Raw genomic sequence first — 56,962 nt, 5'->3', positions numbered from 1 at the left:
CATTTCGCCGCACTTGTCCAGGTGATGCAGATAGGCGCGCGAGAAGTTGGTGCAGGTGTAGCAGTCACAGGTCGGATCCAGCGGCGATTCATCGTGGCGATGGAACGCGTTGCGGATCTTGATCACCCCTGTATCGACGAACAGATGACCGTTGCGCGCGTTACGCGTCGGCATCACGCAGTCGAACATGTCGACGCCGCGGCGCACACCCTCAACGAGATCTTCCGGTTTGCCTACCCCCATAAGGTAACGAGGTTTGTCAGCAGGCATCTGGCCCGGCAGGTAATCCAGCACCTTGATCATTTCGTGCTTGGGCTCGCCCACCGACAGGCCACCGATGGCCAGGCCGTCGAAGCCGATGTTTTCCAGGCCTTCCAGCGAGCGCATGCGCAAGTCCTGGTACATGCCACCCTGGACGATACCGAACAGCGCCGCAGTATTGTCGGCGTGGGCGTTCTTCGAGCGCTGGGCCCAACGCAGCGACAGCTCCATGGAGGCGCGCGCCACATCGTGCTCGGCCGGGTACGGGGTGCACTCGTCGAAGATCATCACCACGTCCGAGCCCAGGTCACGCTGCACCTGCATCGACTCTTCCGGGCCCATGAACACCTTGGCGCCATCGACCGGCGAGGCGAAGGTCACGCCCTCCTCCTTGATCTTGCGCATGGCGCCCAGGCTGAACACCTGGAAGCCACCGGAGTCGGTGAGGATCGGGCCTTTCCACTGCATGAAGTCGTGCAGGCCGTTGTGCTTCTTGATCACCTCGGTACCCGGGCGCAGCCACAGGTGGAAGGTGTTGCCGAGGATCATCTCGGCACCGATGGCCTCGATGTCGCGTGGCAGCATGCCCTTGACCGTGCCATAGGTGCCCACCGGCATGAACGCCGGGGTTTCCACGGTGCCCCGTGGGAAGGTGATGCGGCCACGACGGGCCTTGCCGTCGGTGGCCAGCAGTTCGAAGGACATTCGACAGGTGCGACTCATGCTTGATCCTCGGGCCCGCGTGGCGCCGGATTGCGGGTGATGAACATGGCATCACCGTAACTGAAGAAGCGGTACCCCTGCTCGACCGCCGCCGCGTAGGCGGCCATGGTCTCGGGGTAGCCGGCGAAGGCCGAGACCAGCATCAGCAGCGTGGACTCCGGCAGGTGGAAATTGGTGACCAGCGCGTCGACCACATGGAACGGCCGGCCCGGGTAGATGAAGATGTCGGTGTCGCCGCTGAAGGCCTTGAGCACGCCACCGCGCGCCGCGCTCTCCAGCGAACGCACGCTGGTGGTGCCGACCGCGATCACCCGGCCGCCACGGGCACGGCAGGCCTCGATGGCATCGACCACATCCTGGCCCACTTCGAGCCACTCTTTATGCATGTGGTGGTCTTCGATCCTGTCGACCCGCACCGGCTGGAAGGTGCCCGCGCCCACGTGCAAGGTGACGAACGCCCGCTCGACGCCCTTGGCGGCGATCTTTTCCAGCAGCGCCTCGTCGAAGTGCAGGCCTGCAGTGGGCGCGGCGACCGCACCGGCACGTTCGGCGTACACGGTCTGGTAGCGCTCACGGTCGGCGCCTTCGTCCGGGCGGTCGATGTAGGGCGGCAGCGGCATATGGCCGACGCGGTCGAGCAATGGCAGCACCTCTTCGGTGAAGCGCAGCTCGAACAGCGTGTCATGGCGCGCGACCATTTCGGCCTCGCCGCCGCCATCGATGAGGATCACCGCGCCTTCCTTCGGCGCCTTGCTGGCACGGACATGCGCCAGCACCCGGTGGCTGTCGAGCACGCGCTCGACCAGCACTTCCAGCTTGCCGCCGGAAGCTTTCTGGCCGAACAGGCGCGCCGGGATCACCCGGGTGTTGTTGAACACCATCAGGTCGCCCGGGCGCAGGTACTCGAGCAGGTCGGGGAATTGCCGGTGCGCCAGCGCGCCGGTTGGCCCATCGAGCACCAGCAGACGGCTGCCATGGCGCTCGGCCAACGGGTGGCGGGCGATCAGGGAATCAGGGAGTTCGAAGGAAAAATCGGCGACGCGCATGATAATGTTCGGTTCGGCAGGGCCGGGAAGTTTAGCCCAATGTGTGAAAATTGACCATGAAAGCCGATTGACCGACCAGCGGCGGCTCTCTATACTGCGCGCCACATGCCCTGATGGCGGAATTGGTAGACGCGGCGGATTCAAAATCCGTTTTCGAAAGGAGTGGGAGTTCGAGTCTCCCTCGGGGCACCAAGATCCGGAAAAACCGACCTTATGGTCGGTTTTTTTTTGCCTGCGATTTAGGCGCGCCGACGCGATCTCTGTGGGAAATCGCCCAGCCCTTTGAGCTGCGCTGTCGTACAGGGAACAATGTTCGAGAGCGTGTCACCTTCCCTTGTGGGAGCGGGCGTGTCGAGGCGCCGCGCTGCAGCTCAGCGCTCAGGCGTTCTTCATGCCGAGATCTTCAGCAAACCGAAGCAGGTACCCGTCCGGGTCCTGCACCAGGAAATTGCGCTGCCCCACCAGCATGCCCCCTTTGCGGTACCAGCGCTCTTCAATCGGTTTTCTGAGGGCATGGCCCGCATCCTCCAGCGCCGCCACCATTGCGCTTGCATCAGCGCATTCGATCGACAGGTTGATCCCCCGACCATAGGGCGCCTCCAACGGGCCAACCCGCCAGGGTGACTCACTCTGCCAGTCCTGCTCCAGCATCAGCTGGCTGCCACCGAAGGACAGAAAGGCGAAATGCTCTTCTGGCCGCTCGTACTCAATCCTGAAGCCAAGTACGCCGCAGTAAAATGCCAGGCTGCGCGACAGATCCGAAACGATCAGCTCGGGCACCAATGGGTTCAGCTTCAACAAGGCTCTGATTCCTTTCAACTCGAACACTGATGGGCTTTCTGGATACAGCTGATCGTGCCCATCCGCTACCTGGCAAGGACTCGAACACATCATCTGGTCGGCAACTTTTCAGGTTGATGCGGTCACCCATGTTCCGCTGCCAACATTGACCTGAACTGAGAAACGATCTCTGCAGGTAACCCGGCACCTTCGAACACTGCACAAGTGAAGCTAACGGGCGCAGGGCCTGGAGCAGTAATGATACGTTCGGCAACCACAGCTACCGGACTGCTTCGATAAAGCAAGCTCCCTGCATAACCTGCGGCATTCCGTTGCAGGAAATCCGCGCTATTCGAAGTATGAGGAACCGTGTCGAGGAGCCCGGCCCTGGCAAGTGCCAGCGTTCCCCCACAGATACCGGCAATTGTCGCCCCACGTGAACGACTGGCATGAAGAAAGTCCCGGATGTCCGGGGCCTCTGCACGCTCCCAGACCATCCCTCCAATGATGACGACAACGTCCGGTTGCCAGTCCAGACATTGCTGCAAATCGCTATCGACAGTTACAGCCAATCCGCCCTGCGAGCAGAACTGCCCCGTAGCAGAAGCGAAAAACCTGACATCGATCCCGTAAAACGGGGATGCAGTTCCAGCAATGAAAGCATATTCCCAGTCCGCAAAACCTGGGGTCAGTATCAAACCCACACGTGCCATCAAAATCCTCCATGAATGCCAATAACGTTTCCGGGCTTGGTTGCAATCAGCGCCAACGATCCAGTTGCCCCTGCGCACGGCTGCTGAAAATCGTCAGCAGCTCGCTCAGTGTATGCGCTGACGGTTCGGCCGTGCGGGTCACCGCATACAAGGTGATCGGCAATGCCGGGGCCAGCGGACGAACCGCGGTCGCCCCAGGCGCCGCGCCAAGGGCGGTGAAGGGGTCGATGACCGCCAGCCCAGCACCGGATTCGACCATCGCCCTGGCCAGTGAATAGGTCTGCACCGCAATGCTCACCCGAGGCGGCGGCTCCACCGCCTTGAGGTAGCTGTCGAGGCGCACCGACAGCGGGTCGGCGCTGGACAGCCCGATCAAGGGCGCGCCGGCCAGTGCCGCCAACGGCAGCGGCTTGCCTTCATCCTCCAGCGGCCAATAACCGGCCGGTGCCAATGCCACCAGAACCCCGCTGGCCAGCGCCTGAGCCTTGAGCGCAGGGTGATCTGGCTGCTGCAGGGTCAGGGCGACATCGATCTCCCGCATCAACAGGTTCTGCACCAGTTCGCGACTGTGGGCGCTGGACAGCTCGCAAGCGATGTCCGGATAACGCTGGGTCCACTCATGAATGGCCGGCGGCAGCAGCGACAGGGCCAGTGCCGGGGTCGCACCGATCCGCAGGCTGTGGCCCGGCGCGCGACGCAGGCTTTGCGCCAGGCGTCGCACGCCTTGCAGGCTCTCCGTGACTTTGTCGACCTCACGCTCCAGCTCCAGCGCTTCGGGCGTGGGCTGCAGTTTGCCACGCACCCGCAGGAACAACGGAAAGCCCAGTTGCTGTTCGGCGTGCTGCAGAACCTTGGTCACGGCAGGTTGGGAAACGTGCAGCAACTGTGCGGCACCACTGACCGAACCGGTCTGGCGGATAGCCTGGAAAATCTCGATATGGCGAAGGCGCATGGCAAGTCCATAACCTTTGTTTATGGCTCAGCGATCTTTATTCATTTTTCGCCAGCTGTCACCTGGCCCTAACCTCAAGCTCGTTTTCAACAACGACCAAGGACTGACATGGCTCAGCATGTATGCATCATCGGCGGTGGCGTCATTGGCCTGTCAACCGCTTACGCACTGGTACGCGACGGCTTTGACGTGACGCTGATCGAGGCGCGCGATTCGCTGGGCAGTGAAACCAGCTTCGCCAACGGCGGCCAGCTGTCCTATCGCTACGTGGCGCCGCTGGCCGACGCCGGGGTGCCCTTGCAGGCCATTGGCTGGATGCTGCGTGGCGACTCGCCGCTCAGATTGCGCCCGCGCTTCGATCCTGCACAGTGGCGTTGGATGGCCTCATTCCTCGGGGCTTGCCGCTCCTCGGTCAACCGCGCCAACGCAGGCCACCTGTTGCGCCTCGCGCTGTTGAGCCAGTCGACCTTGCAAGCCTGGCGTGAAGAAGATGGCCTGAGCGGTTTCCATTGGCGGCGCAACGGCAAGCTGGTCACCTTTCGCCAGGCCGGCAGCTTCGAACATGCGCGCAAGAACCTTGCCGCGCCCCAGCAACAACAGGTGCTGTCGCACGCCGACTGCACCCGCCTGGACCCGGCACTGGCGGATGCGCCCTTTGTCGGCGCCATCTATACCCCGGATGAAGAAGTCGGCGATTGCCACGGCTTTTGCCAGCAACTGGCGGCGCGCTTGAAGGCGTCGGGACGCTGCAAATTCCGCCTGGGCCAGGCGGTGTCCGGAATTCGCCATGCACATGGCGTGGTGAGTGCGATCGAACTGGGCGACGAGGTGCTGCCAGTGGAGCATCTGGTCGTCGCGGCCGGCCATCGCAGTGCCTTGCTGGCACTGCCGGGTGTCGACCTGCCGCTGTACCCGCTCAAGGGTTATAGCCTGACAGTTCCGATCGGTGCCCAGCACCGGGCGCCGGACCTGAGCATCACCGACTACGACCGCAAGATCGTCTACGCCCGGATCGGCGAACAGTTGCGGGTGGCGGCGATGGTCGACATTGTCGGTTTCGACCCGTCGCTGGACCCCAAGCGCCTGGCCTTGCTCAAGCGCCAGGCCCGCGAGACCTTCGCCAATGCCGGTAATTATGACTACGCCATCGAATGGGCCGGCATGCGTCCGGCCACCCCTAGCGGCGTGCCGCTGCTGGGCGCAACGGCGTATCGCAACCTGTGGCTGAACCTTGGCCATGGTGCGCTGGGCTTTACCCTGGCCTGCGCCAGTGCACGATTACTCAGTGAACTGATCGGCCAGCGCCGCCCCTCCATCGACCTGCACGGTTTTACGCCCCGTGCGGCCTGAACGCTCACTCCTTGAAAGGACCACCCGATGACCATCCACCGTATCCAGCCCAATCCACGCTTGTCCGGCGCCGTGACCTTTGGCGACCTGGTGTTTCTCTCCGGCCAGGTGCCGAACGACGCCACCGAAGTCGGCGGCCAGACTCGCCAAGTACTGGAAAAGATCGACGCATTGTTGGCCGAGGCGGGCAGCGACAAGGATCATCTGCTCAGCGCGACCATTTACCTGAAGGACATCGGCAAAGATTTCGCGGCGATGAATGACGTCTGGTCTGCCTGGCTGTCGCCCGGCCAGGCACCCAGTCGCACCACCTTGCAGGCCGAACTCGCGCGCCCGCAAGTGCTGGTGGAAATAACCGTCATCGCGGCACGTCGCTAACCCCCTCACCTGCAACGGAGAACAACAATGCAAAAAATCACGTTGATCGGCTGCACCCTCGCCCTGTTGCTGGGCACTCAGGCCCATGCTGACGAAGCAGCGCTGGGGCCTACCTTGAGCAAGATTGCCAAGGCCAACAGCATCACCCTGGGCTATCGCGATGCTTCAGTGCCGTTCTCCTACGTGGGCGATCACTCGGGCCAACCCATGGGCTACTCGGTAGATCTGGCGAACAAGATCGTCGAGCGGGTGCAGCAGAAGCTGGCCTTGCCCCAGCTCAAGGTGAAGTACAACCTGGTGACATCGCAAACCCGCATTCCGCTGGTACAGAACGGTACCGTCGACCTGGAGTGCGGCTCGACCGGCGTCACCGCAGAGCGACAGAAGCAGGTGGCGTTTTCCTATGGGTTCATCTATGTCAAAGGCCAGTTGCTGACGGCCAAGGACAGCGGGATCAAGCACTTCGCCGACCTGCGCGGCAAGAATGTGGTGACCACCGCCGGCACCACCAACGAACGCTTCCTGAAGAGCTACAACGTCGATAACAAGATGGACATGTCCGTGATCAGCGCCAAGGACCATGGCGAAGCTTTCCAGATGTTGCAGTCCGGCCGGGCGGCGGCGTTCTACATGGATGATGCACTGCTCTACGGCGAACGCGCCAAGGCCCGCGACCCGCACAACTGGGTGGTGGTCGGGGAAGAGCAGTCGCGGGAAATCTACAGCTGCATGGTGCGCAAGGATGACCCGCAGTTCCTCGCGCTGGTGAACGCGTCGCTGGGCGAACTTTACAGTTCAGGGGAAATCAACGGGATCTACCAACGCTGGTTCCAACAGCCGATTCCGCCTAAAGGCTTGAACCTGGAGTTCCCGATGACCAGCGAACTCAAGGCCATCTTTGCCAAGCCGGTGAGTGATCCGGTGCAGTAGCTTGGGCCCGGTGTCCATACCCGCAGGGATCAAGGAGCGGCAGTGACCCGCAAGCATCACTGCCAAACGTCGCTACTGTGGAGCGTTATTACCGCAGTAGCGACTCGCCCTCTTACGGGTTAATCAGAGGTTTTATCCGTCACCAGGGTTTGAGGATTGCTCCTCCCCCAAACAGTAGCAAGGTCAACCAGCAAGGTTCCGCTGAGCGCTTCAATTTCACCCTGGGTGATCTTGCTCTCCCCTTGTTTACCCAAGAGCACAACCTGATCGCCAGCCCGCACAGCCGGGATATCTGTCACGTCCACCATGACGGTATTCATGGCAACTTTCCCTACCACTGGCGCACGCTGCCCATTAACCAGGACAACGCCCTTATTGGTAAACGCGCGACGGTAGCCAACCGAGAACCTCACTGGAATATTCGCAAGTTTTGAATCACGACTCAGTGTCACTGTCCGGTCATACCCCACGGTATTGCCTTCAGGGTATTGGTTAACAGACGCCACGTATGACTTGGCCTGCATGACAGGTTTGTTCATGCAACCGCTTTGTCTGCCAGTTCCCAGCCCTCAGGCCGTAGCGTGTGCCAGTCGCTGACCTGTTGATAGGCATGGCCGATGCGCAGGATCAGTGGCTCGGCGAAGGCTCGCCCGACAACCTGCATCGAGACAGGCATACCCTTTTCATCGAACCCGATGGGCAGCGCCACCGAACACAGGTTCATCAAGTTGGCGAACCGCCCCAGCAAGGCCAGTGGCGTGCCATATTCGTCGACCTCCTCCAACGGCACACTGCCAATAGCGTTGGTCGGGAAAACACAGGCGTCTATGTTGGTCATGGCCTCGTGCATGGCTTGCCGAGCGGCACGGCGCTGATTGTGCAACTGGATATACGACGCCGCGTCGATGGCGCGACCACCAAGTATGCGCCGTTGGACATGGGGGTCGAAACGCAGGTCGTCACGCTCGAACAAGCGACCCAGGCTGGCATAACCCTCAGCGCTCATCAGGCCACCAGCGATGCGCATGCATTGCTCCAACGACGTGGGTAGCGGCTGTTCGATCAATTGCATACCCAACGCGGCCAACTGCTTGAGCCCCAGGTCGTAAGCCTTCAGTACTCCGGGCGCGACATGCGCTCGCTCGGCCTCCGGCAACACCCAGATGCGCAAACCGGCTACTGGCCGATCGAGACCGGCAGCGGCGCTGAATACCGGTGCCTGGGCCGAAACCGGATCCAGCGGGTCTGGGCCCAGCAGGGCATCCAGCATCCACGCTGCATCTTCAACCGTGTGCGTGATAGGCCCTACCGAATCCAGCGAAGGGCACAGCTCGATCAAGCCATGGCGGCTGACGAGCCCACGCGTGGTTTTCAACCCGACCAAGCCGCACATACCCGCCGGAATCCGCACCGAACCGCCGGTATCGGTCCCCAACGCAGCGCTCGCCAACCCGCTGGCCACGGCCACTGCCGAACCGCTGCTTGAACCACCCGGAGCGCGATGGACATCACGGTCCCACGGGTTCCACGGCGTGCCCATCACCGCGTTGGTGCCCCAGCCACCGAAAGCGAATTCGACCGTTTGGGCCTTGCCAAGAATGATCGCGCCGGCACGCTCCAGGCGTTGCACTGCAGTGGCGGTCAGCCTCGAAACACGCGGTTCCTGCGCCAACGAACCACCCGTGATGGCCTGCCCTTCGATCTCGAACAAGTCCTTGATCGCCAGAGGAATGCCATGCAGCGGCCCCAGGTGTATGCCGGCCGCACGTTGGCGATCCGCAGCAATGGCTGCACTCAAGGCTCGCGAGGGATAGGCCTCGACATAAGCATTCAGCTGCTCGTCAAAACGCTCGATGCGCGCCAGTTGCGCACGTACCAGCGCTTCGCTGGTCAGCGAGCCGGCCTGCAGCGCCTGTTGCAACTGGGCAATGCTGTGGGAAGCTACCTGATCCATGGTGTTCATATGTTCAACCTCGCACGGTTTTGCGTCCGCGTGAAACATGCTTTTCCAGCACACGCGACAGCATTGAAAGAGGGAAGGCGATAACGAAATAGAACAGCCCTACCAGCAGGAAGACATGCATTGGCAGGAAGGTTTCCGAAGCGATGGCCCGCGCTGCCAGCATCAACTCGTCGGTGGCGATCAGGGCACACAACGAGCTGTCCTTGAGGATCGACACGTAGGCGTTGAGCAGTGGCGGCAAAATGACGCGAAACACTTGCGGCAGGATGACGGTGGTAAACGCTTTGAACGGCGTCAATCCGATCGCGATTGCCGCTTCGCGCTGGCCGCGATGCAACGAATCCAGGCCGCCACGCAGAATTTCCGCAACGTACGCGGCCCCCTGCAAACCCAGGCCGATGGCCCCGGCCCAATAGCCGGACAAGGTCAACCCCAGGCTGGGCAGCGCGAAATACAGGGCCAGCAGCAACGCCAGAAGCGGTACTGCACGCATGCTCTGGATAAAGAACGCTGCCAACCGCCTCAGAATCGCGCTCGGGCTTCGCATCGCCCAGACCAGCAGCGCGCCCAGCACGACCGCCAGGGCGAACCCTAACAGGGACAATTCGGCGGTGACCCGGGCACCAAGCATCAGGCGGACGCTCCAGTCGCTCCAGTACTCCGGGTATTGCTGAAAGAAACTGATCATCGCGCACTCCCCAGATGACGTTCGAGCCTGATGAATCCCACACCGATCGGCAGAATCATCACGGCGTAGATGCACATCACTGCCAGGTAGATCAGCGACGTCTGGAAGGTGGACGTCACCAGATTGCGCGCCAGGAACATGATCTCCGGCACGGCAATGGCTGAGGCGATGGAGGTGTCCTTGATCAGTTGCGTGACGTAGTTGGCGAACGCTGGCAACGTCAGGCGCAGGGCCTGGGGCAAGAGAATGCAGCGCAGAATCTGCATCCGGCTCAGGCCGACAGCCAACCCGGCTTCATGCTGACCGACATGCAGCGACTGCAAGCCACTGCGGAAAATGTCGGCCAACACCGCACTGCCTACCAGACTCAAGCCAACGATGGCGGCCAGCCACGCGGGCAAGTTGATACCAAGGTAGGAGAGACCAAAATAGATCAGGAACAGATGCGCCAGCGCGGGAACATTGCGCATCCACTCAATGAAACAGCCGACCACGCCATGCAGCAGCCGTGAGCGGCTGAACGTCAGCAACACGGCCAGTACCACGCCACCGGCACTCGCCAGCAGCAAGGTACACAGCGCGATTTCCAGGGCGGTGAGCGCGCCTTTCAACAACAGGGGCAATAGCCCGAGAAAGACCTCGAAGTTCGCCATCAAGCGCCCTCCATGGCCATGCGCCCGAGAAAACTGCGGGTACGCTCATGACGTGGGCTGTCGATTACCTGCGCCGAAGGCCCTTGCTCGACAATGTGTCCGCCGTCCATGAAGATCACCCGATCCGCCACATCCCGAGCGAAGCGCACTTCATGGGTGACCATGATCATGGTGCGGCCCTCTTGCGCCAGCTCACGAATCACGGCCAGTACTTCCCCCACCAGTTCGGGGTCCAGTGCCGAGGTTGGCTCGTCGAACAGGATGACTTTTGGTTGCTGGGCCAACGCGCGGGCGATAGCCACCCGCTGTTGTTGTCCGCCGGACAACTGCTCGGGATAGACCTCGGCCTTGTGTCGCAGGTGGACCTTTTCCAGCATGGCATCAGCCAGCTCGTAGGCCTGCTTGCGCGGCATGCCTTGTGCCTTTATCGGCCCCAGCGCGACGTTGTCGCGCACATTCAGATGTGGCCAGAGGTAGAAAAGCTGGAACACCATGGCGATCTCGCGTCGCTGTGGGGCCATTTCCCGATCACTCATCAGGCGTATGCGTTTGCCATCCTTGACCTGCCCGATCAACTCGTCACCCAGCCAGATATCGCCTCGGGTGGGTTTTTCCAGGTAATTGATGCAACGCAGGCAAGTCGACTTTCCCGACCCGCTGGGGCCGATCAACGACAGGGTTTCGCCGGCTTTCAACTCCAGGTTGATGCCCTTGAGCACCTCCAGCTCACCATAGCTTTTATGCAGGTCATGCACGCGCAGCAGCGCAGGTTCGGACGGGGTCGACATCTTGGTTAACCTCTTTATTGTTATAGGTACGGCGATGGAACCGGCAAAGGCCGATTCATCCGCTCAAGCGCTTACTTGCAACCAGGCAGTTGCCAGTCCGCCGGGCGGTCGACACTCAGCCTCAGGTTCTTGCCTTCCGGCACATACCAGACATCCTGGGACAAGCCGTAGCGGGCACCGATCTTGCGCATTTCGCAGCTTTTCCAGAGGGTCTGGATCTGCTCGTTCACGGCAGCCACAAGCTGCGGGCTTGCCTCTTTATTGAAGCCGTACACCACCTGCCCCAGGCCCGTCAGCAGCGGAAAATCAGGGTCGTTGTCAGTGAAGGCGTTGAAACGCAGGTGCCATTGCTGATTGCGGAAAATGGCGTATTGCATGACCGGCGGATCGCCAATCACTGCATCGATACGCCCGGCGAGCAGATCGCGCACTGCGGCATCGGAGGTGTCGTACAGCGCGACTTGCAAGCCTTCGATCTTGCGCATCTCGGGAATGAACGAGAAACCCGTGATAGTGCCGACCTTCTTGCCCTGCAAATCCTTGAGGCTGCTCCAGTTGGTCTTGTCGGTCTGGGTGATGCCGTTCTTGAAATAGTGAATCGGGTCGCTCACGGTCATGATCTTCGCGCGCTGCTCGGTCCAGCCCATGGTGCCGGCCATGACATCCACGCGATTGGCTTGTACCGAGGCAATGGTGCTGGCCCAGTCCATCAAGGCCGGCTTGACCTTCAAACCCAGCTTCTCAGCGATTTGTTGAAGGATTTCACCATCGTAGCCGACCATCCGGCTGTCCTGATAACCGGTCCCCGGCATGTCCCCGGTGAACGCGACGGTCAGGCTTCCCGGCTCTACCGTTTCCAGTGCGAATGCCGGTAGCGAAGCCAGCATGGATACCAGCAAACCCGCATAGATACCGGCAAACCGTTGAACGTTGGGCTTCTTCATCACGTGCTCCCTGATTGTTTTTCTATGAACAGCATGGTGTTGGGCAGGCGCTCATCGTATGGTGATCAGCGGCATAACTTGTTGGATGGTTTGCAGGAATGATTGAATATTTGCGACATTTCGGAGATGCACTGCCCAACGCCTCCAGCGCAAGCCTCGTGGAAGCGCTTGACCAGGGTCAGGCACGACATCCGCCAAGCCGACGCGGCGCCACTGAGTTGTCCATAGGTATCGTGCTATGGCCGCGCTTCCCCTTGCTGTCACTCTCGGGGCTGACCGATGCGTTGCGACATGCTGCCGATACGGGCGATCAGAGCCGCCCGATACGATGCCAATGGAAAGTCCTCGGTACCCCCGGGCAAAGAGTCATTTCCAGTTGCGGGCTTGATGTACCCATCGACAGTGAACTCACCGACCCTCATCAATTTGATTACATCGTGGTGATTGGCGGGCTACTGGATTACCTGGAGGCAGCGCCGAAGACTTATCCGGCATTCCTGCATCAGGCAGCCGCCGCTGACGTTCCATTGATCGGCCTATGCACAGGCAGCTTCGTGCTCGCGCGACATGGCCTGATGGAGGGGCGTACTGCCTGCGTGCATGCCTACCATTGCGATGACTGGAAACGCCTGTTCCCGCGATTGCGCTTTGTCAGCAACAGTGACTTCCTGATCGACAAGGATCGGATCACCTGCGCAGGTGGCATCTCGGTGATTGAGTTGGCCATCCATCTTATCGGGATGCATTGCGGCCCGGATCGCGCCGGCAAGGTCGTGCACCAGATGACCGTCGCGAAAAGCAGCTCTGGCAGTTTCGTCGATCGGCGCAAGGCACTTGGCTACGCCAGCTCTTCGAACAGGCGCCTGCATGAAGCCGTGATGCTGATGGAAAAGCACATGACCGAGCCTTTGGATATCGATGCGATCGCGAACCTTGTCGGTACCAGTAAACGGCAACTGGAGCGGCTGTTTGTCGCCGAAACCAGTAGCACCCCGGCCCAGTTCTATCGCCAGGTTCGACTCAGGTTTGGCCGCTGGCTGCTCATCAGCTCGGATCGACATATCGGAGAAATCGCTTTCGAATGCGGTTTTGCCGATGCTCCCCATTTCATTCGGCATTTCCAGAACCTCTTCGGCATGTCCCCCGGTAAATTGCGCAAAGAGCTGATGCGAAACGCGACCCCGACCAAGGGGGAAGTGGTTTCATAAATAGTGAGCATTGACCCGTGGCGGGGCAGAATATGACTTCGCGGGCACGCCCGCCCACACCGATACTGCCCCGCCCCTTGTGGGGAGCGGGCTTGCCCGCGAAGTGGCCCGACCAGCAGCACACAAGGACTTGCCATGCACCTGACCCACCGCCCCGTACGGCCCGACGATATCCCTGGAATCTGCAGCTTCCCGCAAAGCCCGGCCGAACTGTTCTACATGTTCCCCAAAGCCAGCTACCCGCTCTCCCCCGCCCAGCTGAACGATGCCATCGCCCAGCGCAGCGGCTCCACGGTGGTGGAAGGCAACGGCACGGTGCTGGCATTCGCCAACTTCTACAAGGCCGAACACGGCGGCGTGTGCGCCCTGGGCAACGTGGTCGTGGCCCAGGCCGCACGCGGCCAGGGCGTAGCGCGCTACCTGGTCACTGCCATGATCGAACTGGCCCGCCAACAGTTCGCAGCGCGGGAGGTATGGGTGTCGTGCTTCAACCACAACACAGCGGGCCTGCTGCTTTATCCACAGCTGGGCTTCGTGCCGTTCGGCATCGAGGAACGGCAAGCGTGGGATGGCTCGCGGGTGGCATTGGTGCAGATGAAACAGGTGTTGATCCAACCCGGCTGAGTCAGCGAGGCACTGCATGGGGCTGGGCGAGAAGATCCAAAATCCCTTGCAACAATCACACACCGAACCTTCGCCCTGCCTCGACGTCGGATCCTGCATCTGCCAATTTTCGAGGTAGCCCGCGTGAAAGGCATCATTGTCCGCAAGTACCGCCTGGCCGTGAAAACCATCGGCTACATCGGCTGGTCGCTGTTCTGGCTGCTGATCTGGGATGTGCTGGTCACCATCGATTTCATGCTGTTCTTCAACAGCAAGTTCACCCTGCCGCTGATCCCGTTGACCTTGCTGGGCTCGGCGCTGGTGGTGCTGGTGAGCTTTCGCAACAGCAGCGCCTACAACCGCTGGTGGGAGGCGCGCACCTTGTGGGGGGCGCTGGTCAACAGTTCGCGCAGCTTCGCGCGGCAGGCACTGACCCTGATCGATAACCCGGATGATGGCCTCAACCCGGTCAAGGCTACCCTGTTGCGCCGGCATATCGCCTATGTGAACTGCCTGGCGGCGCACTTGAAGGGTGAGCGCTGCCCGGATGAACTGATGGCGTTCATTCCGCCGGCGGAATTCGAGCGGCGCAACCGCTCGAACAACTTCGCCAACGACATTCTGAGTGGTTCGGCGGCGTTGCTGGCGCGGGAGTACCAGGCCGGGCGGCTGGACAGCATTCGCCTGGCAAGGCTGGAATCGACGCTGGTAGACCTGTCCAATGCCCAGGGTGGCATGGAGCGGATCGCCAATACGCCGCTGCCCTACCCTTATGTGTACTTTCCGCGGCTGTTCATCACCCTGTTCTGCCTGATCGTGCCGGTGGGGCTGGTGGAGTCGCTGGGCTGGTTCACGCCGCTGGCTTCGACGGTGGTGGGCTTCATGCTGCTGGCCATCGAGCGGATCGGGACAGATTTGCAGAGCCCGTTCAGGTTCAGTGAGCACCAGATCCAGATGGACAGCATTTGCGAGACGATCGAGCGGAACCTGGAGTCGATGCAGCGGGAGGCGCAGTGTGCCGAAGTTGGTGGTGCCTGATCGATTTTGGGGCTGCGTTGCGGCCCCGGCTATCGATCAGGCCCGCACATAGCGCTGGCGCAACACATCACTCAATGCATCCACCAACAACACCAGCACCAGCATCCCCATGATCACCGTGCTGGCCTGGGCCTCCTGGAACAGGCTCAAGGTGGTGTACAGCATCTGCCCCAACCCGCCAGCCCCGACAAACCCCAGCACGCTGGCCATGCGGATGTTGTTCTCCCAGCGATACAGGCTGTAAGCCAACAGCTGCGGCCACAGATTGGGCAAGGTGCCAAAGAAGAATGCCGCTACCTGGCTGCCGCCCTGCAAGCGGATGGCCGCCGCCGGCTCCGGCGGTGCGTTCTCCAGCGCTTCGGCAAACAACCGCCCCAGCACGCCAGCGGTATGCAGCGCCAAGGCCAGGGTACCGGCATTCGGCCCAAGCCCGGCTGCCAGCACCGTCAGCGCGGCCCACACCAGTTCCGGGATGGCCCGCAGGGCATTCAGCAGCAGCCGCGCGCAGGCCTGCAACGGCCAACCGAACCGGCCAGCAGCCGGCAGCGCCAACAGCATGCCCAACACCATGGCCAACAGGGTGCCCAGGCCTGACATGGCCAAGGTTTCCAGCGCCCCGTGCGCAACCGCGCGCAGGTGCCCGGCAGACAGGTCCGGGTGCAGGAAACGCCCGGCATATTCCCCCATCTGCCCCGGCCCGCCGTTGCCGACCAGCGCCTGCAAGTCCAGCTCCAGGTAGGCGAACGAGGCCATCACAGCAGCAACGATGGCGCCTAGCACCAGCAAGTTGATCACCCGGTTCATGCCAGCCTCCAGCGCAGGAAGCGGCTGAGCAGGTCGGCCAGCATCACCAGGACCAGGAACGTCAGCAGCATGCTCGCCACTTCCGCACCCGCGAACATGCGCATCGACAGGTCGATCTGCTGCCCCAGCCCGCCAGCACCGACAAAGCCCATCACCACCGAGGCGCGTACTGCGCACTCCCAGCGGTACACGGTGTAGGACACCACCTCGGACACCGCACTGGGCAGGATGCCGTAGAGAAACGCAGCCAGGCGGCCACTACCCGCCTGCAGCAAGGCATGGGCCGGGCGCTGGTCGACCGACTCGAAGATCTCGGCATAGACCTTGCCGAGCATGCCGCTGTAGGTGATGGCGATGGCCAGCACGCCCGCCGTCGGCCCCAGCCCCACGGCCCGCACGAACAGCAACGCCCAGACGATTTCCGGCACACTGCGCAGGAAAATCAGCAACCAGCGCACCGGCAGGCGCAGCAGGCGCGACCACAACCCTGCGCGACCACCATGGGAGGCGGCGCGCAACGACAGGGCACGGCTGGCCAGCAGGCCGGCAGGAACCGCCAGCAGCAACGCCAACGCCATGCCGGCCGTGGCCACGGCCAGGGTCTGCAAGGTGGCGTCATACAGCAGCGAAAGGAAGTCGGCATCGTGTGCTGGCGGCCAGAAGGCACTGGTGAAACTGGCGATCTGCTGGCGGTTCTGCGCCTGCAGCAGTACCCCGGGGTTCAGTTCGCTCAACCGGACGCCAGGCCACAGCACTGCCACCGCCAGCAGGGTCAGCAGCAACCGCGGCAGCAGCGCCGGGTCGCGGGCATCAAGCTTCAGCATCGCGGAATCTGCACGGTCAGGGTCGGCCCCTGGCTTGGCGGTGAAGCCAGTTGTTCGTTGGCGTACAGCGCATCCAGCAACTGTTCGGTCACCGCTTGCGCCGGGCAGTCGAACACCACTTGCCCTTCGCGGATACCAATTACCCGCGGGAAGTGCGCAAGCGCCAGGTCCACGGCATGCAGGCTCGCCACCAGGGTCACGCCATTGGCCTGGGCGTGGCGGTTGAGCAAGGCCAGGCTATGGTCGGCCAGCACCGGGTCCATGGCCGACACCGGCTCGTCGGTCAACAGCACCTGCGGCCGCTGGTAGAGCGCCCGGGCAATTCCCACCCGCTGCAACTGGCCACCGGACAATTGCCCGCACTGCACGAACAGTTTGTCGGCCAGGCCCAGTTCGGCCAGTACCTGGCGCGCCCCCGGCACATCGCTGGGGTACAGCAGGTTGAGCAAGCCTCGCAGCATGCCCCACTGCCCAAGGCGGCCGGCCAGCACCGCCGTCACCACCCGCTGGCGCGGCGGCAAAGGCGGCGCCTGGTGCACCAGGCCGACCCGCGCACGCAGGCGCTGGCGGGCCCTGGCAGACAATGCCCAGGGCTGCTCGCCGAGCAGCTCCAGGCGCCCGCTGCTGGGTTGGATGGCGGTCGCCATCAGGTGCAGCAAGCTGGACTTGCCCGCCCCCGAAGGCCCGATGATGGCGACGCGCTCGCCTTCACCGATGCGCAGGCTCACTGCGTCAAGCGCACGCACCTGGCCATGGCGCAGCCCGGCCCCGTGCAGATGAATAGCCACGTTGGAAGCCACTGGAGATGTCACTTGAGCAGGCCGGCCTCGCGTGCAGCCTGCTCGGTGCCCACGTAGTTCTCAGGCTTGGTCTCGATGAAGCGGCTGGCGGCCTGCAGGTCGAGGATCGCCTTGTGCTCCGGGTTGGCCGGGTCGAGGTCGAGGAAGGCTTTCTTGATCTTCGCTTTCAGCGCCGGGTCCATGTTGCCGCGCACGGTCCAGTTGTAGTCGAAGTAGGTCGGGGTGGTAGCGAACACCTTCACCTTGGTGGTATCGACCTTGCCGGCATCCACCAGCTTCTGCCAGACGCTGGCGTTGAGCACGCCGCCATCGACCTTGCCGGCCTGCACCCAGGCCACGGTGGCGTCGTGGGCGCCGGAGTAGGCAACACGGCCGAAGTAGTCTTCAGGCTTGATGTTGTCCTGCTTGAGCATGAAGTAACGCGGCATCAGGCTGCCCGAGGTGGACGAGATGGAACCGAAGGCGAACGACTTGCCCTTGAGGTCGGCCAGGCTCTTCACATCGGGGTTGGCGGTGATGAACTTGGAGGTGAACTGCGCATCCTGCTCACGCTGCACCAGCGGCGTTGCGGTCGGGTCCTTCAGGTGCACCTGGACGAAGGTGAAGCCGCCCAGCCAGGCCAGGTCGAGGCGATCGGAGGCCAGCGACTCGACCACTGCCGGGTAGTCGGCAACCGGTACGAACTTCACCTCCATGCCCAACTGCTTGGCCAGGTACTCGCCCAGCGGCTTGAACTTGCGCTGCAGTTCGGTCGGTGCTTCGTCAGGGATGGCGCTGACCCGCAGGGTGTCAGCAGCCTGGGCGACAACGGCACAGCAGGACAGCACGAGGCCGGCGGCGAGCGCCAGAGGGCGTTTGAGCATGGGAGTTCTCCGGTTCAATAGCGGGGAAGGGCCGGCCTATGCGCCGACAACGGGAATTCAGGAATTATAAGAGGCGCTGGCTCAAAGGCCAGCTTTGCTACAATCGCGCAATAAATTGACCTGCCGAGGTACGCATGAGCGAGCCGATTCGCCTGACCCAGTACAGCCATGGTGCCGGCTGTGGCTGCAAGATCTCCCCCAAGGTGCTGGATGTGATCCTCGCCGAAAGTGGCGCCCAGGCCCTGGACCCGAAACTGTGGGTGGGCAATGCCTCGCGCGACGACGCTGCCGTGTACGCGCTGGACGACGAGCGCGGCGTGGTCTCGACCACCGACTTCTTCATGCCGATCGTCGATGACCCGTACGACTTCGGCCGCATCGCCGCCACCAACGCCATCAGCGACATCTACGCCATGGGCGGCGACCCGCTGATGGCTATTGCCATCCTCGGCTGGCCGGTCAACGTGCTGCCGCCGGAAGTGGCCCGCGAAGTGATCCGCGGTGGCCGTGCGGTGTGCGCCGAAGCCGGCATCCCGCTGGCCGGCGGCCACTCCATCGACGCCCCCGAGCCGATCTTCGGCCTGGCCGTCACCGGCGTGGTCAGCAAACGCCACCTCAAACGCAACGACACCGCCAGCGCAGGCTGCCGCCTGTACCTGACCAAGCCGCTGGGCATCGGCATCCTGACCACCGCCGAAAAAAAGGCCAAGCTGCGCGCGCAGGACCAGGGCCTGGCCCGCGACTGGATGTGCACCCTCAACACCCCCGGCAGCCGCTTCGGCAAGCTGGACGGGGTCAAGGCCATGACCGACGTCACCGGTTTCGGCCTGCTCGGCCACCTGGTGGAACTGGCCGAAGGCAGCGGCCTTACCGCGCACCTGGACTACGCCGCCGTACCGCGCCTGCCCAGCGTCGACCACTACCTGGCCGAAGGCTGCATCCCCGGCGGCACCCTGCGCAACTTCGACAGCTACGGGCACAAGATCGGTGCCCTGAGCGACGACCAGAAGCACCTGCTGTGCGACCCGCAGACCAGCGGCGGCCTGCTGGTGGCCGTTACCCCGGAAGGTGAAGCCGAGTTCCTGGCGGTGGCCGCCGAACTGGGCCTGCAACTGGCGCCGATCGGCAAGCTGGTCGAGCGACAGAGCCACGCGGTCGAGGTGATCTGATGCGCCCCGACTGCACCGATTTCCGCCAGCTGTTCCTCGACGACGTGCCGATGATGGACATGCGCGCGCCTGTCGAATTTGCCAAGGGCGCCTTTCCCGGTGCCGTCAACCTGCCGCTGATGAACGACCAGGAGCGGCAAAAGGTCGGCACCTGTTATAAGCAGAAAGGCCAGGCTGCAGCCATCACCTTGGGCCATCAGTTGGTCAGCGGTGCGACCAAGCAGGCTCGGCTGGAGGCTTGGGTCGCGTTCGCCAAGGCGCATCCTGAAGGCTACCTGTACTGCTTCCGTGGCGGTCTGCGCTCGCATCTTGTGCAGGCATTGCTGCGCGATGAGGCGGGCATTGACTACCCGCTCGTCGAAGGCGGCTACAAGGCCATGCGCCACTTTCTGCTGGAGACGACCCAACAGGCGGTCTCGCAATGTGATTTCGTGCTGGTGGGCGGCCTGACCGGCACCGGCAAGACCGATGTGCTGCACCAGCTGGACAATGAGCTGGACCTGGAGGGCTACGCCAACCATCGGGGTTCCAGCTTTGGCAAGCGCGCCACAGCGCAGCCGGCGCAGATCGACTTCGAGAACCGGCTGGCCATAGACGTATTGAAGAAACGCGCCCGGGGAATCGAGCGGTTCGTACTGGAAGACGAAGGCCGTATCGTGGGCAGCTGCACCGTACCGCTGGAGCTGTACCAAGGCATGCAGCAATACCCGCTGGTGTGGCTGGAAGACAGTTTGGCCAACCGCGTGGAGCGTATCCTGCGCGATTACGTGATCAACCTGAGCGCCGAGTTCGTCAGCCTGCATGGTGAAGAAGAGGGCCGCCGACTGTTTGCCGAGGGGCTGCTGCAGAGCATGGGCAGGATCCACAAGCGCCTCGGCGGCGAGCGCTATCAGCGGCTGTCGGAAATCTTGCGCCAGGCGCTGGAAGAACAGCAGCGCAGCGGTTCGGTGGAGTTGCACCGGGTCTTCATCGAAGGCTTGCTGAGCGAGTATTACGACCCGATGTATGCCTACCAGCGCGCGGCCAAGGCTGAACGTATCGAGTTTGCCGGGGATGCCGTGGAAGTGCGCGAGTACCTCAAGGCCCGGGCGCTACGCGAGCCGCGCAAGTAGAAACGTGCGGTGGATGGCACCGGCGTTGCCGGTGTTCGCGGGTAAACCCGCTCCCACAGGTACAGCGTGATCTCAAAGCTTGCGAAATACCTGTGGGAGCGGGTTTACCCGCGAAGAGGCCCGTATAGACAGCCCTACTGCCCCGGACTAAGCACCCGCTCCAGCTCCGCCGCCCGGTCGCGGGTCATGTCCATCACACAGGCCCCACCTTCCAGCTGCGCCATGGTCCCGCCACTGGCTTGTACATGGAACTGACAATTGCCATCGCGATAGGCAAGCCACTTGCGCTGCACATCCCGCAGGCTCTTCTGCTGCCCGGCATCCAGCTTGCCCATCAATTGCTTGTACACCCGGTTCAGGCGCTGGTCCTGCAACTGCGTCTCGGCCTGAATGCACTCGCTCATGGCCACGGTAGTGGATGCCTTGTCCATGCACTGCCCGTATCCCGGCGTGTAGTCCTCCGCCATGGCCAACGGCAGCACACAGGCCAATGCCAGGCCCGTCAGGTAATGCTTGCTCATGCAACCCCTCCTTGTGGATTTCAAAGCGTCTGCGGCTGTTCCGGCGGCATCAGCACCTTGCCCGGCTCGAAGCGCAGCGACGGCATCTGCGTCGCCGCATACAGCGCCACGCCAAGCGCCGCGATCAACAGCACATCCAGCCAGCTCCAGCCCGGCATGTCGTCGGCACTGCGTGCCCTCCAGCAATGCCAGGCATGCCCCACGCAAAACACCACCATCGCCGCCAGCCACAGGTAGAAACCGACACCAAAACCGGTCAGGTCATGAAACTCATAGCTCTGGTTGTCCGGCAAGCGGTCAATGCCGAAACTGCTGGCCGCCAGGTACGCAGCCACCAGCCCGAGCAGCAATGCCAGCCGGCGAAAGCGTCGATGGGCAAGGATCGCCAAGGCCAGTAGCGGGTTGGCAAACCATTGGTACAAGCCGAAGGGCACGCCCCAGGGACCGTACAACAGCATTTGCAGGGCCGGCATGTGGCGGTCGCCGCTCATCAGCGCGCCATCGAAGAACAATGCGAGCAGGTAAAGCAGCAGGCTGACGCTCAGGTAGAAAACTGGCAAAAGATTTATTTCCTAGGCAACCGGGGGCTCAAGCAGAAGGCCATAAATACCCGAATCGGACAACTCGCCGGCAACGCACCAACGCGCACGCAAGGTACCTTCCAGCACAAAACCCTGGCGCTCCAGGGTACGCGCCGACCCTTGGTTACGCGGGTCGATCTCGCCTTCCAGACGGCGCATGTGCAAGGTGTGGGCGAGGTAGTCGATGAAACAGGTCAGTGCTTCGTCCATGTAGCCCCTGCCCTGCACCGCGCTGGCCAGGCAGTAGCCGATTTCACCACGGCGGGATACATCGTCGATGTTGAACAACTGGACCATGCCGATCAGTTCGCCGTTGTCACGGCGATACATGCCAAGCTTGAGCTGGTCGCCATTGGCATAGGCTTCGCGGTCGGCGGCCAGGGCGCTTTCGGCTTCGGCCAGGTCTTGCCAGGGGGCATGATGCCAATAGCGCATGACCTCGGGGTCGGCCATGATCGCCAGCCATTGCGCGGCATCGGCATGGCGCATGGGGCGCAATTGCAGACGCGGGCTGTCGAGGCAGAGGTCACTGGGGAAACTGCGGGGTGGGGTCACGCCGGATCTCCTGTCCATTGCTGGGGAGATGACAGTTTAACTTCATGTGGGGTGGGTGGGGCAGGTCTTGGGTTTGGGGTTGTATTTGAGAGGTGCCTGCCTTGGGTTTGGTGGGGTGCGGAAATCGAGCGCCGCCCGCGCGGCGCTTCGCGGGACAAGCCCGCTCCCACATTTGTTGCAACGTGCCGAACCTGTCAGGCCATGGTTGCCAGCCATGGTGGGGCAACTGGATTTCTGGATTTGCATTGCTGCCGCCCCACCTGCCTCAAGTCCTGCACCAGGGCTGACAACGCCTCTCCCACAGGCATGGCCACGTTGCAACAAATGTGGGAGCGGGCTTGTCCCGCGAAGCGCCGCGCGGGCGGCGCTCGATCTCAAAACCACCACAAACCTTTCGGCATGCACCTGTCAGCCGCTACTGGCCAGCCCGACATACACATCCGGCCAACACTCAATCGCCCCGGTTCAACCCCACTTCCATGTCATTGATCAGCGCCTTGGCCATGGCACTGAGAATCCGCGCCGCGCTGCCGGCGATCTTGTCGCCCTCCATCTCGGCCTCTTCGTTCAGATGCTTGATGCAGCCGATCAGGACCGATAATTCATCGAATGCCAGATCGAGCGGGACGTCCGGTTCAACCCGGTACAGCTCGAGGAATTTCTCCACGCCTGCGGTGGTGCGGGATTTGAGGTAATTACTCATGATGAACTCCAAATGTGTGCTGGAGGCAACCACCTCGATCCTTCTCACAGATTTGGGCGGCAGCCGTACGCGAGGTGAGAAGCCCGTGTTGGAGTCACCACGGTCAGGCCGAAGCCTGCACGCGCACAGCTGCCATAAGCTGACAAGGGACTACCAACGACGAGTTCTCACACTCGCTCGCCTTCTGGGCGAACGGCGAAGTTAACGCTGTGGTATTTCCCTGCCTATCAGACGGCATCCGACTGAGCTCGTAGGATAATTCCCAATGCCCGGCCACCTGAAGCATTTGGTTTCAGGTTCAGATTCTTCTTACAGCTGATGGCCTCTTCGCGGGCACAGGCAACCTTGGAAGAATCAGGCCACCTCAGCCCCATCATCCGGCCAATGCGGCTCATTGGCCCCCGGCGGGGTCAGCGGTGGCAGCCCATAGGCCGCCCGTGCATCGTCGCAGCTGGGGTTATGCACCCCACCCACCCACGACGCCTCGAACTCGCGGCAGGGGCTGGAACGGTTGGCGTAGATGGTACACGCCACCTCCTGGCCGATCTCGCCCTGCAGGCTGATGCAACGGCAGGGTTTGGCATCGGTGCCGATCATGGCAACACGGGTGGGGTTGATCTGTACCACCAGGTCGTCCGGCACAAGGCCCCCGGCAGACTGGCATTCGCCCCAGAAAAAGGACACACGGAAGTACCCGCAGCAGGCGCCGCAGTCAAGGCAAGGGTTGTATTCGGACATGATGGCACGGAGGGAAGGTTGTTGTTATCGGGGCTGGCCCGCAGCGCCATTTTCAATCCAAGCCGGGGCGCCTGGATAGAGGGGGAATGCAAAAATATTTGCCGCTGATCCGGCAATTGAGCATGGACGACCAGCGCCTTCGCCGGCCGCCCGTTCAAGTTAGCGTAATGCCTTGTAGGAAGTGACATCCCAGCGCTGCAAACCAAGGCCTTCGGTCGGGTCATAGCCATCACCACACACCTTGCTGAAGTGTGTGCGAGCCTCGCCGCAATGCACCAGCCGGTCGTCCTTTTCGCCCTCGGTCAGTACGGTATACGACTCGCTGCGCATGGCCTTGTACTGCCCTTCGGCAGCAGCCATGACCCTGTGGTATTGCATCAACTGGTTGTCGCTCAGGCACAGGCGCTTGTCCAGCCCCACACCCCAGCGGGTCAGGCAGACCTCGGCAAAATGGCGAACGATCAACCCTGGCTCCACCAGTACCTCACCGCCACCCGCACCGTCGACCGAGGCATTGCCCACCAGGGTGGCATGGCGGCCTGGCATGGGGTAGATGCAGATCCGCGTATCCGGTTCGACCGAGGGGATCACACAGGCAAAGCCTTTCGATCGCTCGTCCCGCGAATAGAAACCCACGTACTCGCGGACATTGCCCGCCAGGGTTACCCGCCGGCTTTGCAGGTTGCCGATGCCCGGCACCGGGTCGATGGCGAAGATATTGACGGGTATGTCCCGCAATACAGGGTCCTGCGCCATGGCGTTAGCCAGCATGTGGCAGCTGATCCCGCCCCTGCTCCAGCCCACCAGGTTCACCTGGGTCGGCAAGCGCGGCGTGCGGAACATGCTGATGATGCGCTCCTGCAACTCCTGCGGTGTTGGATGGCGCTCACCATAGTCGTAGGTCCGCCAGAACCAGGAGGCAGTGGAAGACACATCCGGAATGGGTACGCCGGCGTCCTTCAGGCGCAGGTACTCCTCTTCGCTCAGCTTGGTGCGCTGCCAGCTGCTTTCACCCTTGATCACCTGCAGCACATGGTTGACGTTCTCTTCCCAGCCGCGGCCGAACAACTGGCCGGTCCAGTTGAAGTAGCCGCCGGGCTCGACGAACAGGTTGTCGTCCTGGAGGTTGCCGCTGCCGGGGCCGTCAACGGCGATCCAGTGGGCGAATTCGCGGCCCTGGTCATTGCTGGCCAGGGTCGAGACCAGCTCGCCATTCCAGAAGTTGGGGTTGGCGTCGTCGAAGCGGTGGGAACCGGTGCCGCAGAAATAGGCAGTGAAGACACTCATTTGTGGGTCTCTGTGGTGAGAAATGAGTGCTGAAGGTAGGTAGATAAATCAGTGGGATGCAGGTGGAAAACTCGCCTTAGTATCAGTCGGGGCCGCTTTGCAGCCCTTTCGCGACACAAGGCCGCTCCCACCGCTACGCCGCAATTTTCAAATGCTGCGCTGTACCTGTGGGAGCGGCCTTGTGTCGCGATGGGCCGCAAAGCGGCCCCAATAACTTACTTGCGGGTCAAACCATCAGCCCGGAACATCTGCCGGATCCCGCGAATCGCCTGGCGAATACGGTCCTGGTTCTCGATCAGGGCAAAGCGAACATGGTCATCACCATAATCACCAAAGCCGATCCCCGGCGACACGCATACCTTGGCCTCGGCCAGCAGCTTCTTGGAAAACTCCAGCGAGCCCAGGTGCGCATACTCCGGCGGGATCTTCGCCCATACGTACATCGAGGCCTTGGGGTTCTCGACCATCCAGCCCAGCTCGTGCAGCCCTTTCACCAGCAGGTTGCGGCGCTGGCGGTATTGCTCGGCAATGTCGCGCACGCACTGCTGATCGCCTTCCAGTGCGGCAATGGCAGCCACCTGCAGCGGGGTGAAGGTGCCGTAGTCGTGGTAGCTCTTGATCCGCGCCAGGGCGCTGACCAGCTCGGGGTTGCCGACCATGAAGCCGATCCGCCAGCCGGCCATGTTGTAGCTCTTGGACAGGGTGAAGAACTCCACCGCGATGTCCTTGGCCCCCGGCACCTGCATGATCGACGGGGCTTTCCAGCCGTCGTAGACGATGTCGGCATAGGCCAGGTCATGTACCACCAGCACGTTGTACTGCTTGGCCAAAGCCACCACGCGCTCGAAGAAGTCCAGCTCCACGCACTGGGCGGTGGGGTTGGACGGGAAGCCGAGGATCATCATCTTCGGCTTGGGAATCGACTCGCGGATGGCCCGCTCGAGTTCGTTGAAGAAGTCCACACCCGGCACCAGCGGCACCGAACGCACCTGGGCACCGGCGATCACTGCCCCGTAGATATGGATCGGGTAGCTGGGGTTGGGCACCAGCACCGTGTCGCCCTGGTCAAGGGTGGCCAGCATCAGGTGCGCCAGGCCTTCCTTCGAGCCGATGGTGACGATGGCTTCGCTTTCCGGGTCGATGTCGACCTCGTAGCGTTCCTTGTACCAGTTGGATATGGCCCGACGCAGGCGTGGGATACCGCGAGAGGTGGAATAGCCGTGGGTGTCTTCACGCTGGGCGACCTGCACCAGTTTCTCGACGATGTGCGGCGGGGTGGCGCCATCGGGGTTGCCCATGCTCAGGTCGATGATGTCCTCGCCACGGCGGCGGGCAGCCATCTTGAGCTCGGCAGTGATGTTGAAGACGTAAGGGGGGAGACGATCGATGCGCGCAAAGCGGCGCGGCGAACCTGGGTTGGCCATGGCTTCCTCTGAGTACGTAAGCGCCCGGAACCGTCCGAGCGACGTTGGCCGATGTGGCGGCCTGGATCAGAAGATAGTGCCGAAACAGTATGACTGTAAAGGACAATTTCCTGTTTTGTTAGAATTTTTCAGATGTATTTTTTGAAAATTTCAAATTTATATTTCAGGTCCGACCTCTTCGCGGGTAAACCCGCTCCCACAGGGGACGCACCAAGCTCAAATCCTGTGCACGAACCTGTGGGAGCGGGTTCACCCGCGAAAGGGCCAGCACAGGAAAAAACCCATAAAAAAACCCCGGCACAATGGCCGGGGCTTTCGTGTAACAGGCAGCAGTATCAGCGTGCGTAAGTCATCAGCACGTCCGCAGCGGTCTGGCTGTCCACACCCATCATCACGCTCAGGGCAGTGACGGTGAGGATGGAGAAGCCGAACACCTTGCGGGCCCACTTGCTGTCGTCCTCGGCCTTGTAGCCACCCCAGGCCATGTACAGCCAGTACAGGCCCATGGCTGCTGCCACGGCCAGGTAGCCGAGGCCGGCGTAACCGCCGAGGGTAAGCATCAGGGTTGCGAGCACGAAGGCCAGCACGTACAGCACGATCTGCTTCTTCGCCGCGAGGACACCACGTGCCACCGGCAGGACCGGAATGTTGGCAGCGCTGTAATCCTTGAAGCGGAAGATCGCGATGGCAAAGCTGTGCGGCATCTGCCACAGGCTGAACATCACCAGCAGGGTGACTGCAGCCAGGTCGAAGCTGTTGCTCACGGCGCAATAGCCGATCACCGGAGGCATGGCACCAGACAGGCTGCCGACCAAGGTGCCGTGCACCGATTTACGCTTCAGCCACAGGCTGTAGAAACCGACGTAGACGATGAAGCCTACAGCTGCGCAGAACGCCGACAGCGGGTTGGCCTGGACATACAGCAGGCTGAAACCCGCCACCCCGAGCAGGGTGGCGTAGATCAGCGCGAGGGGCAGCGACATGCCGCCCTGGACCATGACGCGGTTCTTGGTGCGCTCCATCTTGTGGTCGATGTCACGGTCGATGCAGTTGTTGAACACGCATCCGGACGCAACCACCAGCGAAGTACCGATCACCACCGCCAGGAACAGGGCGAAATCCACATGGCCCTTCGAGGCAAGGAAGAAACCGCCTGCCACGGAAAGCACGTTACCGAAAATGATCCCCGGTTTGGTGATTTGGATAAAGTGCTTAACGGACATGCAGTCTTACCTCACTTGGCCAACATTTCAAAGTGGATGCTGAACATGATCCACAGCGACAGGCCGACAAGCAGAGCGATCACCAGAGCGGTGAACAGGAACGTCGAGACGTTGCTACGTTGCTCTTTCGAGCGGTCCATGTGCAGGAAGTACACGAGGTGTACGACTACCTGGATCACGGCCATGGCAACAATGATCAGAACGGTCAGGTTCTTCGGCAGGCTTGGCGACATGGCCAGGCCGAACGGGATCGCAGTCAGGATGATCGACAGGATGAAGCCGATCATGTACGACTTGACGCTGCCGTGGTTACCTTCGTGATGAGTGTCGTGTGCGTTAGCCATTACAGAACTCCCAGCAGGTAGACGACGGTGAATACGCAGATCCAGACCACGTCCAGGAAGTGCCAGAACAGGCTCAGGCAGCTCATGCGGGTCTTGGCGGTCGGCGTGATGCCGTGCTTGTTGATCTGGTACATCATGACTGCCATCCAGATCAGGCCGGCGGTCACGTGCAGGCCGTGGGTACCTACCAGGGCGAAGAAGCCCGACAGGAAGCCACTGCGGTTCGGGCCGAAGCCTTCGCCGATCAGGTGATGGAATTCATAGATTTCCATCGCGATGAAGCCTGCACCGAACAGGAAGGTCACAGCCAACCAGCCCAGTACGCCAGCTTTCTTGCCATCGAACATCTTCAGCATGGCGAAGCCGAAGGTGATCGAGGACAGCAGCAGGAACAGCGTTTCAACAGCTACGAAATCGAGCTGGAAGATGTCATGACCCGACGGGCCGCCGGCAAAACTGCCGGACAGCACCGCGTAGGTGGCGAAGAGCGACGCAAACAGGATGCAGTCGGTCATCAGGTACAGCCAGAAACCGAGTACGGTCATCTGGCCCGAGTCGTGGTGGTGGTCGTCATGCCCATGGTCGTGACCATGAGCAGCACCGTGCATTACTTGACTGGACATTGATTACACCCGCTCAAACGATTCGACACGTGCGCCGGCAGGCAGAGCACCTGCTTTGGCCAGCGCTTTCATGCGCTCGCCTTCGATGCGCGCCACTTCTTCGGCCGGAACCATGTAGCCCTGGTCGTCACGCGCAGCGTGGCGAACGAAGACAGCGATGGTTGCAACCAGGCTCGCGCCAACCAGCCACCAGATGTGCCAGATGAAGGCGAAGCCGAAGACGGTCAGGAACAGGCCCATGAACAAACCGGTGGAGGTGTTGCTCGGCATGTGGATCGCTTCGTACTTGGCCGCAGGCTTGTAGGCAACACCGGCTTCCTTGGCTTCGTGCCAGGCATCCAGGCCAACCTTCTCAGGCATGTGGGCGAAGTTGTAGAACGGAGGTGGCGACGAAGTCGACCATTCCAGGGTACGGCCGCCCCATGGGTCGCCGGTCACGTCCAGGTTCTGGTTGCGATCGCGAACCGATACGTACAGCTGGATCAGCTGGCAGGCGATACCGAACAGGATCAGCACGGCGCCGACAACGGCTACGTACAGGTAGGGTTCCCACAGTGGGTTGTCGGAGTGGTTCAGACGACGGGTCATGCCCATGAAGCCCAGGGCGTACAGCGGCATGAACGCAACGTAGAAGCCCGAGATCCAGAACCAGAAGGCAGCCTTGCCCCACTTCTCGTTCAGGGTGAAACCGAAGGCTTTCGGGAACCAGTAGGCGAAGCCGGCGATGTAGCCGAATACCGCACCACCGATGATCACGTTGTGGAAGTGAGCAATTACGAACAGGCTGTTGTGCAGCACGAAGTCAGCACCTGGAACAGCCAGCAGAACACCAGTCATGCCACCGATGGAGAAGGTGATCATGAAGCCCAGGGTCCACATGATCGGCGCGGTGAAGCGCAGACGGCCCTGGTAGATGGTGAACAGCCAGTTGAACAGCTTCACACCGGTCGGAATGGAGATCAGCATCGTCGCCAGGCCGAAGAAGGTGTTGACGCTGGCGCCGGCACCCATGGTGAAGAAGTGGTGCAGCCATACAGCGAAGCCCAGCACGGCGATGGCGCCCGATGCGTAGATCATCGAGTGGTGGCCGAACAGACGCTTGCCTGCGAAGGTGGAGGTAACTTCCGAGAACACGCCGAAGGCCGGCAGGATCAGGATGTAGACCTCAGGGTGACCCCACGCCCAGAACAGGTTGACGTACATCATCGGGTTCCCACCAAGCTCGTTGGTGAAGATGTGGAAGTCCAGATAACGGTCAACAGTCAGCAGAGCGAGTGCAGCGGTCAGGATCGGGAAGGAAGCCACGATCAGCACGTTGGCCCAGGTGCAGGTCCAGGTGAAGATCGGCATGTCCATCAGCTTCATGCCAGGGGCGCGCATCTTCATCACGGTGACGAGGAAGTTCACGCCGGTAAGCGTCGTACCCAGGCCCGAGAGCTGTAGCGCCCAGATGTAGTAGTCGACACCCACCCCAGGGCTGTACTGAATGCCCGCGAGCGGCGGATAGGCAACCCAGCCGGTCTTGGCGAATTCACCAACGCCCAGCGAGATGTTGACCAGCAGCACGCCTGCCAGCAGCAGGTAGAAGCTCAGGGAGTTCAGGAACGGGAAGGCAACGTCACGTGCACCGATCTGCAGAGGAACCGCCAGGTTCATCAGGCCGGTGAAGAACGGCATCGCCATGAAGATGATCATGATCACACCGTGAGCGGTGAAGATCTGGTCATAGTGTTCAGGCGGCAGGTAGCCTTCGGAGCCACCGGTAGCGGCAGCCAGCTGGGTACGCATCATGATGGCGTCGGCAAAGCCGCGCAGCAGCATGACCATCGCGACGATGATGTACATCACCCCGATCTTCTTGTGGTCGACAGTCGTCAACCACTCGGTCCACAAGTAGGTCCACTTGCGGAAGTAGGTGATAGCACCGACGACAGCGATACCACCGAGCGCGATCATGGCAAGCGTCACCATGACTATCGGCTCGTGATAGGGTATCGCCTCCAGGCTTAGTTTACCGAACATCTCTTACTCCTCTGCACCGGCAGCTGGTTGCATACTCGATTCCACACCCTTGGTAGTGGCCAGATCTTTGCTGCCTGCTTCTTCGTGGCTCGGACGACCGCGGTTCATGCCTTCGTACTTGTCGACGATCAGCTGGAACTGGTCAGGCGAAGCCTCGCTATACAGCGCGACTGGGTTGTTTTCGCTTGGTTTGGCCAAGGCGTCGTATTCGGCCTTGTCCAGCTTCTTCGGCGACTGCTTGACCTCGGCGACCCACTTGTCGAAGTCTTCCTGGGAGGTGGCAGTAGCCTTGAATTTCATGCCGGTGAAGCCAGCACCGCTGTAGTTGGCGCTGATACCGTCGAACTCGCCGTTTTCGTTGGCGATCAGGTGCAGCTTGGTGGTCATGCCGGCCATGGCGTAGATCTGGCCGCCCAGGCCCGGGATGAAGAACGAGTTCATCACGGCATCGGAAGTGACGCGGAAGTTAACCGGGGTGTTAGCCGGGAAGACGATCTTGTTGACCGTGGCAATGCCCTGCTCCGGGTAGATGAACAGCCACTTCCAGTCCAGCGCGACCACGTCGATCTGCACTGGCTTCACATCGGAATCCAGCGGACGGTACGGGTCCAGCTTGTGGGTGGAGTGGTAGGTGAAGTAGCCCAGGGCGATGATGATCAGGATCGGGATGATCCACACCGCGGCTTCGATCTTGGTCGAGTGCGACCAGTCGGGGGTGTAGGTGGCAGCCTTGTTGGAAGCACGGTACTTCCAGGCGAAAACCACGGTCATGATAATGACCGGAATCACCACCAGCAGCATCAGGCCGGTAGCGATCAGGATCAGGTTCTTTTGCTCAATGCCGACCTGGCCCTTCGGGTCGAGCAGGGTCCAGTTGCACCCACTGAGTAAAAGCATGCCTAAAAAGGGCAATATGCCAAACAGTCTGGGGTAACGCTTTTTACTCATCTCACGACCTCTAGATCAGCTTGCTTCAATGCAATTTGTGTTTTGGTAGCCAACACTTCGTCCTGCCAAGTGAGGCATTTCACGCCCGTACTCGCTCCTGCCCGGGGTCTGACTGCAGGACCTAGGCGTGAAGCGAGTTAGCGGTGCTTATGGTTTCGTAGGCAACAGGCCTGTACTTCAGACCAAGTCCATTTGGTGCGGGAAAACGCGGAGGGGGGTCCGCCCGGTATCGCCGTTGGGCGAAACTTGACGAAGTCAGCAAAAAGGAGCGCTGGGGCTTCCTTCAATCCTGCGACTTGCAAGCAGTGCCGAACGGAAATTGGGGGCGATTGTAGATAGGTCGCCAACCCTTGACTATGACTTATTGAGCAACAGTCTTTTACAGAATCTGCAACAATACTGCTCAAAAACTCAACTTCGCGACAGTTTGTCGCACCCCGCTTGCTAGGCCCCAAAGCCGCATTCTGCAAGGCCTCCGGGTTGATCTGGATCAAGCGGGGAGCAAATTTCCCCTCTTCTCATGCGGCGCAAAAGACCCCATGCAATTCGGGACTTTTGTCTAAGCCCGGCGTCGGTTGCGATAGATCCCGAGCGGAACCAGGACGGCCGTCAGGACGAACGCAACCAGCGCCCATTGCGCCAGAGACAAACCGAGGATCGGCGGGTACGGCGTGCTGCAGAAGCCGTCGACCTGGAACACCAGCGGCCAGAGCTTGGCCAGCGGCAGGTCGTCCACGATCGGTTGCAGGGTGTCGATGCCGCAACTGACCATGGGGTTGGCGAGTATATACACATGGTTGCCGGCCGCAACGATTCCGCCAATGGCGCTGAGCACCACCAGTGCCTCGAAGAAGGTCAGGCTGCGGCGCCCGGGCATCGCCGCGGCGAGGAAGGCGAACACGGCAATGAACAGCAGCGCATAACGCTGCAGGATGCACAATGGGCAGGGTGCCTCGCCCAGGACTATCTGCATGTAGAGGGCGCCACCGATCAGCGAAATGCAGATCAGGCCCAACAGCACCAGAAAGCGCCGTTCCCGATTCAGGCGCGATGTTTGTTCGTTCATTGCCGGTTCCTTCGATGGATAGTGGCAGCGTGGTCCGCCTGCCTGGGCGCAAGTCTACACGCTGGGCAGGGCCTTTGAGCGTGCCGAGGAAGCGGCGTGATGGCGCTGCTGGGCTATCCGGTGTGGCTGAGACCGGCCGCAACGACGTCGGTTCAACGTCGGGCGGCAAAAAACGGCTGCCGGGTGCCGCGCAGGAGCAAGCCCCTCGACACCCGGGAGTGAAGGATACCGTGATTAAAGGACGATTAACGATGAAAGCTGCACTGGCGCTTTCATCTCTCCTTTATATAGGCAGGAAGGTGAGGTGCGGCCCAGCGGCCGGGATAAATATTCTGTAAGCCTGTACCGGCCTCTTCGCGGGTAAACCCGCTCCCACAGGGCCCCCACAAGGTTCAAAACCTGTGCGATCACTGTGGGAGCGGGTTCACCCGCGAAAGGGCCGGTACAGGCGCTACATCACTCCAGCGCAGCCGCCGGCCCGAAGAACTCGTAGCGGCTCTGCTGCTCTGGCACACCCAGGCCCTTCAGCTGGCGCTTGACCGCCGCCATGAAACCCTTGGGCCCGAGGAAGTAGGCATCCACGTCACGCTCCTGCGGCAGCCACTCGGCCAGCAGGTCCTCGCTCAGCAGGCCCAAGGCATCAGCTGCGGCGCCACCCTGCGGTTCGGCATAGCAGTAGAAGCGCTTGAGCTGCGGGTGACGCGCGGCCAGCTCGTCGATCCAGTCGCGGAAGGCATGCACGGCACCGTTGCGCGCGCAGTGAATGAAATGCACCTCACGCTGGGTTTGCAGTGCCGCCTGCAGCATTGGCAGGGTCGGGGTAATCCCCACGCCACCGCTGATCAGCACCAGCGGCTTGTCGCTGGCAACCAGGGTGAAATCGCCAGCCGGCGGGAACAGCTGCAGGGTATCGCCCACCGCCAGTACGTCGTGCAGGTAGTTGGAGACCTTGCCGCCCGCCTCGCGCTTGACGCTGATGCGGTATTCCTTGCCGTCGCACAATGCCGACAGGGAATAGTTACGGCGCTGCTCGGCACCGTCGATGTCCAGCTTCAGGCCGATGTACTGGCCAGGCTCGGCCTTGAGCACCGGCTTGCCATCCACCGGGGCAAAGTAGAACGATACGATTTCGCTGCTTTCCTGCTCACGGCGTACCAGGCGGAATTCGCGGGTACCGCGCCAGCCACCTTCGGCCTCTTCCTTCTGTTTATAGAGATTCTCTTCGGCACCGATCAGGATGTCGGCCAGCTGGCCATAGGCCGCGCCCCAGGCATCTATCACGGCGGGGGTGGCGATTTCCTTGCCCAGCACTTCTTCGATGGCGCGCAGCAGGCAGCTGCCGACGATCGGGTAGTGCTCGGGCAGAATCTGCAAGGCAACGTGCTTGTTGATGATCTGGCCGACCAGGCCGCCAAGCTGCTCCAGCTGGTCGATGTGGCGGGCATACATCAGCACGCCGTTGGCCAGGGCGCGCGGCTGGTCACCACTGGCCTGGTGGGCCTGGTTGAACAGCGGACGCACTTGCGGGTACTCGCTGAGCATCATCTTGTAGAAGTGGGTGGTCAGCGCCTCGCCGCCGCTTTCCAGCAGGGGGACAGTGGCCTTGATGATTGCACGTTGTTCGGCATTGAGCATTGCAACAACTCCTGAGCCTGTGGCTTCGAATGACTGCCTCGGTCATTACATCAACCGTGCCAACTTTTATCTCCAGCAAAATCAGGCAGTTGACGCCGATCATGTCAAAACGACCCACCCCGGCGTATAGTCATATCGACTTACAGGAGTCAATATGACCACAAAGCCGCTGCTCACCACCCTGCTGCCCCTGGTCAGCGACCTGTCCCGCGACCTGCCCGACCAGGAACGCTATCGCCGCCTGCTGCAGGCCATGCGTGGGTTGCTGCCCTGCGATGCCGCCGCGCTGCTGCGCCTGGACGGCGAGTGGCTGGTGCCGCTGGCAGTGGACGGCCTGAGCCCCGATACACTGGGCCGGCGCTTCCGGGTCAGCGAGCACCCACGCTTCCAGGTCCTGCTCAGCAGCCCGGAACCCACTCGCTTTGCCAGTGACTCCGAGCTGCCCGACCCTTACGACGGCCTGGTCAACACCCCCGATGCCAACCTGGAAGTACATGACTGCATGGGCTGCCCGTTGATGGTTGACGAACGCCCTTGGGGCCTGGTTACCCTCGACGCCCTCACCCCGGGGCAGTTCCAGAGCCTGGAGCTGGGCGCCCTGCAGGCCTTCGCCAGCCTGGCCGCCGCCACGGTCACCGTGGCCGAGCGCATCGAGCACCTGGCCCTGCGCGCGGAAGACGAGCACCACCGCGCCGAGATCTACCGCCAGGCCAGCGGCCAGGATAAAGAGCTGATTGGCCAGAGCCCTGCGCACAAGCGCCTGGTGGAGGAAATCCGCCTGGTCGGTGGCAGCGACCTGACCGTGCTGATCACCGGTGAGACCGGCGTTGGCAAGGAATTGGTGGCCCAGGCCCTGCACCAGGCCAGCAACCGCGCCGACAAACCGCTGGTCAGCCTGAACTGTGCTGCCCTGCCCGACACCCTGGTGGAAAGCGAACTGTTCGGCCATGTGCGCGGTGCCTTCACCGGTGCCCATGGCGAGCGCCGTGGCAAGTTCGAACTGGCCAATGGCGGCACACTGTTCCTCGACGAAGTCGGTGAACTGCCGCTGACGGTGCAAGCCAAGCTGCTGCGTGTGCTGCAGAGCGGCCAGTTGCAGCGCCTGGGCTCGGACCGCGAGCACCGGGTGGATGTGCGCCTGATCGCAGCCACCAACCGCGACCTGGCAGCAGAAGTACGCACTGGCAACTTCCGCGCCGACTTCTATCATCGCCTCAGCGTGTACCCGCTGCACGTGCCACCGTTGCGCGAACGTGGGCGAGATGTGCTGCTGTTGGCCGGCTACTTCCTCGAACAGAACCGTTCGCGCCTGGGCCTGAACAGCCTGCGCCTGAGCAGCGAAGCCCAGGCCGCGCTGCTGGCCTACGACTGGCCAGGCAACGTGCGTGAACTGGAACACCTGATCGGTCGCTCGGCGCTCAAGGCGCTGGGCCAACACCCTGACAGGCCACGCATCCTTACCCTGGAAGCCATCGACCTGGACCTGCGCGCAACGGCAACGCCCGGCATCCCGCCCTCCCCTGCCGCGTCCTTGCAGGCAGCACCGCTACCCGAGGGGGGTCTGCGCGAAGCCGTCGACGCCTACCAGCGCCAGGTGATCGAAGCCTGTCTGCAGCGGCACGAAGGAAACTGGGCAGCGGCTGCCCGGGAACTCGGCCTGGACCGCGCCAACCTTAGCCGCCTGGCCCGTCGGCTGGGGCTGCGCTGATTGAAACCAGCGCGGTACCTGTGGGAGGTGGCCCGGCCCTTTGGCCTGCGCTGTCGCATGAATAGCTGAACTTGCAAGCAATCCGCGTACCCTGTGGGAGCGGCTTTAGCCGCGAAGAATCCAACGCGGTGCATGGCACCGGCTGCGCCGGTGTTCGCGGCTAAAGCCGCTCCCACAGGGGCCCGAGCATTCCTTGGCTCGGTGCAAAATGACTAAAGCCAAGCCCGAACAGGCCGATAACCGGTTACTCCCTGTTCCCCATGAAGGTCACCATGGCCACGCAAAATGCCCGCGCGGACTCGCTGTCCCTGCTGCTGTTCACCCTGCGCAGCGGCAAGTTGATGGCAATCAACCTGCTCAAGGTCAGCGAGATCATCCCTTGCCCGGCGCTGACCAAGCTGCCCGAATCACACCCCCACGTGAAAGGCGTGGCGACCCTGCGCGGCAACCCGCTGTCGGTCATCGACCTGTCCCGCGCCATTGGCGAACGGCCGCTGGCCGATCCGGACGGTGGCTGTCTGATCGTTACCGAGATCAGCCGCTCGCGTCAGGGCCTGCATGTGCAGGCGGTCAGCCGCATCGTGCATTGCCTGAGCACCGACATCAAACCACCACCCTATGGCTCAGGCAGCCGATCGTTCATCACCGGCGTGACCCGGGTCGACAACACCCTGGTGCAGGTGCTGGACATCGAAAAAGTCATCCATGCCATCGCCCCGCCGACGCCTGAGCCGCCTCAGCGCACCTTGAGCGAGGAAGACGCCAGCCTGCTGGCCGCAGCCAATATCCTGGTGGTGGATGACAGCCAGGTGGCCCTGCAGCAGTCGGTGCACACCCTGCGCAACCTCGGCGTCGAATGCCACACCGCGCGCAGCGCCAAGGACGCCATCAACGTGTTGCTGGACCTGCAAGGCACCGCGCAGGAAATCAACGTGATCGTCTCCGACATCGAAATGAGCGAAATGGACGGCTACGCCTTCACCCGCACCCTGCGCGAAACCCCCGACTTCCAGCACCTGTACATATTGCTGCATACCTCGCTGGACAGCGCCATGAGCAGCGAAAAGGCGACCCAGGCCGGGGCCAATGCCATCCTCACCAAGTTCTCCTCGCCGGAGCTGACCGATTGTCTGGTGGTGGCGGCGCGCGCCGTGGTGTTCGCCGAGCGTTGATATATTCGGAGACAAACTCCCCGGCTTGCCGCCGGGGTCGAGTCGGGCATAATTCGCGCCCCTCGCAGGTAACTTGCCGGAATCGTGTATGAAGTTTCTCAGCTCTATCCTGATCAGTTGCGCCCTCTTCAGCGGTATTGCCCAGGCTTCCAGCAGCCAGGCCTGGAACGAGCAGCGCCAGCAGATGCTCAAGGCCTGCCTGGCCGCCAGCCAGTTCAAGGACGCACACGCCCGCAGCAAGCCTGCCGAGTTCGATGACCAGGTGGGCATGAGTGCCCTGCTGATCGAAGGCGTCTACCCCCAGAAGCACATGCAGCAGCGCACCGGCACCGAGTTGTGCCTGTACGACCGCCAGCACCAGCGCGCCTTTGTCAGCGAATGGAGCCCGGAAGCCAAGTGACCGACAACCTGCGTTTCGCCTGTACCGGCTGCGGCAAGTGCTGCACCGGCCACCACGTGCCCTTGACCCTGGCCGAAGCACGCCGCTGGGCGGACAACGCCGGCCAGGTGGTGGTACTGATCGAAGCCTTTGTGGCGGACGGCCCTGGCATGCCGGTAGAACAGCGTGATCATGTGCTGCGTCGCTCCCATCCCGTGCCCTGCGGCGACAGCGAGGCACGCGTATCGGTGACCTTTGCCGCGTTCAATCCCGGCCGCTGCCGCAACCTCGACGACAACGACCTGTGTACCATCTATGACCAGCGGCCGCTGGTCTGTCGCATCTACCCGGTGGAAATCAACCCGCATATCCCGCTGCGGCCGGACAGCAAGGACTGCCCGCCGGAAGCCTGGCAGCAGGGGCCGGATCTGATTCACGGCACGCAACTGGTCGATGCCGAACTGGAGGCACTGGTGCAGGCCTCGCGCCAGGCCGACCGCGATGACATCGCCGCGAAGGTGGCGGTGTGCCAGGCGCTGGGGATGACCACCAGTGCACTCAAGGGCAACGGATTTACTGCCTACCTGCCTGACATGGGGGCCTTCCGCGCGGGTCTGGAGCAGGTACCGGAGGCTGGCCTGGCACAGTGGACCCTGCACGTGGAGGACGCGGCGCTGGTGGCGAGCTTGCAGGAACATGGTTTGCGCACCACCAGCGAGCCCCCGGTGTATTACGCCTTCATCAGCTTCTAGCTATGCCTTGGCGGGGCAACCGCCTTGCACAGGAACCAAAGCCTGCCGCGGTCCCTGTGGGAGCGGGCGTGCCCGCGAACACCGGCGCAGCCGGTGCCATGCACCGCGTTGGATTCTTCGCGGCTAAAGCCGCTCCCACAGGGGGCGCAGTTCGCATGCTAGGTGCGTAGTGGCGCGGCAAGCGAAACTGACAGCGCTGTCAGCCAGCGGTCACGCTGCCGACCCGGTTCGGGGGCTATAAGATTGAATACAGCTCCCTTCCCTCCCCTCCGGCCAAGGTGCCCGCACCGATGCGACGTCCGTCCCGCCCTGTCCTCCTCGCCACCCTGGCGCTCCTCGTCCTGGCGGTAGCGGGTCTCTGGTTCGGCCAGCGCCAGCCCGCACCTGCCGCCCGCGCGCAAACCGCCGTGCCGGTGCGCGTGGTCAGTGTCGTCCAGCAGAACGTGCCGCGCTATACCAGCGCCATCGGTTCGGTGCTGTCGCTGCACAGCGTCGAAGTGCGCCCGCAAGTGGAGGGGGTACTGACCCAGGTGCTGGTCAAGGAAGGCCAGTGGGTGAAGGAAGGCGACCTGCTGGCCACCCTCGACGACCGTGCCATCCGCGCCAGCCTCGACCAGGCCCGTGCCGAACTGGGCCAGAGCCAGGCGCAGATCCAGGTCGCCAATGTCGACCTGCAGCGCTACCGCCTGCTGAGTACCGACAACGGCGTATCGAAGCAGACCCTCGACCAGCAGCAGGCCCTGGTCAACCGCCTGCAGGCCACGGTCAAAGGCAACCAGGCAGCCATCGCCAATGCCGAGGTGCAGCTGTCGTACACACAGGTCCGCTCGCCGGTGACCGGCCGGGTGGGTATTCGTAACGTCGACCCCGGCAACCTGGTGCGCACCAGCGATACCCGCAGCCTGTTCAGCGTCACCCAGATCGACCCGATCGCCGTCGAGTTCGCCCTGCCACAGCAAATGCTGCCGACCCTGCAGAGCCTGCTGAAGGCGCCCACCCCGGCGCTGGTGCAGGCCTATATGGACGCCGACGGCGAACGCAGCCTGCTCGGTGAAGGCCACCTGGCGCTGATCGACAACCAGATTTCCACCACCACCGGCACCGTGCGGGTAAAAGCCGAGTTCGACAACAAGGACGGCCGCCTGTGGCCGGGCCAGCTGGTCACCATTCGCCTGCGCACCGCAGTGGAAGAAAACGCCCTGGTAGTGCCGCCGCCGGTGGTGCAACGCGGCGTCGACGGGCACTTCGTCTACCGCCTGGACGGTGACAGGGTCACCAGTGTGCCGGTCAAGGTGCTGTACCAGGACAGCGGGCTGAACATCATTGCCGGGGTCAAGCCGGGCGAGCGCCTGGTGCTCGACGGCCAGTCACGGCTCAAGCCCGGTTCGCGGGTCGAAGTGGCCCCTGACGCCCCCGCCCCCTCGGAAATGGCTGACCGCCGGAGCCAGCCATGAACACGCGCAACGGTGTTTCGGCCTGGTGCATCGACCACCCCATCGCCACCTTGCTGCTGACCTTCGCCCTGGTGCTGCTGGGGGCCATCGCTTTCCCGCGCCTGCCGGTAGCGCCGCTACCTGAGGCAGACTTCCCGACCATTCAGGTGACCGCCCAGCTGCCCGGCGCCAGCCCGGAAACCATGGCCTCGTCGGTGGCCACGCCGCTGGAAGTGCAGTTCAGCGCCATCCCTGGCATGACCCAGATGACCAGCAGCAGCGCGCTGGGCTCGACCACCCTGATCCTGCAGTTCACGCTCGACAAGAACATCGACACTGCCGCCCAGGAAGTGCAGGCGGCGATCAACACCGCCACTGCGCGCCTGCCACAAGACCTGCCCAACCCGCCGACCTGGCGCAAGGTCAACCCCGCCGACAGCCCGGTGCTGGTGATGACCGTCAGCTCCAGCCAGATGCCCGGCAACGAACTCAGCGACTACGCCGAAACCCTGCTGGCGCGCCAGCTGAGCCAGATCGAAGGGGTGGGCCTGATCAACATCACCGGGCAACTGCGCCCGGCGATCCGCGTGCAGGCGCAACCCGAGAAGCTGGCGGCCATCGGCCTGACCCTGGCCGACCTGCGCCACGCCATCCAACAGACCAGCCTGAACCTGGCCAAGGGCGCGCTGTACGGCGAGCACAGCGTGTCGACCATCGCCGCCAACGACCAGTTGTTCCACCCCGACGACTACGCCCAGCTGATCGTCTCGTACCGTGACGGTGCACCGGTGCACCTGAAGGACGTGGCCAAGGTGATCAACGGCGCCGAGAACGCCTACGTCAAAGCCTGGTCCGGCGACCAGCCGGGACTGAACCTGGTGATCTTTCGCCAGCCCGGCGCCAACATTGTCGATACCGTGGACCGGATAATGGCCGCGCTGCCCATGCTGCAGGAGATGCTGCCGGCCTCGGTCGAGGTGTCGGTGCTGCAGGACCGCACCCAGACCATCCGCGCCTCGCTGCACGAAGTGGAGCTGACCCTGATGATCGCCGTGGCCCTGGTGATCGGGGTGATGGCGCTGTTCCTGCGCCAGTGGTCAGCGACCCTGGTGGTGTCCAGCGTGCTCGGCGTATCGCTGATTGCCAGTTGTGCGCTGATGTACATCTTCGGCTTCAGCCTGAACAACCTGACCCTGGTGGCCATCGTCATCTCGGTGGGCTTCGTGGTCGACGATGCCATCGTCGTGGTGGAGAACATCCACCGCCACCTGGAGGCCGGCGACGACAGCCGCACGGCGGCGCTCAAGGGCGCGGGGGAAATCGGCTTTACCGTGGTGTCGATCAGTTTCTCGCTGATTGCCGCGTTCATCCCGCTGCTGTTCATGGGCGGTGTGGTCGGCAGGCTGTTCAAGGAGTTCGCCCTTACCGCCACCGCCACCATCCTGATTTCGGTGGTGGTTTCGCTGACCCTGGCACCAACCCTGTGTGCGCTGTTCATGCGCCGCCCGCCCGGCGAGCACAAGGGCGGCTTCGGCGAGCGCCTGGTCAGGTGGTACGAAAAGGGCCTGGACCACGCCCTCGCCCACCAGCGCCTGACCCTCGGCGTGTTCGGCCTGACCCTGGCCCTGGCGGTGGCAGGTTACGTAGGTATCCCCAAGGGCTTTTTCCCGCTGCAGGACACCGGCTTCATCCTCGGCACCAGCGAGGCGGCGGCGGATGTGTCGTACCCATCGATGATCGAGAAGCACCAGGCGCTGGCCAAGATCATCGAGGCCGACCCGGCGGTGCGCGCGTTCTCCCACTCGGTGGGCGTTACCGGCAGCAACCAGACCATCGCCAACGGCCGCTTCTGGATCGCCCTCAAGCCGCGTGGCGAGCGCGATGTGTCGGCCAGCGCACTGATCGACCGGCTGCGGCCCAAGCTGGCCCAGGTGCCGGGCATCGTCCTGTACATGCGCGCCGGCCAGGACATCAACCTCAGCTCCGGCCCGTCGCGCACCCAGTACCAGTACGTGCTCAAGAGCAACGACGGCATGGCGCTGAACCTGTGGACCCAGCGCCTGACCGAGCGCCTGCGGGAAAACCCGGCGTTGCGCGACCTGTCCAACGACCTGCAACTGGGCGCCAGCGTCACCCGCATCGATATCGACCGCCAGGCCGCGGCACGTTTCGGCCTGACCACCACCGATGTCGACCAGGCGTTGTACGACGCCTTCGGCCAGCGGCAGATCAGTGAGTTCCAGACCGAGACCAACCAGTACAAGGTGATCCTCGAACTGGATGCCCGCCAGCGTGGCAAGGCCGAAAGCCTCAACTACTTCTACTTGCGCTCGCCGCTGACCAACGAGATGGTGCCGCTGTCGGCAGTGGCCCATGTGGCGCCGCCCGGTACCGGGCCGCTGTCGATCAGCCACGACGGCCTGTTCCCGGCGACCAACCTGTCGTTCAACCTGGCCCCTGGCGTGGCCCTGGGCGATGCGGTGGCCATCCTTGAACGCACCCAGCGCGAGCTGGGCATGCCCGATTCCATCAGCGGCAACTTCCAGGGCGCGGCCCAGGCCTTCCAGAGTTCGCTGTCCAGCCAGCCATGGCTGATCCTGGCAGCACTGGTGGCGGTGTACATCATCCTCGGTGTGCTGTACGAAAGCTTCGTCCACCCATTGACGATCATCTCCACCCTGCCCTCGGCCGGCCTCGGCGCGCTGATACTGCTGTGGGCCATGGGCCAGGACTTCAGCATCATGGGGCTGATCGGCGTGGTGCTGCTGATCGGCATCGTCAAGAAAAACGGCATCCTGCTGATCGACTTCGCCCTCGAAGCCCAACGCCGCCATGGCCTGACGCCGGAGCAGGCGATCCACCAGGCCTGCCTGACGCGCTTCCGGCCGATCATCATGACCACCCTTGCCGCCCTGCTCGGTGCGGTGCCGCTGATGTTCGGCTTCGGCACCGGCGCCGAACTGCGCCAGCCACTGGGCATCGCCGTGGTTGGCGGCCTGCTGGTGAGCCAGGCGCTGACGCTGTTCACCACCCCGGTCATATACTTGGCCCTGGAGCGCCTGTTCCACCGCCGCCGGGCCGCCCGTGCGGCGGCGCCCAGTGCCAGTTAGGACAAGCTCATGCGTGTACTGATCATCGAAGACGAAGAAAAAACCGCCGACTACCTGCATCGCGGCCTCAGCGAGCAGGGGTTTACCGTCGACCTGGCGCGGGACGGCATCGACGGCCTGCACCTGGCCCTGGAAGGTGACTATGCAGTGATCGTGCTGGATGTGATGCTGCCGGGCCTGGACGGTTATGGCGTGCTGCGCGCCCTGCGCGCGCGCAAGCAGACGCCGGTGATCATGCTGACCGCCCGCGAACGGGTCGAAGACCGTATCCATGGCCTGCGCGAGGGTGCCGACGACTACCTGGGCAAGCCGTTCTCCTTCCTCGAACTGGTCGCCCGCCTGCAGGCCCTGACCCGCCGTAGCAGCAACCATGAACCCCTGCAGGTGCAGGTGGGTGACCTGTGGATCGACCTGATGGCGCGCAAGGTCACGCGCGCCGGCCAGCGCCTGGAGCTGACGGCCAAGGAGTTCTCGCTGCTCAGCGTGCTGGCCCGCCGGCAAGGCGAAATCCTGTCGAAGACGGCGATTGCCGAGCTGGTCTGGGACATCAATTTCGACAGCGATGCCAACGTCGTCGAAGTGGCGATCAAGCGCCTGCGCGCCAAGCTCGACGGGCCTTTTGACAACAAGCTGCTGCACACCATCCGAGGCATGGGCTATGTCCTGGAAAACCGTGCCGGGTAATTCCATCGCGCTGCGCCTGTCGGCACTGTTCATCCTGGTGGCGCTGGGCGTGTTCCTGCTGATCGGCTCGGCGCTGTACCGCCAGGTCGACCGCAGCCTCGACCTGCTGCCGCAGGCAGAGCTGGATGCACGTTTCAGCGTGCTCGAATCCACCCTCAACCGCTTCGGCAGCCCGGAACACTGGGTCAAGATCAACAACAAGCTCAACCTGCTCAGTGAAGAGGACAAGCGCATTCGCTTCTGGGTAGTCAGCAGCAACCCGGCCTACGAATACGGCCACCCCAGCGAGCTGGTCCGCGCCTTCGCCGAAGGGGCACAGGGCATGCGCGACCTGCGCCTGCCCGACCGGCCCTACCCTTACAAGGTGCTGGTCAGCGAGCTGCCGGCCCTGGGTGAGCGACCGCCGCTGCGCTTTCTGATCGGCATCGACACCGAAACCTTCTGGCAGGCCCAGCACAGCCTGCTGGTGGCGATTGTCGGGCTGGCGGTGCTTGGCGTGCTGCTGGCCTCGCTGCTGGGCTACTGGGTGGCGCGCATCGGCCTGCGCCCGCTGCTGGCATTGTCCGTTGAGGCCCAGGCGCTGGCCCCTCCGCGCCTGGACGGGCGCCTGCAGACCCACGCCCTGGCCCCGGAGCTGGCGCAATTCGCTGGCGCCTTCAACGCTGCGCTTGACCGGGTAAGCCAGGCCTATTCGCGGCTGGAGGCGTTCAATGCCGACGTCGCCCACGAATTGCGCTCGCCGCTGACCAACCTGATCGGCCAGACCCAGGTGGCACTGACCCGCGGGCGCAGCGCCGAGCACTACTTCGAAGTGCTGCAATCGAACCTAGAGGAGCTGGAGCGCCTGCGCAGCATCATCAACGACATGCTGTTCCTGGCCAGCGCCGACCAGGGCAGCAAGGCCACCGCCCTGACCCAGGCCTCGCTGGCCGAAGAAGTGGCGACCACCCTCGACTACCTGGACTACATCCTTGAAGACGCGCAGGTCAGCGTGAGCGTGAGCGGCGATGCCCAGGTGCCCATCGAAAAGGCGCAGCTGCGCCGGGCACTGATCAACCTGCTGAACAACGCCGTGCAGCACACTGCACCGCACCAGGTGATCGAGGTGCAGATCGCTGCCGGGCCGGAGCAGGTCAGCATCGCCGTGAGCAACCCGGGGCCGGCGATCGACGATGAGCACCTGCCGTTGCTGTTCGAACGCTTCTACCGGGTGGATGCAGCACGCAGCAACAGCGGCGGGGGTAACCACGGGTTGGGCCTGGCGATCGTCAAGGCGATTGCGCTGATGCATGGTGGGGAGGTGTTTGTGCGTAGTGCGGCTGGGGCCAATACCTTTGGTATCAGGCTGCCCACCCATGCCTGACAGGAGGCCGCTCCCACAAAAGTAAAGACCGCGCAGGCTCTCTAGCATGCGGCTTTGCGGCGAAAGTCCTATTGCTTTTTCCTGCGATAATTACCTTTTGCGCAACAGTGCTTATCGCACTTCGCTCTGTTTCAAGTGTATTGAAAGGACTAACTTTACCCCCGTCCTCATTAGCACTTGCACCGCAAGAAGGTAGTTTCAAATGTCCAACAGTATGGGTATTGCCAGCGTCTTCGTCCTGTCTTCCCTGTTGTTGTCGCCCCTGGCCATGGCCGAAGAATCCCAAGCGTTCGTCACCCGTAACGCTGAGTTTGCCGCAGTCCACCAAGAGTTCCGCGAAGCCGTAGCCGCACAGCAGGCCGATTCAGCCAAAGACGCAAAACAGACCGCTTCCAAGGTTTCTATCGATGCCAATGCCGACAGCTGATCAAGCGCTGTCGCTGCTCCCGTTTTCCCTTGGCTACGCCATGGGCACCACCGGTGCCGATATGTTAGCCTTTTAAAGCCGCTGCCGATCAGCGGCTTTTTTTATGTGCTTTAACTATCAGCCCAGCTGTAACGTTCACCTATAAAAAAGACGCACATTCGAAAATAAAAACTGCCCCACCGTCAGACCAAAGGAGCTAGTACCGGTGCCTTCCGCGTTTCGTTTTACCCCGCTGTTCATTGCGTTGACTGCAACGATCCCTTTCGCCGCCCAGGCAGATGAAGACAAGGCTGATGGCTTCATCGAAGGCTCGTCCTTCAACCTGCATTTCCGTAATGCCTACTTCAACCGCGACAACCGCAACGCCGGCGTGCGCGACACCCGCGAGTGGGGCCAGGGCGCGGTTGCGCGCTTCGAGTCGGGCTACACCCCGGGCGTGATCGGCTTTGGTCTGGATGCCCATGCCATGCTGGGCCTGAAACTGGACGGCGGTGGCGGCCATGCTGGCACCAGCATCCTGCCAACCCACCAGAAGAACGAAGACGAACTGGGTGCTGCCCCGCACTCGTTCTCCACTGCCGGTGCCGCAGTCAAGCTCAAGGCCTTCGGCACCGAGCTGAAAGCCGGTGACCTGTTCCTGACCAACCCGGTGATCGCCGGCGGCGAATCCCGCATGCTGCCGCAGACCTTCCGTGGGGTTAGCCTGACCAACACCAGCATCGACGGCCTGCTGCTCGAAGGCGGCCAGGTCAGCTTCACCAAGCCGTACAACCAGAGCGGCCACCGCCGCATCGACACCTACTACGGCTCGCTGGACGAGCATGACAAGAGCAAGCACCTGAACTGGGCCGGCGCGTCGTGGAGCGGTACCCCGAACGTTACCGCCAACCTGTATGCAGCCGAGCTGAAGGACATCTGGAACCAGTACTACGCCGACTTCGACTACACCTACGTGGTCAACGACCTGGTCAGCCTGAATCCGGGCGTGCACTTCTATCACACCCAGGACACCGGCCAGGCCTTGCTGGGCAAGATCGACAACAACACCTACAGCGTGCACTTCACCGTCAACGCCGGGTTCCACAGCGTCACTGCCGCCTACCAGCGGGTCAATGGCAACACGCCGTTCGACTACATCAACCTGGGCGACAGCATCTACCTGGACAACTCGCGCATGTACTCGGATTTCAACGCGCCAAACGAGCGTTCGTGGAAGCTGCAGTACAACTATGACTTCGCCGGTGTGGGCATCCCTGGTCTGACCACGGTGCTGTCGTACTCGCGCGGTGAAGCGGACCTGACCAAGGCTACCCAGGACACCACCCACTACGACTACTACCGTGCCGATGGCAAGAACGCCATGCACTGGGAGCGCGACCTGGACGTGAAGTATGTGTTCCAGGAGGGTGATCTGAAGGACCTGTCGGTGCTGGTGCGCTATGCCACCCACCGTGGCAGCCAGGGCTATGCATCGATCGACAGCAACAGCGACAACGATGAACTGCGCGTGATCGTGGATTACCCGTTGAACGTGTTCTGATCCTGGTTTACGGGACGCACACATAACCCCTGTGGGAGCGGGTTCACCCGCGAACACCGGCGAAGCCGGTGCCAGACACCGCGTTGGTTTCTTCGCGGGTGAACCCGCTCCCACAGGGGCTTGTGGACAGTCCAAAACAAGGTATACCGTGATTCCGTCGGACAAATGTTGTTCGACAATCCCCGCTTCCCTAGAATGTCGCCGCCGCGAATGGCCCTGCCCACGCAGTAGCGAGCATGACCCCCCGACCACCGCGTTTCGCACTCTACAGATCGCACCCCGAGCTGATCCTCAACCTGGGCAGTTGCCTTGCCGTGCTCGCCATTGTGGCCATCGTCAGCTACCTGCTGGCGCGTGAGCGCGACAATGTCGAGCTGTCGGCGATCCGCTCGTCCAACAATATCGTCCAGCTGATCGAAAGCGACATCCTGCGCAACGTCGAACTCTACGACCAGTCACTGCAGGGCCTGATCTGGGCGGTCGGGCGCAAGGATCTGCCGGAAATTCCCGCCCCGGTGCGCCAACGCCTGCTCTTCAATGAAGCCTTCGTCGACCGCAAGCGCGGTGACGTGCTGTGGCTGGACAAGCAAGGCAACGTGGTAGGCGATTCCACCAGCAGCGTGCCACGCCGGGCCAACTTCGGCGACACCGGGGTGTTCCAGGCACACCTGCACAACCCCAACCTCGGACTGCTGGTGGGCCCACCGTTCAAGGCTACGCTCGGCGACCAGGACTGGTGCATCAGTTTCAGCAGGCGCATCTCCGGCCCCAATGGCGAGTTCGCTGGTCTGGCAGCGGGTGCGCTGCGCCTGTCTTACTTCAGCGACCTGTTCCGGCGACTGGATATCGGTGATGACAGCAACATCAGCCTGTTCAACGCCGACGGACAGCTGCTCGCCCGCCAGCCATCACGGCCACAAGATCCGCTTATAGGCACCAACTACGCCAATCGCGCCAATTTCAAGCGCATACTCAACGAACAGAGCGGTAGTTTCACCGCCCGCTCCGGCAGTAGTGCCACGCTGCGCATGTACACCTTTGCCCGAGTCCCGCAGCTGCCGCTGATCGTGCTGGTGGCTCACTCCGCCGAGGAGGTGTTCCAGTCCTGGCGCCGCACGGCGATCGTCGTCAGCGTCGCCACCGGCGTACTGTGCGTAGGAATCCTCTGGCTGACACTGTTGCTGGGGCGCGAATTGCGCCGCCGCCAGGAGGCCGAACAGTGCCTGGCGACCCTTGCCGCTACCGACAGCCTGACCGGCCTGGCCAACCGCCGCCACCTGGATCAGGTACTGCGCCAGGAATGGGCCCGCGCCCAGCGCAACCGCACGCCGTTGGCGGTGCTGATGGTGGATGTTGACCACTTCAAGGCCTTCAACCAGCGCCATGGCCACGCCGGTGGCGACCATGCCTTGCGCGAAGTGGCCAAGGCCATCGAGGCGTGCATCCGTCGCCCGGCCGATCTGGCGGCGCGCTATGGCGGTGAGGAGTTCCAGGTAGTGCTGCCGGAAACCGACCTGGCCGGTGCGAGACTGCTGGCCGAGCGCATCCGCGCCCGCGTCGAGGCGCTGGCGCCGTTTGCCGACGATGCCCACTCGGTCACCGTGAGCATCGGTATCGGCCTGTCGGGCACTCAGCACGACCTGGCGAGGGTGCTGGGTGCTGCGGACGAAGCGCTCTACCGGGCCAAGGCCAAAGGCCGCAACCGGGTAGAGGGGCCTGCCGACTAGGCGCGGGCGCGCGCGGCGTTGCGCAGGGCCCTGACCTGGTCATGGTTGCGCTGCACGCCTTGCAGCTGTTTTTCCACCAGGGTGTAGGTCTGGTCGCTGGCGCCGCGGCCCAGCTTCACCAGTTTCTCACGGGCTTCCTTGTAGGCCTTGAGGGCATGGTCCTCGCCCCGCTCCACCTCGTTCAGCACCGCTTCCTCATCCTTGCCGGTCACCATCGCCTTGAGGTTGACCCAACCCCGATGCAGGTCACCGCTGATGCTGGTGGAGGTTTCCGGGTCGCCCCCCAGGCGGCGCACCTCGCTCTGCAGTTCACCGGCAGCATTGGCACACTCACCGGCACGTTGAACGAAGAACGCTTTCAGTTCGGGGTTCTTCACATCATCGGCCGAGGCTTTGAAGCCTTTCTCGCCATCCTTGCTGTACTCGATCAGGTCGTTGAGCACATCGATCACGTCTTTGTTGGGATTGCTCATGGTACGAACTCCTTGGCAGGTGATAGTCATCTGTAAGGGAGCAGCGTTCGTGCCAACCTTGTGCTCTCAATAAAATACTTTTAAATCAAATAGATATGATGACAAGAGTAAATGCTGAAACCGGCGTTCTGCATGATTGCCGCTTGGGCCTTCGTGCAGATTGCAGTATGGTCGGCGCTTTTCAACAGCCAGGTGCGCCGATGATGAAGCCGGAAACCCTCGAACTGCTGGTGACCCGCACCATGCCATTTGGCAAGTACCAGGGACGAATCATTGCCGACCTGCCAGGTGATTACCTGGCCTGGTTTGCACGCAAGGGTTTCCCGGCGGGGGAACTGGGTGGGCTATTGGCGTTGATGCATGAGATCGACCACAACGGGCTGGGCGATCTGCTTGTGCCGTTGCGGCAGAAGCACGGGCGTTGACCTGCTCCGGCCTCTTCGCGGGCACGCCCGCTCCCACAGGTACTGCAAGCTTCAAGATCATGCAGTACCTGTGGGAGCGGGCGTGCCCGCGAAGAGGCCACTAATGCCTACAGAAGTCTCTAGCCCTTCACCGGCACCACCGCCAACTCCACCCGCTCGCTTTTCTTGATCACCGCATACACCACCGCCGTCAGCAGGCTACCCGCCACGATCGCCAACAAGTACAACAGCGCATGGTTGATCGCATTGGGGATCAGCAGCACGAACAGGCCGCCATGCGGCGCCATCAGCTTGCAGCCGAAGTACATCGACAATGCCCCGGTCAACGCCCCGCCGGCCACGCTGGCCGGAATTACCCGCAGCGGGTCCTTGGCGGCAAACGGGATCGCCCCTTCAGAGATGAAGCACAGCCCCAGCGCCAGGGCCGCCTTGCCCGCCTCGCGCTCGCTCTGGGCGAACTTGCGTCGGGCCAGGAAGCTGGCGATACCCAGGCCAATGGGTGGCACCATGCCGGCGGCCATGGTCGCCGCCATCGGTGCATAGCTCGACGAGGCCAACAGCCCCACCGAGAAGGCATAGGCGGCCTTGTTGATCGGCCCGCCCAGGTCGACGCACATCATGCCACCCAGCAACAGGCCCAGCAGAATGGCATTGGTGGTGCCCATGCTGTCGAGAAAATGCGTAAGGCCTTCCAGCATCGCCGCCACAGGCTGGCCGACCACATAGATCATCACCAGGCCGGTGAACAGGCTGGCCAGCAGCGGAATGATCAGGATCGGCTTGAGTGCCTCCAGACTGCTGGGCAGGCGCGCCCAGCGGGCAATCGCCTTGGCGCTGTAACCGGCGAGGAAGCCGGCGACGATACCACCGATGAAACCGGCGCCAAGGGTACTGGCCAACAGGCCGCCGATCATGCCGGGTGCCAGCCCCGGGCGGTCGGCGATGGACCAGGCGATATATCCCGCCAGCAGCGGTACCATCAACTTGAACGCAGCCTCGCCGCCGATCTGCATCAACGCGGCCGGCAAGGTGCCCGCTTCTTTATAAGCCTCGATACCGAACACGAACGACAGGGCAATCAACAAGCCGCCAGCCACCACCATCGGCAGCATGAACGACACGCCGGTGAGCAGATGCTTGTATACCCCGGTCTTCTCGCCCCTCACTGGCGTGGTCACTGCTGCGGCATCGCTGCTGTTTTCCACCTTGGCTTCGGCCAGGGCCTTGTCCAAGGTGGCACGGGCCTGTTTGAGGGCGATACCGGTGCCGCAACGGTAGATGCGCTTGCCGGCGAAACGTGCGGTGGGCACTTCGATGTCGGCGGCCAGCAGCACTACATCAGCTGCGGCGATGGCTTCGGCAGACAAAGGGTTGCGCGCACCGACCGAGCCCTGGGTCTCGACGGTGAACTGGTAGCCCAGTTGCTGCGCAGCCTGTTGCAAGGCTTCCGCAGCCATGAATGTATGCGCGACGCCAGTCGGGCAAGCCGTGACGGCGACGATGCGTGCGCCAGCGCTGCCTGCTTCGGCCGGGCTGCCTGGCACTGTGGCCAGCAGCTGGGCGTTGGCCGCCGCTTCATCGAGGAAGCCTTCACGGTCGGCCAAAGCCTGGGACGGCGTGCTCTGGTACACGCGCTTGCCGACGAAACGGGCCAGGTCCACCGGGCCGGTGCTGACCACCAGCACCCAGTCGGCCTCGGCAATCTGCGTGGTGCTCAGTCGCCGCTCGGGGTGGCCGGCATCCTGCACTTCGACGCTGGTACTCCAGCCGCGCCGCTGGGCTGCGGCGGACAGCAAGCGCGCGCTCAGCACGCTCGACACCTGGCCATTGGGGCAGGCAGTGACAATGGCAATGTTCATCGGCAACCCTCTTGTTGTTCTGTCAGTTGCACACCGGCTTCCAGGCGCGCCAGTTGCTCGCGGTCACGGATGCCGAAACCAACCTGGGTAACAGCCTGGGCGGCGATCGCGGTGGCACGGGTCAAGGTTTGCGCTGGGGCTTCGCCCAGCAGCAGACCGTGGACCATGCCGGCCACCAGCGAATCACCTGCGCCCACCGTGCTGGCGACCTGCACCTTGGGCGGGCAAGCATGCATGGCCAGGTCGCGGGCGAACCAGCTGACGCCCTGCTCGCCCGCCGACACCACCACGTGTTCGACGCCACTGGCCAGCAGGTGCTCGGCAGCGGCGCGCTGCTGCGCCAGGTTATCCACAGCCAGGCCGAGTACCTCGCCCAGCTCATCGGTATTGGGCTTGACCAGCCAGGGCGAGCTCTGCAGGCCGGCACGCAGGGCTTCGCCGCTGCTGTCCAGGGCTACCTTGAGGCCTTGCGCCTTGAGCTGTTCGAGCAACTGGCGGAACCACTCGGGGCTGATCCCGCGCGGCAGGCTGCCAGCCACCACCACCGCATCGTGGCCCGGGGCGATCTGCGCCAGGCGGCGCAGCAATGCACTTCGTGCCGCTTCGTCAACTTCCGGACCTTGGCCATTGATGTCGGTGACACGGCCATCGGCCTCGACCAGCTTGATGTTGCTGCGGGTTTCGCCCGGCACGCGGACAAAGCAGTCGGCGAAGCCGCGCCAGTCGATCAGCGCCTCGAACGGCTGCAGGTTATCGCGCCCGAGGAAGCCGCCAACCGTGACGCTGTGCCCCAGGTCGGCCAGAACCTGGGCAACGTTCAGCCCTTTGCCCGCGGCGTGGCTGTGCTGTACCTGGCTGCGGTTGACCTGCCCCGGGCGCAAGGTATCCAGGCCGATGGTGATATCCAGCGCCGGGTTCAGGGTGAGGGTGAGGATCTTGGCCATTCAGTAACGCTCCACCAGCGCGCGAACCGCTGCGGCGCTGTCCTGTTGCAGGGCCTCGCGCGCCAGGGCGCGGGCCGTCTGGTGATCGGCCTGGCGGACCAGGGCCTTGACTTCGGCAATGCTGCGCGCGGCGACGCTGAGTTCGTCCACGTCCAGGCCCAGCAGCACGGCTACCGCCTGCGGGTCGGCCGCCAGCTCGCCGCACACACCCACCCACTTGCCATGGTCATGGGCGGCGCGCACGGTCATGTCGATCAGGTTGAGCACCGCCGGGTGCAGGCCGTCGGCCTGGGCCGAGAGGCTGGGGTGGCCACGGTCGATGGCCAGGGTGTACTGGGTCAGGTCGTTGGTACCGATGCTGAAGAAGTCCACTTCGCGCGCCAGTTGTGGTGCCAGCAGCGCTGCCGAGGGCACTTCGACCATGATGCCCAGTTGCAGGTCGGCTACCGGGATCTCGGCACGCAAGCGCTCGACCATGGCCCGCGCCTCACGCCATTCGTGCACCTGGCCGACCATCGGGAACATGATGCGCAGCGGACGCTGGTCGGCCGCCCGCAGCAAGGCGCGCAACTGGTCTTCCATCACCTGCGGGCGCTGCAGGGTCAGGCGTACGCCGCGCACGCCGAGGAACGGGTTTTCCTCGGCAGCGATCGGCCAGTACGGCAGCGGTTTGTCGCCGCCGACATCGAGGGTACGCACTACCAGCGGGCGCCCGTCGAGGCCATCGAGCACGCGGCGGTACTCGGCTTCCTGGGTGGCCACGTCCGGGGCCTGGGGGTGGGCCATGAAAATCAGCTCGGTGCGCAGCAGGCCCACGCCTTCGGCCCCCTGCTCCACCACCTTGGCGATGCCGTTGCTCTCGCCGATGTTGGCGAACACCTCGACGGCGTGGCCATCGCGGGTGACCGCCGGCTCGAAGCGGTTGGCCCAGGCGGCCTGCAAGCGTTGCTCGCGCAGGTCGCGCTCGGCCAGGGCCCGTTGCAGTTCATCCGCCGGCGGCGCCACGCTGACCACGCCACGCTGGCCATCGAGCAGCAGCGGCGTGCCACTGTCCAGCAGCAGTATCGACGCCCCCGCGCCCACTACCGCCGGGATGCCCAGGGCACGGGCGACAATGGCGCTGTGGGCGGTGGCGCCGCCCTGGGCGGTGACAATACCGGCGACACGGCTCGGGTCCAGTCGGGCGACATCGGACGGGCCGACTTCGGTCATCACCAGCACGTAGGGTTGCTCGGGTTCAGCCTGGGCCTGCACGCCACACAACTGCGCCAGCACGCGGCGGCCGATGTCACGCAGGTCGGCAGCACGTTCGGCGAGCAAGGCATCGTGCAGCGACTCCTGCTGGCGCGCCGCCGCCTCGATCACCGCCATCCAGGCGGCTGCGGCGCTTTCGCCCTGGCCCAGGCGCTGCTCGACATCGTCGGTCAGGGCCGGGTCGGCGAGCATTTCCTGATGGGTGACGAAGATTTCACCAATGGCCTTGTCGCTGCGCTGGACCAAGGCCTGCAGCTCGCCATTCACGGTCGCCACGGCTTCACGCAGCTTCTGCCGCTCCTGGGCGCACGACTCGCCGCGCAGGGGGTAGTCGAATTCACGCTCGACACACACATGCGCCGGGCCACTGGCAATACCGGGCGCAGCACCCACGCCGTGGATGCGGCTACCGGCTTCGGGCGCTTGCAGCAATTCGGCCGCTGCGCTGGCGACGGGCGCCGCGCTCTGCGGCAACGGCTCCACCTCCTCGCCCAGGCCTTGTTCGATGGCGGCCAGCAGCACCGGCAAGGCATCGGCGGCGATGCCTGGCTCAGCCACCAGCTCCAGCACCTGGCCACGTCGGGCGCCGAGGCTGAGCAGCTTGCTCAGGCTCTTTACCGACACCGCCGGCTGCGCGCTGTCGAGCAGGCGTACACGGATTTCCCCCTCGAAACCTTTGGCCAGTTGCGCCAATACCTTTGCCGGGCGGGCATGCAAACCGTGCGGGTTGGCCAGCACGACACGCGCGCTGGGCCAGTCTGCCGGCGCCTCACCGCCCAGCACTTCCAGTACCGCGCGGCTGCTGGTGGCCTGGTAGAGCATTTGCCCGCGGCCTTCGATCAACACTTCGCACAGGCGCTCGAGCAAGGCCTGGTGAGCAGCACCAAGGCTGGCGAGGCAGAACAGGCCGTTGAGCGGCTGGTCGCGGTAACGCAACGGCTGCTGCGGGGTAATGAAGGCCAGGCCCGGTTGGCGCACCTGGCGCTCGCTGTGCAGCCACCACAGGCCCTCGCCCAGCGGCAGCGGCTCGGCCTGCTGCAGCACGGCGGCAAAACCGCTGTCGACGCAGTCGGCGCGCTGCAACAGGCGGGCGCCGCGCCAGGCCAGTTCATCGAAGTCTTCGGCCGGCAGGTTCAGGCCGACCAGTTGTGCATCCAGCGCCAGTTCCTGTGGCGCGCCCTGCAACAGTTTCAGCAACGCCTCGGCGGAGCCGGCGCGGCGCAATGCTTCGGCCAGGTCGGTCTCGCCCAGCGCGCGGGTCAGCAGTTGCAGCAGGCGCAGGTGCTCGTCGGAACGGGCGGCGATGCCAATGGCAAGGTAGACCATCTGGCCATCGCCCCAGTCCACACCCTCGGGGAACTGCAACAGGCGCACGCCGGTGGCGTACACCAGGTCTCGGGTCTGCGGCGTGCCATGGGGGATGGCAATGCCCTGCCCAAGGAAGGTGGAGCCTTGTGTCTCTCGGGCCTGCAGCCCTTGCAGGTAACCCTCGGCGACCAGGCCGTCAGTGACCAGCCGGTCGGCCAGCAGGCGCAATGCCTCGGCCTTGTCGGCGGCCTTCTGGCCCATGGCTATCTGCTCCTTGGCGAGCTCGAGCATGACCTTCTCCTTTTGCAGTTCCCGGTCGGGTACTGGAGTATTGTTGTGAAATTCACATGAACGGCCAGTTCAACAGCCTTGCACGGATGGCAGCCGAGGCAGAAAATTCGGCAGCTGAAACGATTAATCTGACCAGGCGGCCACGTTACTCGATAATCTGCCGAGGAAAAAGCCCCATCCTGTCGGACAATTGCGACAATGGTCGTCTGCGCGTGGCGCCCCCGCCGGGTCAAACTTCCCGGTCAGGCCTCACAGCCAGCCCCGGTAATAACAAGGAAAATTCGGTGAAACTCAGCGATATCGCCCGTCTGGCCGGTGTGTCCGTGACCACCGCCAGCTACGTCATCAATGGCAAGGCCGAACAGCAGCGCATCAGCAACAGCACTGTCGAGCGGGTACGCGCGGTGGTCGAGGCCCACGGCTTCACCCCCAACCCGCAGGCCGCTGGCCTGCGCAGCCGGCATACCCGCACCCTGGGCTTCATTCTCCCGGATCTGGAGAACCCCAGCTACGCCCGCATCGCCAAGCAACTCGAACAAGGTGCCCGCGCCCGTGGCTACCAGTTGCTGATCGCCAGCAGCGACGACCAGCCCGACAGCGAGCGCCAGTTGCAGCAGCTGTTCCGCGCCCGCCGGTGCGACGCGCTGTTCGTCGCCAGCTGCCTGCCACCGGAAGATGACAGCTACCGCGAACTGCAGGACAAAGGCCTGCCGGTGATTGCCATCGACCGCCGCCTGGACCCTGCGCACTTCTGCTCGGTGATCAGCGACGACCGCGACGCCAGCCGCCAACTGGCCGCCAGCTTGCTGAGCGCCGCCCCGCGCAGCATCGCGCTGATCGGCGCACGCCCCGAGCTGTCGGTCAGCCAGGCACGTGCCGGCGGCTTCGACGAAGCCCTGCAAGGCTATGCCGGCGAAGTTCGCCGCTATCAGGGCGAAGCGTTCAGCCGTGAGTGCGGCCAGCGCTTGATGCAGCAGCTGATCGAAGACTTCGGCGGCCTGCCGGATGCCCTGGTTACCACCTCCTATGTGCTGCTGCAAGGAGTGTTCGACACCCTGCAGGCCCGCCCTGCCGACTCGCGCCAGCTGCAGCTGGGTACCTTTGGCGACAACCAGTTGCTCGACTTCCTGCCGCTGCCGGTGAATGCCATGGCCCAGCAGCATGGCCTGATTGCCGCCACCGCGCTGGAACTGGCACTGGCCGCGATCGAGGACAAACGCTACGAACCTGGTGTACATGCCGTCGGTCGAACGTTCAAGCAACGCATTACAGTGGCCTGAACATGCGCCTGATCGACACCCACACTCACCTGGACTTCCCCGACTTCGACGCCGACCGCCCGCGCCTGCTGGCCAACGCGGCGGAGCGCGGGGTGGAGCGGATGGTGGTGCTGGGGGTGTACCAGGCGAATTTCCAGCGGGTGTGGGACCTGGCCTGCGCCGACCAGCGCCTGTTCGCCGCACTCGGCCTGCACCCGATCTACCTTGACCAGCATCGCCCGGAGCACCTGGTGCAGTTGCGCGAATGGCTGGAGCGCCTGCATGGCAACCCACGGCTATGTGCCGTGGGCGAGTTTGGCCTGGACTACTACCTCGAAGACCTGGACAAGGCCCGCCAGCAGGACCTGTTCGAAGCGCAACTGCAGATGGCCTGCGACTTCGAACTGCCCGCCCTGCTGCACGTGCGCCGCAGCCATGCCCAGGTGATCGCCACGCTCAAGCGCTACAAGCCGGCGCGGGCGGGGGTGATACATGCGTTTGCCGGCAGTTATGAAGAGGCCCGCGAGTACATCAAGCTGGGCTTCCGGCTTGGGCTTGGCGGTGCGGCTACCTGGCCACAGGCGCTGCGGCTGC

The 56,962-nt window shown here is 63.1% G+C and carries 54 protein-coding genes, 1 tRNA gene and 1 pseudogene (2 of these 56 only partly in view); 23 read left to right on the top strand and 33 right to left on the bottom strand.

Features of this window, described 5'->3' with window-relative positions; genetic code table 11:
• Both tgt and queA read right to left on the bottom strand, forming a co-directional pair.
• A protein-coding gene (gene tgt / locus MKK04_RS04355) for a tRNA guanosine(34) transglycosylase Tgt (RefSeq protein WP_172827479.1) crosses the window boundary here: on the bottom strand, positions 1-966 show its 5' portion. Its footprint begins 150 nt before the window's first position; only the first 966 of its 1,116 coding nucleotides appear in the window; it begins with the start codon at positions 964-966; its stop codon lies off the left edge, out of view.
• A gap of 14 nt (positions 967-980) precedes the next feature.
• Positions 981-2,030, bottom strand: coding sequence for a tRNA preQ1(34) S-adenosylmethionine ribosyltransferase-isomerase QueA (gene queA, locus MKK04_RS04350; RefSeq protein WP_241106286.1), 1,050 nt, complete (start codon positions 2,028-2,030; stop codon positions 981-983).
• Positions 2,031-2,137: 107 nt separating this feature from the next.
• Here queA and MKK04_RS04345 point away from each other — a divergent pair.
• Positions 2,138-2,222: transfer RNA gene (locus MKK04_RS04345), tRNA-Leu, on the top strand.
• Positions 2,223-2,408: 186 nt separating this feature from the next.
• Here the strand turns inward: MKK04_RS04345 and MKK04_RS04340 are convergent.
• The 3 genes from MKK04_RS04340 to MKK04_RS04330 all read right to left on the bottom strand — a co-directional run bounded on the left by MKK04_RS04340 (position 2,409) and on the right by MKK04_RS04330 (position 4,475).
• Entirely contained in the window at positions 2,409-2,831 is a 423-nt protein-coding gene (locus tag MKK04_RS04340; RefSeq protein WP_241106285.1) for a bleomycin resistance protein, read from the bottom strand.
• A 122-nt stretch (positions 2,832-2,953) separates the two neighbouring features.
• Positions 2,954-3,523, bottom strand: a complete 570-nt coding sequence (locus MKK04_RS04335) for a DJ-1/PfpI family protein (protein ID WP_241106284.1) — start codon at positions 3,521-3,523, stop codon at positions 2,954-2,956.
• A 46-nt stretch (positions 3,524-3,569) separates the two neighbouring features.
• Entirely contained in the window at positions 3,570-4,475 is a 906-nt protein-coding gene (locus tag MKK04_RS04330; protein WP_233687270.1) for a LysR family transcriptional regulator, read from the bottom strand.
• A 108-nt stretch (positions 4,476-4,583) separates the two neighbouring features.
• Between MKK04_RS04330 and MKK04_RS04325 the strand changes: the two genes are divergently transcribed.
• Genes MKK04_RS04325 through MKK04_RS04315 form a run of 3 tightly spaced genes read left to right on the top strand, consistent with a single transcriptional unit; the run spans position 4,584 to position 7,133 of the window.
• Complete coding sequence (locus MKK04_RS04325; protein ID WP_207838058.1) at positions 4,584-5,825, top strand: D-amino acid dehydrogenase; 1,242 nt, start codon at positions 4,584-4,586, stop codon at positions 5,823-5,825.
• Between the two features lie 27 nt (positions 5,826-5,852).
• Entirely contained in the window at positions 5,853-6,203 is a 351-nt protein-coding gene (locus MKK04_RS04320) for a RidA family protein (protein WP_207838056.1), read from the top strand.
• 27 nt (positions 6,204-6,230) lie between these two features.
• Positions 6,231-7,133, top strand: a complete 903-nt coding sequence (locus MKK04_RS04315) for a transporter substrate-binding domain-containing protein (protein WP_233687271.1) — start codon at positions 6,231-6,233, stop codon at positions 7,131-7,133.
• Between the two features lie 119 nt (positions 7,134-7,252).
• Here MKK04_RS04315 and MKK04_RS04310 read toward each other — a convergent pair.
• The 6 genes and pseudogenes from MKK04_RS04310 to MKK04_RS04285 all read right to left on the bottom strand — a co-directional run.
• Positions 7,253-7,666, bottom strand: a pseudogene (locus MKK04_RS04310) (alanine racemase C-terminal domain-containing protein); the annotation flags it as partial.
• Between the two features lie 2 nt (positions 7,667-7,668).
• Positions 7,669-9,096, bottom strand: coding sequence for an amidase (locus tag MKK04_RS04305; RefSeq protein WP_241106283.1), 1,428 nt, complete (start codon positions 9,094-9,096; stop codon positions 7,669-7,671).
• A 4-nt stretch (positions 9,097-9,100) separates the two neighbouring features.
• Positions 9,101-9,727 (bottom strand): amino acid ABC transporter permease, encoded by a 627-nt coding sequence (locus MKK04_RS04300; protein ID WP_233687273.1) that lies wholly within the window; start codon positions 9,725-9,727, stop codon positions 9,101-9,103.
• A gap of 53 nt (positions 9,728-9,780) precedes the next feature.
• The gene (locus MKK04_RS04295; protein ID WP_063911298.1) at positions 9,781-10,437 is read right to left on the bottom strand and encodes an amino acid ABC transporter permease; all 657 of its coding nucleotides are present in this window, start codon (positions 10,435-10,437) and stop codon (positions 9,781-9,783) included.
• On the bottom strand, positions 10,437-11,225 hold the full coding sequence (locus MKK04_RS04290; RefSeq protein WP_063911297.1) for an amino acid ABC transporter ATP-binding protein: 789 nt from the start codon (positions 11,223-11,225) through the stop codon (positions 10,437-10,439). The genes MKK04_RS04295 and MKK04_RS04290 overlap by 1 nt, the downstream gene beginning before the upstream one ends.
• Before the next feature lie 71 nt (positions 11,226-11,296).
• Positions 11,297-12,169: an ABC transporter substrate-binding protein gene (locus MKK04_RS04285; protein ID WP_207838049.1), complete on the bottom strand. Its 873-nt coding sequence runs from the start codon at positions 12,167-12,169 to the stop codon at positions 11,297-11,299.
• Positions 12,170-12,267: 98 nt separating this feature from the next.
• Between MKK04_RS04285 and MKK04_RS04280 the strand changes: the two genes are divergently transcribed.
• The 3 genes from MKK04_RS04280 (at position 12,268) to MKK04_RS04270 (ending at position 15,018) form a co-directional block, all read left to right on the top strand.
• Complete coding sequence (locus MKK04_RS04280; RefSeq protein ID WP_207838047.1) at positions 12,268-13,377, top strand: GlxA family transcriptional regulator; 1,110 nt, start codon at positions 12,268-12,270, stop codon at positions 13,375-13,377.
• Positions 13,378-13,512: 135 nt separating this feature from the next.
• Entirely contained in the window at positions 13,513-14,001 is a 489-nt protein-coding gene (locus tag MKK04_RS04275; RefSeq protein ID WP_233687274.1) for a GNAT family N-acetyltransferase, read from the top strand.
• A 123-nt stretch (positions 14,002-14,124) separates the two neighbouring features.
• Positions 14,125-15,018: a bestrophin family protein gene (locus tag MKK04_RS04270; RefSeq protein WP_241106282.1), complete on the top strand. Its 894-nt coding sequence runs from the start codon at positions 14,125-14,127 to the stop codon at positions 15,016-15,018.
• Between the two features lie 36 nt (positions 15,019-15,054).
• Here MKK04_RS04270 and phnE read toward each other — a convergent pair whose 3' ends face one another.
• The 4 genes from phnE to MKK04_RS04250 are packed head-to-tail and all read right to left on the bottom strand — an operon-like array spanning position 15,055 to position 18,309.
• Complete coding sequence (gene phnE / locus MKK04_RS04265) at positions 15,055-15,822, bottom strand: phosphonate ABC transporter, permease protein PhnE (protein ID WP_241106281.1); 768 nt, start codon at positions 15,820-15,822, stop codon at positions 15,055-15,057.
• The gene (locus tag MKK04_RS04260) at positions 15,819-16,646 is read right to left on the bottom strand and encodes a PhnE/PtxC family ABC transporter permease (RefSeq protein WP_241106280.1); all 828 of its coding nucleotides are present in this window, start codon (positions 16,644-16,646) and stop codon (positions 15,819-15,821) included. Before MKK04_RS04260 ends, phnE begins: the two co-directional genes overlap by 4 nt.
• Positions 16,640-17,434, bottom strand: a complete 795-nt coding sequence (locus tag MKK04_RS04255) for a phosphonate ABC transporter ATP-binding protein (protein ID WP_063911746.1) — start codon at positions 17,432-17,434, stop codon at positions 16,640-16,642. Before MKK04_RS04255 ends, MKK04_RS04260 begins: the two co-directional genes overlap by 7 nt.
• 20 nt (positions 17,435-17,454) lie before the next feature.
• Positions 17,455-18,309, bottom strand: a complete 855-nt coding sequence (locus MKK04_RS04250; protein WP_207838041.1) for a putative selenate ABC transporter substrate-binding protein — start codon at positions 18,307-18,309, stop codon at positions 17,455-17,457.
• 134 nt (positions 18,310-18,443) lie between these two features.
• On the opposite strand from MKK04_RS04250, the gene selD reads away from it, so the two are divergent.
• Both selD and mnmH read left to right on the top strand, forming a co-directional pair.
• Positions 18,444-19,478, top strand: a complete 1,035-nt coding sequence (gene selD, locus MKK04_RS04245) for a selenide, water dikinase SelD (protein ID WP_207838039.1) — start codon at positions 18,444-18,446, stop codon at positions 19,476-19,478.
• Positions 19,478-20,590 (top strand): tRNA 2-selenouridine(34) synthase MnmH, encoded by a 1,113-nt coding sequence (mnmH, locus tag MKK04_RS04240; RefSeq protein WP_207838038.1) that lies wholly within the window; start codon positions 19,478-19,480, stop codon positions 20,588-20,590. The genes selD and mnmH overlap by 1 nt, the downstream gene beginning before the upstream one ends.
• Before the next feature lie 134 nt (positions 20,591-20,724).
• Here the strand turns inward: mnmH and MKK04_RS04235 are convergent, their stop codons facing one another.
• From MKK04_RS04235 to hmpA, 14 genes are all read right to left on the bottom strand, one after another.
• A complete protein-coding gene (locus MKK04_RS04235; protein ID WP_207838037.1) occupies positions 20,725-21,111 on the bottom strand; it encodes a lysozyme inhibitor LprI family protein in 387 nt (128 codons plus the stop codon).
• A gap of 20 nt (positions 21,112-21,131) precedes the next feature.
• Positions 21,132-21,671 carry a hypothetical protein gene (locus MKK04_RS04230; RefSeq protein ID WP_241106279.1) on the bottom strand — a complete coding sequence of 180 codons (540 nt, stop codon included), beginning with the start codon at positions 21,669-21,671 and terminating at the stop codon, positions 21,132-21,134.
• 12 nt (positions 21,672-21,683) lie between these two features.
• Positions 21,684-22,247 carry a GNAT family N-acetyltransferase gene (locus MKK04_RS04225; RefSeq protein ID WP_012270565.1) on the bottom strand — a complete coding sequence of 188 codons (564 nt, stop codon included), beginning with the start codon at positions 22,245-22,247 and terminating at the stop codon, positions 21,684-21,686.
• Positions 22,248-22,698: 451 nt separating this feature from the next.
• Positions 22,699-22,950: a DUF3077 domain-containing protein gene (locus MKK04_RS04220; protein ID WP_241106278.1), complete on the bottom strand. Its 252-nt coding sequence runs from the start codon at positions 22,948-22,950 to the stop codon at positions 22,699-22,701.
• A 354-nt stretch (positions 22,951-23,304) separates the two neighbouring features.
• Positions 23,305-23,688, bottom strand: coding sequence for a YkgJ family cysteine cluster protein (locus MKK04_RS04215; RefSeq protein ID WP_063911285.1), 384 nt, complete (start codon positions 23,686-23,688; stop codon positions 23,305-23,307).
• 159 nt (positions 23,689-23,847) lie between these two features.
• On the bottom strand, positions 23,848-24,975 hold the full coding sequence (locus MKK04_RS04210) for a hypothetical protein (protein WP_241106277.1): 1,128 nt from the start codon (positions 24,973-24,975) through the stop codon (positions 23,848-23,850).
• A gap of 215 nt (positions 24,976-25,190) precedes the next feature.
• Positions 25,191-26,399, bottom strand: a complete 1,209-nt coding sequence (alaC, locus tag MKK04_RS04205) for an alanine transaminase (protein WP_087503060.1) — start codon at positions 26,397-26,399, stop codon at positions 25,191-25,193.
• Between the two features lie 335 nt (positions 26,400-26,734).
• Positions 26,735-27,622, bottom strand: a complete 888-nt coding sequence (gene cyoE / locus MKK04_RS04200; protein ID WP_063911282.1) for a heme o synthase — start codon at positions 27,620-27,622, stop codon at positions 26,735-26,737.
• 11 nt (positions 27,623-27,633) lie between these two features.
• Positions 27,634-27,966, bottom strand: coding sequence for a cytochrome o ubiquinol oxidase subunit IV (gene cyoD / locus MKK04_RS04195; protein WP_025337746.1), 333 nt, complete (start codon positions 27,964-27,966; stop codon positions 27,634-27,636).
• The gene (cyoC, locus tag MKK04_RS04190; RefSeq protein WP_063911281.1) at positions 27,966-28,589 is read right to left on the bottom strand and encodes a cytochrome o ubiquinol oxidase subunit III; all 624 of its coding nucleotides are present in this window, start codon (positions 28,587-28,589) and stop codon (positions 27,966-27,968) included. The genes cyoD and cyoC overlap by 1 nt, the downstream gene beginning before the upstream one ends.
• A gap of 3 nt (positions 28,590-28,592) precedes the next feature.
• Entirely contained in the window at positions 28,593-30,611 is a 2,019-nt protein-coding gene (gene cyoB, locus MKK04_RS04185) for a cytochrome o ubiquinol oxidase subunit I (protein ID WP_207832521.1), read from the bottom strand.
• A gap of 3 nt (positions 30,612-30,614) precedes the next feature.
• Complete coding sequence (gene cyoA / locus MKK04_RS04180; protein WP_015268993.1) at positions 30,615-31,559, bottom strand: ubiquinol oxidase subunit II; 945 nt, start codon at positions 31,557-31,559, stop codon at positions 30,615-30,617.
• Positions 31,560-32,118: 559 nt separating this feature from the next.
• A complete protein-coding gene (locus MKK04_RS04175) occupies positions 32,119-32,625 on the bottom strand; it encodes a disulfide bond formation protein B (RefSeq protein WP_207832518.1) in 507 nt (168 codons plus the stop codon).
• Positions 32,626-33,081: 456 nt separating this feature from the next.
• A complete protein-coding gene (gene hmpA / locus MKK04_RS04170; RefSeq protein WP_207832516.1) occupies positions 33,082-34,260 on the bottom strand; it encodes an NO-inducible flavohemoprotein in 1,179 nt (392 codons plus the stop codon).
• Positions 34,261-34,414: 154 nt separating this feature from the next.
• Between hmpA and norR the strand changes: the two genes are divergently transcribed.
• From norR to MKK04_RS04115, 11 genes are all read left to right on the top strand, one after another.
• Complete coding sequence (gene norR, locus MKK04_RS04165; protein ID WP_233687282.1) at positions 34,415-35,968, top strand: nitric oxide reductase transcriptional regulator NorR; 1,554 nt, start codon at positions 34,415-34,417, stop codon at positions 35,966-35,968.
• A gap of 272 nt (positions 35,969-36,240) precedes the next feature.
• Positions 36,241-37,140, top strand: coding sequence for a chemotaxis protein (locus MKK04_RS04160; protein ID WP_207832512.1), 900 nt, complete (start codon positions 36,241-36,243; stop codon positions 37,138-37,140).
• An 88-nt stretch (positions 37,141-37,228) separates the two neighbouring features.
• Positions 37,229-37,540, top strand: coding sequence for a hypothetical protein (locus MKK04_RS04155; protein ID WP_025337739.1), 312 nt, complete (start codon positions 37,229-37,231; stop codon positions 37,538-37,540).
• The gene (locus MKK04_RS04150; protein WP_241106276.1) at positions 37,537-38,271 is read left to right on the top strand and encodes a YkgJ family cysteine cluster protein; all 735 of its coding nucleotides are present in this window, start codon (positions 37,537-37,539) and stop codon (positions 38,269-38,271) included. Before MKK04_RS04155 ends, MKK04_RS04150 begins: the two co-directional genes overlap by 4 nt.
• Positions 38,272-38,561: 290 nt before the next feature.
• Positions 38,562-39,725 (top strand): efflux RND transporter periplasmic adaptor subunit, encoded by a 1,164-nt coding sequence (locus tag MKK04_RS04145; protein WP_241106275.1) that lies wholly within the window; start codon positions 38,562-38,564, stop codon positions 39,723-39,725.
• A complete protein-coding gene (locus MKK04_RS04140; protein WP_241106274.1) occupies positions 39,722-42,814 on the top strand; it encodes a multidrug efflux RND transporter permease subunit in 3,093 nt (1,030 codons plus the stop codon). Before MKK04_RS04145 ends, MKK04_RS04140 begins: the two co-directional genes overlap by 4 nt.
• A gap of 9 nt (positions 42,815-42,823) precedes the next feature.
• Positions 42,824-43,498, top strand: coding sequence for a heavy metal response regulator transcription factor (locus MKK04_RS04135; RefSeq protein WP_063911272.1), 675 nt, complete (start codon positions 42,824-42,826; stop codon positions 43,496-43,498).
• Entirely contained in the window at positions 43,473-44,861 is a 1,389-nt protein-coding gene (locus MKK04_RS04130; protein ID WP_207832504.1) for a heavy metal sensor histidine kinase, read from the top strand. Before MKK04_RS04135 ends, MKK04_RS04130 begins: the two co-directional genes overlap by 26 nt.
• Before the next feature lie 202 nt (positions 44,862-45,063).
• Positions 45,064-45,288 (top strand): hypothetical protein, encoded by a 225-nt coding sequence (locus MKK04_RS04125; protein ID WP_207832502.1) that lies wholly within the window; start codon positions 45,064-45,066, stop codon positions 45,286-45,288.
• 205 nt (positions 45,289-45,493) lie between these two features.
• Positions 45,494-46,828, top strand: a complete 1,335-nt coding sequence (locus MKK04_RS04120) for an OprD family porin (protein ID WP_207832499.1) — start codon at positions 45,494-45,496, stop codon at positions 46,826-46,828.
• Positions 46,829-47,064: 236 nt separating this feature from the next.
• The gene (locus MKK04_RS04115) at positions 47,065-48,555 is read left to right on the top strand and encodes a GGDEF domain-containing protein (RefSeq protein WP_241106273.1); all 1,491 of its coding nucleotides are present in this window, start codon (positions 47,065-47,067) and stop codon (positions 48,553-48,555) included.
• Here MKK04_RS04115 and MKK04_RS04110 read toward each other — a convergent pair.
• On the bottom strand, positions 48,552-49,028 hold the full coding sequence (locus MKK04_RS04110; RefSeq protein WP_207832496.1) for a ferritin-like domain-containing protein: 477 nt from the start codon (positions 49,026-49,028) through the stop codon (positions 48,552-48,554). The genes MKK04_RS04115 and MKK04_RS04110 overlap by 4 nt on opposite strands.
• Positions 49,029-49,231: 203 nt before the next feature.
• On the opposite strand from MKK04_RS04110, the gene MKK04_RS04105 reads away from it, so the two are divergent.
• On the top strand, positions 49,232-49,453 hold the full coding sequence (locus tag MKK04_RS04105; RefSeq protein ID WP_015268980.1) for a DUF3820 family protein: 222 nt from the start codon (positions 49,232-49,234) through the stop codon (positions 49,451-49,453).
• Between the two features lie 119 nt (positions 49,454-49,572).
• Here the strand turns inward: MKK04_RS04105 and MKK04_RS04100 are convergent, their stop codons facing one another.
• Genes MKK04_RS04100 through ptsP form a run of 3 tightly spaced genes read right to left on the bottom strand, consistent with a single transcriptional unit; the run spans position 49,573 to position 55,109 of the window.
• Positions 49,573-51,312, bottom strand: coding sequence for a PTS fructose-like transporter subunit IIB (locus MKK04_RS04100; protein ID WP_233693851.1), 1,740 nt, complete (start codon positions 51,310-51,312; stop codon positions 49,573-49,575).
• Entirely contained in the window at positions 51,309-52,256 is a 948-nt protein-coding gene (pfkB, locus tag MKK04_RS04095; RefSeq protein ID WP_241106272.1) for a 1-phosphofructokinase, read from the bottom strand. The genes MKK04_RS04100 and pfkB overlap by 4 nt, the downstream gene beginning before the upstream one ends.
• Positions 52,257-55,109, bottom strand: coding sequence for a phosphoenolpyruvate--protein phosphotransferase (gene ptsP / locus MKK04_RS04090; protein WP_241106271.1), 2,853 nt, complete (start codon positions 55,107-55,109; stop codon positions 52,257-52,259).
• Between the two features lie 284 nt (positions 55,110-55,393).
• On the opposite strand from ptsP, the gene cra reads away from it, so the two are divergent.
• Together cra and MKK04_RS04080 are read left to right on the top strand one after the other, a co-directional pair.
• Positions 55,394-56,389, top strand: a complete 996-nt coding sequence (cra, locus tag MKK04_RS04085; RefSeq protein ID WP_207832488.1) for a catabolite repressor/activator — start codon at positions 55,394-55,396, stop codon at positions 56,387-56,389.
• Positions 56,390-56,391: 2 nt separating this feature from the next.
• On the top strand, positions 56,392-56,962 hold the 5' portion of the coding sequence (locus MKK04_RS04080) for a TatD family hydrolase (protein WP_241106270.1). Its footprint extends 206 nt past the window's final position; 571 of the gene's 777 nt are visible here — the first part of the coding sequence; it begins with the start codon at positions 56,392-56,394; the stop codon falls past the right edge of the window.

Source organism: Pseudomonas sp. LS.1a (assembly GCF_022533585.1).
Taxonomy (GTDB): domain Bacteria; phylum Pseudomonadota; class Gammaproteobacteria; order Pseudomonadales; family Pseudomonadaceae; genus Aquipseudomonas.
This window is presented reverse-complemented; position numbering and strand designations above follow the sequence as displayed.

Coding starts and splice junctions, on each gene's coding strand:
- queA (WP_241106286.1), bottom strand. CDS start 2,030: ATGCGCGTCGCCGATTTTTCCTTCGAACTCCCTGATTCCCTGATCGCC.
- MKK04_RS04335 (WP_241106284.1), bottom strand. CDS start 3,523: ATGGCACGTGTGGGTTTGATACTGACCCCAGGTTTTGCGGACTGGGAA.
- MKK04_RS04330 (WP_233687270.1), bottom strand. CDS start 4,475: ATGCGCCTTCGCCATATCGAGATTTTCCAGGCTATCCGCCAGACCGGT.
- MKK04_RS04325 (WP_207838058.1), top strand. CDS start 4,584: ATGGCTCAGCATGTATGCATCATCGGCGGTGGCGTCATTGGCCTGTCA.
- MKK04_RS04320 (WP_207838056.1), top strand. CDS start 5,853: ATGACCATCCACCGTATCCAGCCCAATCCACGCTTGTCCGGCGCCGTG.
- MKK04_RS04315 (WP_233687271.1), top strand. CDS start 6,231: ATGCAAAAAATCACGTTGATCGGCTGCACCCTCGCCCTGTTGCTGGGC.
- MKK04_RS04305 (WP_241106283.1), bottom strand. CDS start 9,096: ATGAACACCATGGATCAGGTAGCTTCCCACAGCATTGCCCAGTTGCAA.
- MKK04_RS04300 (WP_233687273.1), bottom strand. CDS start 9,727: ATGCTTGGTGCCCGGGTCACCGCCGAATTGTCCCTGTTAGGGTTCGCC.
- MKK04_RS04295 (WP_063911298.1), bottom strand. CDS start 10,437: ATGGCGAACTTCGAGGTCTTTCTCGGGCTATTGCCCCTGTTGTTGAAA.
- MKK04_RS04290 (WP_063911297.1), bottom strand. CDS start 11,225: ATGTCGACCCCGTCCGAACCTGCGCTGCTGCGCGTGCATGACCTGCAT.
- MKK04_RS04285 (WP_207838049.1), bottom strand. CDS start 12,169: ATGAAGAAGCCCAACGTTCAACGGTTTGCCGGTATCTATGCGGGTTTG.
- MKK04_RS04280 (WP_207838047.1), top strand. CDS start 12,268: ATGATTGAATATTTGCGACATTTCGGAGATGCACTGCCCAACGCCTCC.
- MKK04_RS04275 (WP_233687274.1), top strand. CDS start 13,513: ATGCACCTGACCCACCGCCCCGTACGGCCCGACGATATCCCTGGAATC.
- phnE (WP_241106281.1), bottom strand. CDS start 15,822: ATGAACCGGGTGATCAACTTGCTGGTGCTAGGCGCCATCGTTGCTGCT.
- MKK04_RS04260 (WP_241106280.1), bottom strand. CDS start 16,646: ATGCTGAAGCTTGATGCCCGCGACCCGGCGCTGCTGCCGCGGTTGCTG.
- MKK04_RS04250 (WP_207838041.1), bottom strand. CDS start 18,309: ATGCTCAAACGCCCTCTGGCGCTCGCCGCCGGCCTCGTGCTGTCCTGC.
- selD (WP_207838039.1), top strand. CDS start 18,444: ATGAGCGAGCCGATTCGCCTGACCCAGTACAGCCATGGTGCCGGCTGT.
- mnmH (WP_207838038.1), top strand. CDS start 19,478: ATGCGCCCCGACTGCACCGATTTCCGCCAGCTGTTCCTCGACGACGTG.
- MKK04_RS04235 (WP_207838037.1), bottom strand. CDS start 21,111: ATGAGCAAGCATTACCTGACGGGCCTGGCATTGGCCTGTGTGCTGCCG.
- MKK04_RS04220 (WP_241106278.1), bottom strand. CDS start 22,950: ATGAGTAATTACCTCAAATCCCGCACCACCGCAGGCGTGGAGAAATTC.
- MKK04_RS04215 (WP_063911285.1), bottom strand. CDS start 23,688: ATGTCCGAATACAACCCTTGCCTTGACTGCGGCGCCTGCTGCGGGTAC.
- MKK04_RS04210 (WP_241106277.1), bottom strand. CDS start 24,975: ATGAGTGTCTTCACTGCCTATTTCTGCGGCACCGGTTCCCACCGCTTC.
- alaC (WP_087503060.1), bottom strand. CDS start 26,399: ATGGCCAACCCAGGTTCGCCGCGCCGCTTTGCGCGCATCGATCGTCTC.
- cyoE (WP_063911282.1), bottom strand. CDS start 27,622: ATGTCCGTTAAGCACTTTATCCAAATCACCAAACCGGGGATCATTTTC.
- cyoD (WP_025337746.1), bottom strand. CDS start 27,966: ATGGCTAACGCACACGACACTCATCACGAAGGTAACCACGGCAGCGTC.
- cyoC (WP_063911281.1), bottom strand. CDS start 28,589: ATGTCCAGTCAAGTAATGCACGGTGCTGCTCATGGTCACGACCATGGG.
- cyoB (WP_207832521.1), bottom strand. CDS start 30,611: ATGTTCGGTAAACTAAGCCTGGAGGCGATACCCTATCACGAGCCGATA.
- cyoA (WP_015268993.1), bottom strand. CDS start 31,559: ATGAGTAAAAAGCGTTACCCCAGACTGTTTGGCATATTGCCCTTTTTA.
- MKK04_RS04175 (WP_207832518.1), bottom strand. CDS start 32,625: ATGAACGAACAAACATCGCGCCTGAATCGGGAACGGCGCTTTCTGGTG.
- hmpA (WP_207832516.1), bottom strand. CDS start 34,260: ATGCTCAATGCCGAACAACGTGCAATCATCAAGGCCACTGTCCCCCTG.
- norR (WP_233687282.1), top strand. CDS start 34,415: ATGACCACAAAGCCGCTGCTCACCACCCTGCTGCCCCTGGTCAGCGAC.
- MKK04_RS04160 (WP_207832512.1), top strand. CDS start 36,241: ATGGCCACGCAAAATGCCCGCGCGGACTCGCTGTCCCTGCTGCTGTTC.
- MKK04_RS04155 (WP_025337739.1), top strand. CDS start 37,229: ATGAAGTTTCTCAGCTCTATCCTGATCAGTTGCGCCCTCTTCAGCGGT.
- MKK04_RS04145 (WP_241106275.1), top strand. CDS start 38,562: ATGCGACGTCCGTCCCGCCCTGTCCTCCTCGCCACCCTGGCGCTCCTC.
- MKK04_RS04140 (WP_241106274.1), top strand. CDS start 39,722: ATGAACACGCGCAACGGTGTTTCGGCCTGGTGCATCGACCACCCCATC.
- MKK04_RS04135 (WP_063911272.1), top strand. CDS start 42,824: ATGCGTGTACTGATCATCGAAGACGAAGAAAAAACCGCCGACTACCTG.
- MKK04_RS04130 (WP_207832504.1), top strand. CDS start 43,473: ATGTCCTGGAAAACCGTGCCGGGTAATTCCATCGCGCTGCGCCTGTCG.
- MKK04_RS04125 (WP_207832502.1), top strand. CDS start 45,064: ATGTCCAACAGTATGGGTATTGCCAGCGTCTTCGTCCTGTCTTCCCTG.
- MKK04_RS04115 (WP_241106273.1), top strand. CDS start 47,065: ATGACCCCCCGACCACCGCGTTTCGCACTCTACAGATCGCACCCCGAG.
- MKK04_RS04110 (WP_207832496.1), bottom strand. CDS start 49,028: ATGAGCAATCCCAACAAAGACGTGATCGATGTGCTCAACGACCTGATC.
- MKK04_RS04105 (WP_015268980.1), top strand. CDS start 49,232: ATGAAGCCGGAAACCCTCGAACTGCTGGTGACCCGCACCATGCCATTT.
- MKK04_RS04100 (WP_233693851.1), bottom strand. CDS start 51,312: ATGAACATTGCCATTGTCACTGCCTGCCCCAATGGCCAGGTGTCGAGC.
- pfkB (WP_241106272.1), bottom strand. CDS start 52,256: ATGGCCAAGATCCTCACCCTCACCCTGAACCCGGCGCTGGATATCACC.
- ptsP (WP_241106271.1), bottom strand. CDS start 55,109: ATGCTCGAGCTCGCCAAGGAGCAGATAGCCATGGGCCAGAAGGCCGCC.